Here is a 50,125-nt window from a genome sequence, read left to right on the forward strand (position 1 = left end):
GCAACGAACCCGGCGCCCATGTCGCTGCCCATCTGCTGATCCCCGGCTTCACCTTTACCGGTCTGACCGAGGGTGCGACGGAAAAACCGGCCGGCGCCTGGACCGGCGAACAGGTTGTGGATTTCATGCTGGAATCCCTGGCCAGAGGCGATTTCTACATCCTGTGCCCGGACAATGAGGCGGCCCGGCCGCTGGATGAAAAGCGCATGGCCTGGGCGATCGGCGACATCATCGAGAACCGCCCCGCTTTGTCGCGCTGGCATCCGGACCACAAAGGCAGTTTCGCAGCCTTCATGAAAGGCTGATCTTCAGGCCGCTTGCTTTTTCGACCCGCGCTTCTGCGCCACGGCCTTCTTCGCCGCGATGTCGGCGATCTGTTCGTCATGCCGCTTTGCCGCACGCTCGCATTTGGCGCGGATTTCCTCGACTTCGGATTCGGTCAGATGCTCGATGCCGATGAAATGGTTGTGGCCCTTGCCGACCCGGATCAGTTCGTCGAGCTTGGCCTGGATCGCCGCGCCGTCGCGGTTCTGAGTGTTCTGGATCAGGAAGACCATCAGGAAGGTGATGATGGTCGTGCCCGTGTTGATGACAAGTTGCCAAGTGTCCGAAAAGCCGAAGAACGGACCGCTCACCCCCCAGGCGATGATAATGAGGCAACAGACGGCGAATGTCGGCGGCAGGCCGGCTATGCGGGCGACCCAGTTGGCAACCTTGGTGAAATGCTTTTCCATCTATCGAAATCCTCGACGCTGCGGCGCGATGAGAAACAATCAGCGACCGCTTCAGGTTCCCGATGCGAACAAATACCTCAGGTACAATTGCCTACACGCATAGGGAGAATAGTCCGGAAAACACACCTTATGGGTTCAATGCCACAGTACTCCTGCAGGCAAGAGTGCCTGTTCCTTCCGCTTCACAGCGGTTTACCTCCAGCCCCTTCCGCTGCGCCACCCCCGCATGGCGGAAGGGGTTTCAGTCCGGAGAGCGCGGAGCATGGTTTCCCGAAAGCGCCGACCGGCAGAAGGACAGACGGTCGCTCCACTTTCCCGCAGATTGCTTGGCAGCGCCGGCCTAGGCCTGCTGATGGCCTGCGCGGCCGTGACCGCCAGGGCAGAACCATCAACAGCACCGGCTGCCGAAATAGCGACCGATCCGACAATCACCGGCAGTCTCGAAAGGCATTGGACCAACAACGCGCTGGACAGCGACCATGCGGTCAAGGACTGGTACACACTGTTGCGCGGTTCGCTGCAGCAGCAATGGGGCGACAACGACGCCAACGCGAAATTCAGCGCGGACTTCCAGGTAACGCATTACGACAAGACGTCGATCGAGGACGACCGCGGATTGTCGCTGTCGGCCGAGGCCTTCCGCCGGCTCGGCCCGGGTCTCGAACTGAGGGGATCGCTGAGCTATCGCGTCTCCAGCACCGGCGACAATCTGGATATCGGCCCGCTGACGCTGGGTACGCGCGAGTTCAAGCAGGTCTTCGGCGCCCAGACACAACTCGGCATCGACCTCGGCAACGCCACATCGCTGATCCTCGAGGCCGCCGACAGCTACGAAAAGCTCGGCGCGACGCATTTCCAGGAAGATCTCATCTTGCCGGCGAAGCTGCATGCCGACCGCAATCTCTTCCAGTTGGCGGCTCGGGTCACCCGGACAGTTGGCCAGCTTGCCTTCGGCGCGTCCGCGTCTGCGCTCTTCGCCAGCGTCGAGGAAATCGGTTACCCGCCGCTGTTCCTATCGTTCAACGCCTATACGCTGCGCGCCGAGGCGGCCTACAAGGCCACCGGCGGTTCGACGCTCGGCGTGGCGCTGGGTGCGCAGTTCCTGCGTGGCGCCGATAACATCTACCAGCGCTGGCGTCCGACCTGGCAAGTCACGTTCGGCAAGCCTCTGCCGCACGGCTTCGAGCTGCGCGGCACCTATTTCGGTCGCTACGAAACGTCCGAAACCGACGACCCCCTGGCTTCGTGGCTGCAGCGCGCGGAATTGGAACTGGGCATGAAGGTGCGCGAAAACCTCGGCATCGCTTCCGGCATCTTCTATGAGCTCAAGGACAATTTGCTCTACGAGAACCAGGAGCGCCGCAAGGGCGTCTATGCCGAAGCGACGTACAACGCGACCAAATCGATGGCCATTGTCGTTCGCGTCGACGTTTCCGAGACCTTCAAGACCGTGATCGACGAGCGCGAACACACGGTCGATGCATTTGTGGGCCTGCGGGCGAAGATCTAGCTCATTCCCGCGCTTGACTGGGTAGGCCCACAAGCGGAGGCAGGAGGGTGTTGAAGACCCTCCTGCCCACGACACGTGACATAAGGATGCCCGTGACTTTCCTGCTCAGTGACGGCCGCCCAGCTTGTAGCTGTTGCCGCCAAGGACATTGACGCCGATACCGCTGAGAACGCCGGTAAGGACGTTGGTCTTGTTGCCGTTCAGAATGCCCTGGACGACATTGCCGCTCAGGATGTTGTTGCCACTCAGGATGCCATTGAGCGCGGTCACCTGGCCGACACCGATGGACGGCGACACATTGATCAGGCTACCCGAGCTACCTCCCCAGCCGCCGGCATAGGCGCCGACAGTCGAGAACGAAACCATAGCAGCGGTGAGTACAAAAGCGAACTTCTTCATGACTTCTCTCCATTGTTGCTAGTAGTGTTTTCTTCGACTTCTTACGACTTACCCCCGAAACGAGTAGTGCATTTTGCCGAAAGTCTTGCAACCTTGGAGTGTTTAATTTCACGGATACAATCCGTTTTCCATTTCTTAACTTTAATATTTTACGTTAAGAAAATTGGTTACCGTCGACGTCTTGAGCTGGTCAGACGGCGTCGTTTTCCCAACGATCGAGGAATGCTTCGATCGGCATTGCCTGCATGTCGGGAACCGCTCTGGCGAGCTTTTCGACCGGCCAGTTCCACCAGGCGAGAGCTTCGATCCGCGCCGCGATATCCGGAGCGAAGCGTGGCCGGAGAGCCTTCGCCGGCACGCCGGCGACGATCGCGTAAGGCGGCACATCACGCGTCACCACTGCGTTGGCGCCGACCACCGCGCCATTGCCGATGGTGACCCCGGGCATGATCACCGCGCCGTGGCCGATCCAGACATCATGGCCGATGGTCACGGCTTTCGCCTGCCGCCGTTCGCGGAAGGCGGCATCGACGCCCAGCCAGCGAAAATACTCGTTCGGCCGGTAGCTGAGCTTGTGCTGGGTCAGCCGCTCTATGGGATGCTCCAACGCATTGATGCGGCTGTTGGCGGCGATCGAGCAGAATTTGCCGATCGTCGTGTAGATCGCTTCCGAATGGCGTTCGAAATAGGAGAAGTCGCCGACGGTGACCTCGCGAAGCACCACCCGCTCGCCGATCGAGGCATAACGCCCAAGCTTGCACGCCTTCAACTCCGCGGTCGGATGGATGCGTGGCTCGGGGTCTTTCGGGACGAGATCTTCGGAACGGTCCATGCCGGCGGCTTTACCCCTAGGCGATTGGTCCCGCAAGCGGGGCCAATCGTCCGTCAGATCGTTTCCCGGCAAGGATTCGCCCAGGCGATTGGTCCCGCAAGCGGCGCCAATCGTGCGCCCGGGAAGGAACTGAATCGCCTATTGCGGCTTGCCTTTGCTCCACACCACGTTTTGGCCGTAGAGCGGCACGGTGGTGACCGACATTTTCGCCGAGCCGTTCTGCACCTGGCGCGAATGCGAGAGATAGATCAGCGTCTCGTTGGCCTTGTCGTAGATGCGGTTCACCACCTGCTTCTTCCAGATCAGGCTGATGCCTTGCTTGAACACTTCCTCGCCGCCCTCGCTCATGTCGATGTCGCCGATGGTGATCGGGCCGGTCTGGCGGCAGGAGATCGAGGAATCGGACGGATCCTCGAACCAGTTGCCCTTGTGCAGGCGATCGATGATGCCGCGATCGAAATAGGAGACGTGACATGTCACGCCCTCCACCTTGGGGTCCTTGATCGCCTCGACGATGATGTCGTTGCCGAGCCAGTCGACGCCGACCTTGCCGACTTCATCGGCCACGGCGGCCCCGGCACCTAGGACAACGCACGCGGCCAAGGCACCGCCGATCAGTCTTCGCCCAATCAGTCCGTGCCCAATCAGTCGTTGCAAGGGACCCTCCTGCGGTTCGAGTTGCCGGTCACAGGTGGGGCGAGCGGCCCGGCTTTGCAAGCAGATAGGTCGACACCGCAGCGGTTGCGGCAACGCGGCACTTTGCCTGTGCGGGGCCAAACCGCTAAGACTGTCACACAGGCGCGGCATTGAGCCGGCGCGACGATTTCTGCAGACGGACTTTTCTGATGATGCGTTCTATCCTGGTCGGTATTCTCGTCCTGATGGCGGCCGGCATCGGCTGGCTGACCTTCGACTGGTATCGCGGCCACTATGGCGGCGAGCCATTCGGGGCCGCCTTTACTCTGGTCGACCAGAAAGGCGCGCCGATCACCGAAGCCGCCTTCCGGGGCCAGCCCAGCGTCGTCTTCTTCGGCTTCACCCATTGCCCCGAGGTCTGCCCGACCACACTGTTCGAACTGGCCGGCTGGCTGAAGACGCTCGGCGACGACGGCAAGAACCTGCACGCCTATTTCGTATCGGTCGATCCGGAGCGCGACACGCCTGAGGTGATGAACGCCTATGTCAGCAATTTCTCCGACCGTATCGTCGGCATCACGGGCGCTCCGGACAAGGTCCATGCCATGGCCAAGTCGTTCGGCATCTATTGGAAGAAGGTCGACACGGGCGACGGCGACTACACGATGGATCATACCGCCTCGGTGCTGCTGCTCAACGCCAAGGGCGATTTTGCCGGCACAATCGCCTACGGCGAAAGCGCCGATACGGCCATCGCCAAGCTGAAGCGGCTGGCGGCGAAAGGCTGATTACCATTTCATGACCCAGACGCGCCTTTACTTCACCACCGGAAAGATCGAGTCCGTCAGCATTTTCGCGGCGCTTGAGGCGGCCTTCGAGGAAGAGGGGCTGCCGATCGCCGTGCTGGAGGTCGACGAGGACAAGGACATCCACGAAGTATCGCTCTATGCCGATGGCGACATCGATGCGGTCGAGACCCGCTTGAAGGACATCCTTGCCGGCCTTTCCCTGTCGAAGCCGATCGAGCGCGAGCCCCTGCCCGACATCGACTGGGTGGCGCATTCGCTGGAAGAGCTGAAGCCGGTGCGTGCCGGACGTTTCTTCGTCCACGGCGCACATGACCGCAGGAAACGCCACAGCGGCGAACTCGCCATCGAAATCGAAGCCGGCCTTGCCTTCGGCACCGGCCATCACGGCACCACCGCCGGCTGCCTGGAAATGCTGGAAAGAGTGGTCCGGCGCGAACACCCGCGCAATGCGCTCGACCTCGGCACCGGCAGCGCGGTACTGGCGATCGCCGTCGCCAAGCTGGCGCACATTCCGGTGCTGGCCACCGACATCGATCCGGTGGCGGTGCGGGTGGCTGCCGCCAATGCGCGGCTCAACCACGTCAAGGCACTGGTGGAAACAGCAACCGCGCCCGGCTTTCACCATCCGATCTTCGGCAAGCGCGCACCCTTCGATCTGATCGTCGCCAACATATTGGCGCGGCCGCTGATGCGGCTGGCGCCGCAAATGGCCCATCATATCGCACTTGGCGGCTCGATCGTGCTGTCGGGCATCCTCGAGCGCCAGCGGGACGCGGTCATCTCGGCCTATGTCGGCCAGAATTTCCGCCATGTCAGAACCTTGCACCGCGAGGGCTGGGTGACGATCCACCTGAAGCATTAGACCGGCACCGACCGAGCCTGGACCAAATTCCCCCAGTTGTCAGTCCGGCGATGCTGTAGCAGGTTGCGCGCAGCCGGAAATCGATTCCGATTTCCGCGACCGTACGCTACGGTTGCGCGGACATGCAGGAGGCCCACCATGTTCCAGACCTTCGATTCCGCGGGCGACCCGGCCGTCGGCGAACCGCGCGTGGCGCTGCTGCGCCAATGGCTTGAAGCCAACGGGCTGGACGGCTTCATCGTCCCGCGTGCCGACGAGCATCAGGGCGAATATGTCGCCGATCGTTCGGCGCGGCTGAAATGGCTGACCGGCTTCAGCGGCTCGGCCGGCGTCGCCATCGTCCTGCGCGACCGCGCCTTCGTCTTTGTCGACGGGCGCTACACGCTGCAGGTGCGCAGCGAGGTCGATCTCGACGTCTTTTCAATCGAAAGCCTGGTCGACAATCCGCCGGCTGTCTGGCTGAAAGACAATCTTGGCAAGGGCGCACGGCTCGGCTTCGATCCATGGCTGCACACGATCAGCGAGGTCAAGGCGCTGCAGGCCTCAGTCGACAAGAACGGCGCCGTACTGGTGCCGCTCGACAAAAACCCGATCGACATCATCTGGAAGGATCAGCCCGACGCGCCGGTGGCTCCCGTCGAGCTCCACCCGATCGGCTTTGCCGGCGAGCTCGCCAAGGACAAGCTGGCGCGGCTGGCGGCGGCGATCGCCAAGGACGGCGCCACCCATGCGGTGCTGACCGACCCCTCCTCCATCGCCTGGGCCTTCAACATCCGTGGCGGCGACGTGCCGCACACGCCGCTGGCGCTCGGCTTCGCCATCCTCGCCGCCGATAGGTCGCACCAGCTTTTCATGGATAAGCGCAAATTCTCGCGCCAGGTCGCCGCCTACCTCACCCAGCTCGCCGAGCCGCATGAGCCCGGCGAATTCGAAGCCGCGATCACAGCGCTTGCCAAGAGTGGCGCGAAAATCGCGCTCGACCCGGTGCTGGCGGCTGACCGGCTGCGCATGCTGGTCGAGGACAATGGCGGCGCCGTCATTGCAGCAGCAGATCCTGCCCGAATCCCGCGCGCCACCAAGAACCAGGCCGAGATCAACGGCTCGCGCGCCGCGCATCGCCGTGACGGTGCGGCCGTGGCGAAATTGCTGTGCTGGCTGGAGCGGCAAAAACCCGGCTCGCTCGACGAGATCGCTGTCGTCACCAGGCTGGAGGAACAGCGCCGGCGGACCGGCGAGGAAACCCAGATGCCGCTGCGCGACGTCTCCTTCGACACCATTTCGGGCGCCGGCCCGAACGGCGCCATCATGCATTACCGCGTGTCGCGCGCCACCAGCCGCAAGCTGCAGGCCGGCGAGCTGTTCCTGCTCGATTCCGGCGCGCAGTATCAGGACGGCACCACCGACATCACCCGCACCGTGCCGATCGGCCAGCCGACGCAGGAGATGCGCGAACGCTTCACCCTGGTGCTGAAAGGCATGATCGGCATTTCCACCTTGCGCTTTCCCGCCGGCACGCGCGGCTCCGAGATCGATGCCGTCGCGCGCATGGCGCTGTGGAAGCACGGCTGCGACTTCGCCCACGGCACCGGCCATGGCGTCGGCTCGTATCTGGCCGTGCATGAAGGCCCGCAGCGTATCGCCCGCACCGGCACCGAAAAGCTGCTCGAAGGCATGATGCTGTCCAACGAGCCCGGCTACTACAAGGAAGGCTCCTACGGCATCCGCATCGAGAACCTGATCCTGGTGACGCCGGCGCAAGAGATCGAGGGCGGCGACATCGCCATGCACGGCTTCGAGACGCTGACGCTGGCGCCGATCGATACCAGGCTGGTGCAGTCGGACCTTCTGACGCGTGACGAGTTGCATTGGCTGGACTCGTACCACGCGCGCGTGCTGGCCGAGATCGGCCCGATGCTCGACGGCGAAACGCTGGCCTGGCTGGAGAAGGCCACCGCGCCGCTGCCGCACGACGCGAAGATTTGATTTTTCTGAGGCGCCGAGGGCGTGTCGAGATTCAGGTCAGGACGAGCGAAAACGATGGGTTCCGTGAACCGGAGCGAAGCGTACTTTTGGGTACGTGAGCTCAGTTCTACCGCGACGCGGTAGAACGGGGAAGCGCAGGAAGCCGCCGTTTGCAGGCCGTCATCACCTGAATATCGATACGCCCTACCCGACGAACTGCCGCGCCACGATCAATACCGCCGCGCCCGCCAAAAACATCGCCATCAACCCACCGCGCAGCGAAACCACCGCGGTGACCACCAGTGCGGCCCATTCCGCCGGGCCGGCGTTCAACAGCTCGGGCGCTACCAGCGTCGTCAGCACCGCCGCCGGCACGGCATTGAGGCCGGCCTCGACGCGGGGATGGATGGTATCGAAGCGCGATATCACCAGGTGCCCGCCGATGCGCGTGAGATAGGTCGCGATTGCGCCGGCGATAATGATCCAGAAGGTCGTGCTCATGGCCGTGCCTTTACGCCGCTATGGTGGGGAGGCAGGATGACCGCCAGCAGCACACCGGCAACAGCGCCAATCGAGACATGCCAGGGCGAGCCCACGGTCTTGTAGGCGATGATGGAGGCGGCAGCGCTGGCAATGACCACCGGCAGCCACAGAGGCCGCTTGCGGAAGCCCAGCACGAGACCGAGGAAATAGATCGGCAGCAGGAAATCGATGCCCAGCGCGTGCGTGTCGGGGATCAGCTTGCCGAACAGCGCACCAAGCGCGCTTTCGACGATCCAGAACAGATAGACAGGCAAGCCAAGTCCCAGATACCAGGCAAAGCCGACCGTCTGGCCGGATTGCGCCCTCGCCTCGGCCACCGCGAATTGCGGATCGGTGAGGATGAAATAGCCTAGTACCTGCTGGATGACAGGCCAGTGCGCGATGCGCCGGCCGATGCCGGCGGAATAGAGCACGTGGCGGAAATTGACGGCGAAGATCGACAGCACGATCAGCCACGGCGCCACATGCTGGCCGAACAGCTGGATGCCGACCATCTGGCTGGCGCCGCCATAGACCAGCGCACTCATCAGAAAGGCTTCCAGGACCGAGAAGCCATTGTCCACGGCGAGCGCGCCGAACAGCACCGCAAACGGCGCCGAGGCCACCACCACAGGCATCGACAGCCGCACGCCTTGCCAGAAATCGCTTCTGTCGCCGCTCTCGGAAATTACGTCCGTCGCCATCAACCACTCCTGATGCATGTCGCCCAAAAGGGGATAACGACATGCACAACAACAAGGGAAGCGCGGTATGTAGGTGGCGCGGCTTGCCGTGTCACACGAATTCGCTTGAGCCAAACGATCAGCGGAAATGATCGCTGGATCGGCTGAGTTAGACGCTTATTCCTTCAGGATCTTGCCCTCGATCGCCCTGCCCCAGTCGAGCAGCGGCTTGGCGCGCAAGGTGAAATCGACGAGTTCGTCGACCAGATCAGCCGTATGGATTCCCGCGGGATCGATAACATGCTGGACGACAAAATGCCGGTTGCGGATGGCGGCGACAAGGTCGGCATCGCTGATTTCCTCGAAGCCGCGTGGCGTACGCTTCATGCGGCCTTCGGTCTCGAGTTCAAGCCGGTTCTTCTTCAACGCCGCCACCAGGGCACGAAACCTGTCCGGCTTCGTCGCGATGGCTTTGCGCATCGCCAGCAGCAGCGCCGGCTCCGGCTGCCACCAGGCAATGTCGGCGAAGCAGCGCTCAAGCCCGATATGCACGTAGAACACGCCCTGCTCCATCTTGGTGCCGTCGGGCGACAGGATGGCCGATAAATGCCTGTTGTAGGGCCGCTTGTCCTTGGCGAAGCGCACGTCGCGATTGATGCGGAACAGCGACTTCTTGCGATCCCCGCGCAGGCCGAGACCCGCCTTTGCGAAGCGCTCGGTCAGCGCGTCGACGAGATCACTGAGCGGATCGCGCAATTCCTGTTCGAACAGGTCACGGTTCTCCAAAAACCACTCTCGGCTCTGGTGGAAATCCAGCGCCTTGAGGAACGGAATGGCTTTTGGGCCGAACCCTTTGAATGCGCCGTCCATCAGGCCTTGCCGATCCGCGCCAGCCAGGCATCTTCGTCGATGACCTCGATGCCGAGTTCGCTGGCGAGCTTGAGCTTGGAGCCGGCACCCGGCCCGGCGACCACCAGATCCGTCTTCGCCGAAACCGAGCCCGCGACCTTGGCGCCGAGGCGCTCCGCCATCGCCTTGGCCTCGGAGCGTGTCATCTTTTCCAGCGAGCCGGTGAAGACGACAGTCTTGCCCGCGACCTCGCTATCGGCCGAGACGTTGACGATATACGGCTTCGGCTTGACTTGGCGGAGCAACGCATCAAGCACGTCGTCATTGCGCTCATTGCCGAAGAAGTCGCGAAGCGCATCGATCACCGTGTCGCCAATGCCGTTGACCGACGGGAAGACACTGTGCGGATCCTCCGCTGCCGCTGTCTCCTTGCCGACGCGGATCAGTTCCTCGATGGTCGAGAAGGTGCGGGCAAGCACGGCGGCTGTCGTTTCGCCGATATGGCGGATGCCGAGCGCGAAGATGAAGCGATCGAGCTCCGGCTCGCGGCGCGAATCGATGGCCGCGAACAGCTTGTCGAGGCCCTCATAATTGCGGTCCTCGACGCTGCGCACGTTCTTGCGCGTCTTGCCCGATGCGGCCTCGCGCTGCCTCGCCTGTTCCTCGCGCCGTTCCGCCAGCGCCCTGGTGACAGCCGGACGGCGATCCCTGAGCGTGAAAATATCGGCGGCGGTCCTGATCAATCCCGCATTGAAGAAGGTATCTATGTTCTCGGCACCAAGGCCTTCGATGTCCAAGGCACCGCGCGACACGAAGTGGCGCAATCCTTCCACCGCCTGCGCCGGGCAGATCAGCTCGCCGGTGCAGCGGCGGCGGGAATCTTCCTTGCCGGTCTTCTCGTTGATCTCGCGCGTCGCCGGCGAGCCGCAGATCGGACAGGTGTGCGGGAATTCGTACGGCACGGCATCGGCCGGCCGCTTGTCGATGACGACGCTGACGATCTGCGGAATGACATCGCCTGCCCGCTGGATCACGACCGTATCGCCGATGCGCACGTCGATGCCGTCGCGGATCGGCTGGCCGGTCGAGTCCAGGCCCTTGATGTAATCCTCATTGTGCAGCGTGACGTTCTCGACCACGACGCCGCCGACCGTGACCGGCGCCAGCCGCGCGACCGGCGCCAGCGTACCGGTACGGCCGACCTGGATGTCGATCTTCTGCACGGTCGTCATCGCCTGTTCGGCCGGAAATTTATGCGCGATCGCCCAGCGCGGTTCGCCGGTGACGAAGCCCCAGCGGCGCTGCAACTCCAGCTGGTCGACCTTGTAGACGACGCCGTCGATATCGTAGCCGAGCGCCGAGCGCTGCTCCTCGATCCGATGATAATGCGCGATCAACTCCTCGGCCGATTTCGCCCGCACCATCAGCGGACTGATCTTGAATCCCCACTCGGCGAATTTCTGCACCGAATCATACTGGGTCGGAGCCGGATCCGCTGTCGTGTAACCCCAGGCATAGGCGAAGAATTTGAGGTTGCGGCTGGCGGTGACGGATGGATCCTTCTGGCGCAGCGACCCGGCCGCCGTGTTGCGCGGATTGACGTAGTCCTGGCCGCCGACGGCTGCCGAGCGCTGCTTCAGCGCCTCGAATTCCGCATAGGTCATATAGACCTCGCCGCGGATCTCGATGGTTTCGGGCCAGCCCGAGCCTTTCAGCTTTGCAGGGATGTCGGCGATGGTCTTCAAATTGGCGGTGATGTCTTCGCCGACGGCGCCGTTGCCACGCGTTGCGCCCTGCACGAACACACCGTTTTCGTAACGCAGCGAAGCCGATAGCCCGTCGATCTTCGGTTCGGCCGTGAACGCAATGTCGAGTTCCTTGTCGCGATCGAAGAACCGCCGCCCGCGTTCGATGAAATCCGTGACATCATCGTCTGTATAGGCCTTGGCAAGGCTGAGCATCGGCACGGCATGGCGCACCTTGGTAAAGCCTTCCGCGGGCGCTGCTCCGACCCTGAGCGATGGCGAATCCTCGCGCACCAGCGCCGGAAAGCGCTCCTCGATGGCAAGGTTGCGCCGCGCCAGCGCATCATACTCGGCATCGGTGATAACAGGCGCATCTTCGGTATGGTAGCGCCGGTCGTGCTCGGCGATCTCTTCCGCCAGCCGCTTCAGCTCGGCTTCGGCCTCGCTCTCACTGAGCGAATCGACAGGTTTTTCAGCCATGCTTTCCTTCCCCGGACGGTGGCCCGCCACAATAGATCAGGATTTTGGGAAAATCATTCCTGAACAGCAGGATGGAGCCATATCCTGACTCGATCCCTGATACCTGTTGTTCTTATGCCGCCGTGGTGTTTTCACGCAGCAATCGCTCGGCGGCGGCGCGCGCCTCGTCGGTGATGGTGGCGCCGGCCAGCATGCGCGCGATCTCTTCCTGCCGCGCCGGCCGGTCCATCTCGGCAATGCCGGTGGCGACACGGTCGGTGGTGCCGGATTTGGAGATCAGGAAATGCGTCGCCGCGCGTGCCGCGACCTGTGGCGCATGCGTCACCGAGAGCACCTGGACGCGCTTCGACAGCCGCGCCAGCCGCTGGCCGATCGCGTCGGCGACAGCGCCGCCCACCCCAGTATCGATTTCATCGAAAACCAGCGTCGGCGCCGAGCCGCGGTCGGCCAGCGCGACCTTCAACGCCAGAAGGAAGCGTGAAAGTTCGCCGCCGGACGCCACTTTCATCATCGGCCCGGGCCGCGTGCCTGGATTGGTGCGCACCCAGAATTCGATCTGGTCGATGCCCTCTTCCATGCGGCTCTCGGCCTCGCTCTTCATTTCCACGATAAAGGCGGCGCGTTCGAGCTTGAGCGCCGGCAATTCCGCCATCACCGCCTTGGTCAGGCCGACCGCCGCCGCGTGGCGAAGCGAGGACAGCTGCGCGGCGGCAATGTCGTAGGTCTCGCGTGCCGCGGCGGCCTGCTTTTCCAGCCCGTGCAGGCGCTCCTCGCCGGCATCGAGATCGGCAAGATCGGCCGACATCGTGTCGCGAAGCTGCGCCAGATCGTCGACGGCGACGCTGTGCTTGCGCGAGGCCGCGCGCAGCGAGAACAGCCGCTCCTCCGCCTTCTCCAACCGCTGCGGATCATATTCGGTGGCGCGCAGTGCTGCCTCGACGCCCGATTGCGCCGCGTCGAGCGACAGCATCGCCTCGTCGAGCGATTTGACGACGTCGTCGAGCAGGCCGGGCGCCTCCGTCACCTTACGCTGCAGTCGTCGCAGCAGGCTGGCCAGTTGCGGCAAGGGCGAGGACGGGCCGGACAGCACATCCTGCGCATCATGGATTTCGGAAGCGATCTTCTCGGCCCGCATCATCGACGCCCGCAGTTCGGCGAGATCCGTCTCCTCGCCCGGCTGCGGATCGAGCTTCGTCAACTCCGCCACCGCGGCGCGCAAATAGTCGGCCTCGCGCGCGGCCGCCGCCACCTTGGCGCGGTGGCGCGACAGCTCCTGCTCGCAGGCGCGCCAGTGCCGCCATGCCTCGCCGGTCGAGCGGACGGCGCCGAGATGGCCACCGAAAGCATCGAGCACCTCGCGATGCGCGCCGGGATCGACCAGCGCGCGTTCATCGTGCTGGCCGTGGATCTCGACCAGCGCGCGCCCGACATCGCGCATCAGCGTGACGCTCGAAGGCTGATCGTTGACGAAGACACGGGTGCGGCCGTCCGCCGTCTGCAGGCGGCGCAGGATGATGTCGCCATCATCCTCGATCGCATTGTCGGCAAGCAGCGCACGCGCCGGATGATTGCGCGGCACGTCGAAGACGGCGATGACCTGGCCTTGCGCCGCGCCATGGCGCACCAGCGACGCGTCGCCGCGCGCACCGAGCGCCAGCGACAGGGCATCGAGCAGGATGGATTTGCCGGCACCGGTTTCGCCGGTCAGCACCGAAAGACCCGGCTGGAAGTCGATATCCAGCTTCTCGATCAGGACGATATCGCGGATCGACAGTCTGGAAAGCATCAGAACCCGAATCTAGAACGGCACGCGACCATTTGCAGTCGCAGCGCCGCACTATCTTTTTGTTTGAGCACCGGATCAATCCGAAAAGCGCTGTGAACGCTTCAGTCGATGCTCATACGTCAGGCGCCGGTGATCATCTTTCCGGCCTTGGATATCCACGACCCTGCATTTTCGCGCGGTGCAAGCCCATTGCTCTGCAAGAGCTTGTAGGAATCCTTGTACCACGGGCTGTCAGGGTAGTTGGTGCCGAGCACGGCGGCGGCCGTCTGCGCCTCCGAAGTCAGACCCATCGCGTAATAGCTTTCGGTCAGACGCGCGAGCGCCTCCTCGACATGGCGCGTGTTGGAATAGTTCTCGACCACGGTGCGGAAGCGCTTGACGGCGGCGATGTATTCACGCCGCTCGAGATAGTAGCGGCCGATCTGCATCTCCTTGCCGGCCAACTGATCGTTGGCGAAGCGGATCTTTTCCTTGGCGTCGTCGACATATTCCGATGTCGGCCAGCGCGTCACCAGATCCTGCATCGTCTGGACGGTCTGACGCGCTTCCTTCTGGTCCTGCGTCACGTCCTTGATCTGGCGGTAGTAGCTCAAGCCGATGATGTACTGCGCATAGGCGGCGTCATCGGTCGACGGGTAAAGCGTGAGATAGCGCTTGGCCGAGCCGATAGCCTCATCGTAATTGCCCTGGCGATAGTCGGCGAAAGCGCCCATCACCATCGATTTGCGGGCCCATTCCGAATAGGGATGCTGGCGGTCGACGGCGTCGAACTTGCGGCTCGCCTCCTGCAGGCGCCCGGCATTGAGATTAGCAAGGCCCTGGTTGTAGAGAACATCGGCCGGCTCGGTCTGGTCGACATAGGTCGACAGGTCGATATCTTTCTCCGACGACATGCAGGCCGACAGGAAGAGCGATGGAACAACTACTGAAAGCGCCAGGAAAACGGCCCTCTGCGGTGCTTTCAATTGACCAACTCGCTTGAAGAACATGATTGGATCTCGCCCTTTCGGCGCTATTTCAATGCCAGTTGCATGCCATTGTTTCAAAACTGGTCCCCACTTTTGAACGACATGCACTAATCGACGGCAGCAGCCATAAACCATAACCGCCTTGCCCGGCAACGCTATCTCCGGCCAATCGCACATTTTTGTGGCGGCCGGACGCAGCTTGGACATCAATGCAATTTCACTGGCGGGTGGTGCATTCCTGCAACACGCGCTATCGCCCATGGAACCCGAAAAACCTGGGAAAATCAGATCATCCAGGGCGCGTAGAGCGGCGCGTTGACGGCGTTCATCTCGGCGCTGCGGCCACGCTCCCGGCGCGTCGTCTCGACGATCTCGAACGCCGTGCGATCCGACAGCAGGCGGCGCAGGGCCGCGGCATTCATCCTGTGACCGCCGCGATAGGAGCGGAAGCAGCCGATGAAGCGGGCGCCGGCCAGCGCCAGGTCGCCCATGGCGTCAAGCGTTTTATGGCGCACGAATTCGTTGGGATAGCGCAGGCCGCCCATATTGATGACGCGGTTGTCGTCGCCGATCACCAGCGAATTCTCCAGCGAGGAGCCGAGCGCATAGCCTGCAGCCCACAGCCGCTCGACATCCTTCATGAAGCCGAAGGTGCGGGCGCGCGCGATGTCGCGACGGAAAATATCGGCATTGAGGTCGGAGGCAAACAGCTGACGGCCGATCGCCGGGCTTTCGAAGTCGATCTCGATCTCGAAACGGGTTCCGTCATAGGGCCGAAACTCCGCCCACGAGGCGCCGTTCTCGATGCGGACCGGCTTGATGACCCTGATATAGCGGCGCTTGACCGAAAGCGTCTCGATGCCCGCCTGGTCGATGGCTTCGACGAACGCCATGGCGCTGCCATCGAAGATCGGAACCTCGGAACCGTCGATCTCGACAGCGACATTGTCGATGCCGAGCCCAAACAGCGCCGCCATGATGTGCTCGACCGTGGCGATATGCTCGCCGGCGGGATCACCAAGCATGGTGCACAGGTCGGTGGCGCCGACTTCCGAGACCAGGGCACGAAACTCGCGGCCCTGCTCGGCACCGTTGAAAAGCTGGAAAACGATGCCGGTGTCGGCATCCGCCGGCATGAAGCTGATGGACACTTCCTTGCCGCTGTGGACGCCGGTGCCGGTAAGCGACGCGCGCGTCTTCAATGTCGTCTGATAGTCGTGCAAGACAATCCCCATAAGCCCGTAATGCCTAGGTCCGCTTCTCCAGCCCGAGGGCGCGGCTCTTGTGTGAATCGGCTGGCAGGGCGACTTCCCCCGAAATCCCGGCAAACCGATGATGGTAGGCAGCGAAGATAATGTCCCGTCAGGGAGACTCCAAATCACGGTTTCTTACTCTGTGTAACCGCGAACTGGAATGGGTGCGACTTTGTAAGTTGTTGAAATCACATCATTTAAAACGTTAACAGGCAAGCGATTCCTCGCTTGCCTGTTAACAAATGTTACAGTCCGTTTACCAATCAGTTGGCCTGCCGGCGCAGGAACGCCGGAATCTCCAGCTGATCGTCTTCCTGAGTCGTCCTCACCTGCGGCGTCAGGCGGCCCTGATCGTCGAGTTGGCCACGGCGCGGCGCATAGAGCTGCGCATCCTGGCTGGCGAGGCGGCGCACTTCGGGCGCGGCCTGGCGCAGCTTGGGCTCGCGCGGCTGCGCCGGCTGCAGCCTTGCGGGTTCTTCCTCGCGGCGGGTCAGTCCGTTGGTCAGGCGCTTCAGCAGGCCCATCGGTCCGCTGTTGTTCTCGTGGTCAACCGGGCGGCTCTTGGCATCCACCTCGGCCTTGACGACCGGCGGGAAGTCCTCGACGCGCGGCATACGCTGAGGCGCCATGGCAACAGGCTGCGGGGCTTCGCGCAGCATCTCGCGCGGCTGCGGGGCCGGCTGCATCTGCTGGACCACCGGCTGCGGCATCGGCTGTGCTGGCGGCGCCTGGAAGATTTTGCTCTGCGGGCGGAAATCTTCTGCGTGAGCGACAGGAGCCGGGCGCGCCTGCGCCATCGCCGCGGCATTGGCTTCGGCCAGTTGGATGGCTTCGGCGACAGGGTCGACAGCGCGTGGCTCGTAGGCCGCCTGCTGAACAGGCGCCGGGCGAGCCTCCGCGATCTGAGCCACCGGGCGGCTGACCGGCTTCGGAGGCGCTGTGCGGATCGAGATCGGCGCAGCGGCGATTTCAGCCGCCGATTTGTCGATGCCGGTGGCAACCACCGAGACGCGGATGACGCCTTCGAGTTCCTCGTCGAAAGTGGCGCCCAGGATGATGTTGGCGTCCTGGTCGACTTCCTCGCGGATACGGGTCGCCGCTTCGTCGACTTCGAACAGCGTCAGGTCGCGGCCGCCGGTGATCGAGATCAGCAGGCCCTTGGCGCCCTTCATCGAGGTCTCGTCGAGCAGCGGGTTGGCGATCGCCGCTTCGGCGGCGGCCATCGCGCGGCCCTCGCCCGAAGCTTCGCCGGTGCCCATCATCGCCTTGCCCATCTCGCGCATGACGGAACGGACGTCGGCGAAGTCGAGATTGATCAGGCCTTCCTTGACCATCAGGTCGGTGATGCAGGCGACACCGGAATAGAGCACCTGGTCGGCCATGGCGAAGGCATCGGCGAAGGTGGTCTTGTCATTGGCCAGCCGGAACAGGTTCTGGTTGGGGATGACGATCAGCGTATCGACGCATTTCTGCAATTCCTCGATGCCGAAGTCCGCGGTCTTCATGCGGCGCTGGCCTTCGAAGTGGAACGGCTTGGTGACGACGCCGACGGTGAGGATGCCCTTTTCGCGCGCTGCGCGGGCAACGACGGGAGCAGCACCGGTGCCGGTGCCGCCGCCCATGCCGGCTGTCACGAAGCACATATGGGTGTTGGTCAGGTGATCGAGGATTTCATCGATGCACTCTTCCGCCGCCGCACGGCCGACTTCCGGCTGCGATCCCGCACCGAGCCCCTCGGTGACGTGAGCGCCGAGCTGGATCAGGCGGCCTGCCTTCGACATGGTCAGCGCCTGCGCGTCGGTGTTGGCCACCACGAACTCGACGCCGCGCAAACCGGCGGTGATCATGTTGTTGACGGCATTGCCGCCGCCGCCGCCGACACCGAACACGGTGATGCGCGGCTTAAGCTCGGTGATGTCCGGCTTTTGCAGATTGATGGTCATTGTCTCCGTCCTTTGCCTTTCACGCCGCTTCGCCGCCGCGGCCGCCTATGGGGCTGTCCCCGTCAATTTTAGAAACTGTCTCTCAACCACTGACTCATGCGATGCAGTTTTCCGCCCGTTCCGGTCATTTTGAGACCGGAAATTCCTTTCGCCGGATGGCTCTCGAAGCTCGCCATCTGCGGGTAGATCAGAAGCCCCACCGCGGCCGAGAAGGCCGGCCCCTTCGCCGCTTCCGGCAGGCCGGCCACGCCGAGCGGGCGGCCGATGCGCACATTTCGTCCCAGGATGCGGCGCGCCGCCTCCGGCAGGCCGGCAAGCTGGCTGGCGCCGCCGGTAAGAACCACACGCTTGCCCACTGCATTGCCATAGCCGGACTTGTTCAGCCGGTCGCGCAGCAGTTCGAGCGTCTCGTCGATGCGGGCGCGCACGATACGCGTCATCACCGAGCGCGGGATCTGCAAGGGCACGTCGCCATCGTCGCCGATCGGCTGGATCGAGACCAGGTCGCGATCGTCGGCGCTGCCGGGCAGCGCCGAACCATGCATCACCTTCAGCCGTTCGGCGGCATCAAGCGAGGTCGACAACCCCTTGGCCATGTCCAGCGTGACATGATTGCCGCCGATGGCGATGGCATCGCCATGGACGAACTTGCCTTCCGAAAACACCGAGATCGTCGTCGTGCCGCCGCCCATGTCGATGCAGGCCGCACCCATTTCCAGCTCGTCGTCGACCAGCGCCGCCAGCCCGCTGGCATAGGGCGTCGCCACCATGCGCTCGACCGACAGATGCGAACGGTTGATGGACAGCTCCAGATTGCGCATCGGCGCGGCGTCGCCGGTCAGCACATGCATGTCGACGCCGAGTGCGTCGCCGACCATGCCGCGCGGATCGCGCACGCCGCGTTCGGCATCCAGCGAGAAGCCGACGGGAAGCGAATGGATCACTTCGCGCTCGGCCTTCAGCGCCTGCTTGGCGCCAGCACCGAGAACGCGCTTGATGTCGGCCTCGTCGGCCTCGTGGCCGCCAAGATTGATGGTGGCGGAGAAGGCTTCGCTCTTCAGCCGGCCGGCCGTCATGTTGACGATCAGCGAATCGACCGTCAGCCCGGCCATGCGCTCGGCTGCGTCGACGGAAAGGCGGATGGCATGCTCCGCCCTGTCGAGATCGACCACGACACCCGACTTCACGCCTTGCGACTTCTGATGGCCGATGCCGATCACCTGGATCCGGTGCGAACGGCCGCGCAGCAGCTTGCCGTCATCGCACGGCTTGAGCTTGGCCACCATGCAGCAGACCTTGCTCGAACCGACATCCAGCACCGTCAGGGTGCCAGACCGGCGCGACGCGGCATCGCCAGGACTGCCAAGCCAGCTCATATCTTCGTCTCCGGCTTGCGCTTCAGGCTCTTGGGTTTCTCGTTGAGGGCGGCTTCGCGCTGCGTCGCCGCTTCCGCCGTCAACTGGACGACCAGCCGGTCCGTCAGGCGCATGTCGACGGCGGCGATGTCGCGCGACAGCAAACCGTTGTCATGATCCATCTTCACGAGTTCGGCGAGGGCCTGATCCTCGTCGTCCTCGGGAAGCTTGATGGTGATGCCATTGTCCAGCTTCAGGTCCCAGCGCCGTTCGCCGACACGGATATAACCTTTGATCCGGTTCGCGAGCTCGGGATATTTTTCGACCTTGGCCAGGAAATCGGGCGCGCTCGCCGGCGCGCCGGTGCCGATCAGCAGCGGCAGAAGCACCTGCTTGCCGCCCGAGAACGGCGCGATCATGGCGCCATTCCTCTCGATGACCGAAAGCTCATCACCCTGCTGCCAGAGCGCGAAAGCCTCACGCTCCTCGACACGCACTTCCAGCGTATGCGGATAGACCTTGCGCACCGCCGCGACCTCGATCCACGGCAAGGTCGCAATTCGTTCCCGCGCGGCCTCGGCATTAAAGCCGATCAGCGACGTCCAGCCGTCGAGTTCAAGCCTGTCGAGTATATCGATTTCCGAGGTCTGGCGATTGCCCACCACCTTGACCTGATCGACGGCAAATCCGGTACGGGCGGTGATGCTCTGCACGATACCGTCGACATGACCGCCGAGATAGGCGCCATAGGCACTGCTCGAGAAAATCAGCATGGCCGACATCATGGCCGCGGAAAAGCGCGGCGCCTGGAATTCCCCGACACCGAGGCGCGCCATAATGCGCACCGGGCGGCGCAGCATCCGCGGCAGCACGAAATGGTCCAACGGCAACGACAGGCCGAACAGCGCCGGACCGGCCGCGCCCCTCTCCCTACCCTGTCCCCATTTCAACGCAGACACGAAGCGTCCTCCACCATCCAACTCAACAAATCGCCAAACGAGTGCCCGGCCTGGGCGGCGATTTCAGGCACCAAGGACGTCGGCGTCATACCCGGCTGGGTGTTGACCTCGAGCCAGACAATCTCGCCGTTTTCGGAATGCCGATCGTCATAACGGAAGTCCGACCGGGAAACGCCCCGACAGCCGATCGCTTGGTGAGCCTTGAGCGCCAGTGTTTGTATTTTTTGGTAAATATTCGGTGAAACTTTTGCGGGGCATTCGTGCTTTGATCCCCCGGCGACATATTTTGAATCATAGTCGTAGAAGGAATGGCCGGTCGGGATGATCTCGCAGACCCCCAGCGCCACATCGCCCATCACCGCGCAGGTCAGCTCCCTGCCGTGAATGTAGCGCTCGACCATGACGGTATCGCCATATTTCCATTCCGACGAGCCAAGAACCTGCGGCGGATGCGACTGACCTTCATGCACGATGACGACGCCGAAGCTTGAGCCCTCATTGACTGGCTTGACCACATAGGGCGGCTTCATCGGATGCTTGTTCTGGATGGCGAAGCGGCTGGCGACCTTCGATTCGGCGACCACGATGCCGACTGCCTTGGCAACCCGTTTGGCCTGCTCCTTGTTCATGGCCAGAGCCGAGGCGAGCACGCCGGAATGGGTGTAGGGAATGCCGAGATATTCGAGGATGCCCTGGATGGTACCGTCCTCGCCGAAGGGGCCGTGCAGCGCATTGAAGGCGACATCGGGCTTGAGCTCGGCAAGCACGGAGCCGACATCGCGCCCGACATCGACGCGGGTGACCTGGTAACCTTCCTTCTCAAGCTCATCGGCGCAAGCCTTTCCGGAGGACAGGGACACGGGCCGCTCGGACGAAAAACCACCCAGCAGGACGGCCACATGCTTGTTTTTCATTCCCCGGCATCCCCTCTCTCACGGCGGACCAAAACCAGATTTTCCGCAACATTGAGTCAGAGTCTCCCGGCAGGTTGCCCCCCAGACGGAAAACGCTGAAAACGCGTCGAACGACTCAAATCAGGAAACGCTTTCGAGCAGAGAATCAGAGAGTTGATTCACTGGCAAGTGCTTACGATTCCGAGAGATTCACTTTCTGAGAAAATGGATGCGAAAAGCGTGTCGTTGAGTCTTTGCGGCAACGGTCGCGGACCGTTTTTCGCCTCGTTGAAGTTCATGCATCACATGAACTTCAACACGCGCTAGGTGTGTCGAGATTCAGGTCAGGCCGAGTCGAAAACGATGGCTTTCGAGAACCGGAGCGGAGCATCACCTGAATATCAGCGCACCTTAAAGGAGCTGCCCGAGAAACTCCTGAACGGCATGCCCTGGCCGGAAATTGCCGATGCGCTTGATTTCCCATTGCAGCCGGATACCGGAATTCTCCAGCACCCGCGTGCGCACCGTCTCGCCGAGATATTCAAGGTCGTAGCCGGTCGCGGTTCCGGTGTTGATCATGAAGTTGCAATGCATCGGCGACATCTGCGCGCCGCCGATCATCAGGCCGCGGCAGCCCGCTTTGTCGATCTCCTTCCAGGCCGATGTGCCGTCGGGATTCTTGAAGGTCGAGCCGCCGGTCTTCTCGCGGATCGGCTGCACGGTCTCACGATGGTTCTGCACGGCCTCCATCGCAGCCTTGATGGTCGCCCTGTCCTCGGCAAAGCCTTCGAACACGGCGGAGGTGAAGATCAGCCCGGAGGGAGCCGCCGAATGGCGATAGGCGTATCCCATATCGGCATTGCTCAGCGTCTGCACATTGCCCTTGCGATCGAGTGCTCGCACTTCGATGACGCGCTCGCGCGTCTCGACGCCATTGGCGCCGGCATTCATTCGCAGCGCACCGCCGATTGCACCCGGAATGCCGTGGTAGAAATGAAAGCCGCCAATGCCGGCCTCGAGCGCCACCGCTGCGACGCGCTTGTCGGGGGTAGCAGCTCCCGCCTTGATCCTGATTGGCGAAATCACCTCGGCATCGCCGAAACCCTTGGCCGAAAGCCGAATGACAAAGCCCTCGATGCCGCCATCGCGGACCAGAAGGTTGGAGCCGACGCCGACGACCGTCAGCGGTATCTCTTCGGGAACGGCTTTCAGGAACGCGGCAAGGTCCTCCTCATCGGCCGGCTGGAACAACGCTTCAGCCAGCCCCCCGGCACGGAACCAGGTGATCTTGTCCATCTCGGCGTTCGGCGTCAGGCGGCCACGCAGGCCGGCAAGCCGGTCGCCAAGTCTGTCGATCAGGGCCTGGCCGTGCATCATGAGACGGTCCCGCCAAGCTCCTTGGGCAACGCATAGGCCCATTGGGTGATGTTGCCGGCTCCAAGGAAGACGACGAAATCGCCCGGCTTGGCCAGATCACGGACGATGGGCGCAATCGCCGCCGGGCCCTCGATGTAGCGCGCGTCGCGATGACCGCCGGCGCGGATGCGCGACACCAGCGCGTCCGAGCTGACGCCGTCGATCGGCTCTTCGCCGGCCGCGTAGACCGGCGCCACCATTACTGTGTCGGCGTCGTTGAAGCAGGTGGAAAACTCGTTGAACAGATCATGCAGCCGGGTGAAGCGATGCGGCTGGGCAATGGCGATGACACGACCCTGGGTGGCGCTGCGCGCCGCCTTCAGCACCGCCGAGATCTCGACCGGATGGTGGCCGTAATCGTCGAATATTTCGACGCCGTCCCACGAACCGGTATGGGTGAAGCGGCGCTTGACGCCGGCGAAGGACGACAGGCCCTTCTTGATCGCCTCGGCCGACAGGCCGAGTTCGTGCGCGACCGCGATTGCTGCCGTCGCGTTGGAGACGTTGTGACGGCCGGGCATCGGCAGGCGCAGGCCTGCTATGACAGTCTGGCCGCCGGTCTTGCGGTCGCGGATCACCACGTCGAATTCCGAAATGGCACCTGACATGCGGTGATTGGTAAAGCGCACGTCGGCCTGCGCATTCTCGCCATAGGTGATGACCCGGCGGTCCTCGATGCGGCTGACCAGCGCCTGCACTTCGGGGTGATCGGTGCACATCACGCCAAAACCGTAGAACGGAACGTTCTCGACAAACTGGCGGAACGCCTCGCGCACCTTGTCGAAGCTGCCATAGTGGTCAAGATGCTCGGGGTCGATGTTGGTGACGACCGCGATCTCGGCCGGCAGTTTCAGGAAGGTGCCGTCGCTCTCGTCGGCCTCGACCACCATCCATTCGCCGTCGCCCATGCGGGCGTTGGTGCCGTAGGCATTGATGATGCCGCCATTGATCACGGTCGGATCGAGCCCGCCCGCATCGAGCAAGGTCGCCACCATCGAGGTCGTCGTCGTCTTGCCATGCGTGCCGCCGATCGCCACCGCCTGGCGAAAGCGCATCAGTTCGGCCAGCATCTCGGCCCGGCGCACGATCGGCAGCAGCTTTTCGCGCGCGGCCTTCAGCTCAGGGTTGGATTTCTTGATCGCCGTCGAGACGACCACCACCTCGGCATCGCCGAGATTCTCGGCCCTATGGCCGACGAAGCATTCGATGCCCTTGTCGCGCAGCCGCTGCACATTGGCGCTTTCGGCCTGGTCGGACCCTTGCACCTTGTAGCCGAGATTGTGCAGCACTTCGGCAATGCCGCTCATGCCGATGCCGCCAATGCCGATGAAATGCACAAGGCCGATGGTCTGCGGCATCTTCATGCTTGCGTCCCCTTCCTGAAATCCGAAACGGTTTTTTTGGACGCAATAGCCTCTGTAAGATCGGCGAGCAACCGTGCCGCGTCCGGCCTGCCGGCCGATTTCGCACCCGCCGCCATCGCCGTCAACCGACCGGGGTCGTCCATCAGCCCGCCGACAAGCGCTGCGATGCGTTCGGACGAGAGCGAGGATTGCGGATGCACTTCGCCGCCGCCGGCAGCGGCAAGGGCCGCCGCGTTCGCCGCCTGATCGTGATCGAGCGCATGGGGATAAGGCACCAGCAGCGCCGGCCGGCCGATGACGGCGATCTCCGAGACGGTCGAGGCGCCGGAACGCGAGATCACCAGATGAGCGGCCGCCATGCGTGCCGCCATATCGGTGAAGAAGGGCGAGACCTCGACGGCGACGCCAAGGGTGGCATAGGCCGCCTTGACCCGCGCCACGTCATCGGCGCGCGCTTGTTGGGTAATGACCAGCCGTTTGCGCTGGGCGTCGGAAAGCAGCGCAATGGCTCCCGGCACGGCGTCGGAAAAGAATTGGGCGCCCTGGCTGCCGCCAAAAACCAGCAGGCGGAACGGTTGATCCCCGGCAGCTGCCGCATAGGCAGTCTTGGCCGCTTCCAGCACCGCAGGCCGGACCGGATTGCCCGTCGTCACCGTCTTGACCCCGGCAGCACTGCTGTCCTGCGGCAGGAAGCCGCCGGCGATGGCGTCGACACGGCCGGCCAGCGCCCGGTTGGCGCGCCCCATCACCGCGTTCTGCTCATGGATCAGGGTCGGTACCTTGCGCCGTGTCGCCGCGTAGAGCGGCGGCAAGGTTGGATAGCCGCCGAAGCCGACGACGGCATCCGGCTTGATCCTGCCAATGACGGCGGAAGCCTGGCGCACGCCGCGCCAGATTTTCCAGAAGGCACCAAGCAGGGCAAAAGGGTTTTTCGAGCCCATCGTCGCCGACTGGATCGGGTGGACGGCGGCAGCCGGAAAATGGCCGGCGAAACGCTCGGCACGGTCGTCGGTCGCCAGGTGCACCGACCAGCCGCGCTCGTTCAGCTCATGCGCCAGCGCCTCGGCCGGGAAAAGATGCCCACCGGTGCCGCCTGCCGCGAGAAGGATGACGCCTCTGGCCATATCACTCCGCCGGCACGGCGCGTTGCGACAGGCCAAAGCCCATCTGCTTGCGCTTTTCCGGCCGCTTGCGTGTCAGCGCCAGCACCATCCCCATCGAGATGGCGATGGCGATCTGCGAGGAGCCGCCATAGGAGATGAACGGCAGCGTCATGCCCTTGGCCGGCACAAGCTGGAGGTTGACGCACATGTTGATGACCGCCTGCAGGCCGAAGACGGTGACGAGGCCGCCGACCGCATAGCGGGTGAAATCGTCATGCTCCTTCAGCGCCGTGTTGAGGCCGCGCAGCACGATGAAGGCGAATATCGACATGATGAAGAAGCACATGATCAGTCCGAACTCTTCGCCTGCGACCGAGAAGACGAAGTCGGCATGGCTGTCGGGAATAACGCGCTTGACTGTGCCCTCACCTGGTCCGACGCCAAACCAGCCGCCATTGATCAGCGCGTCGCGTCCCATATCGACCTGGAATGTGTCGCCTTCGCCGGTAAGAAACTTGTCGATGCGCAAGGCAACGTGCGGGAACACCGTATAGGCGGCGAAAACGCCGCCGACGCCGGCGGCACCCAGCGCAACGATCCACAGCCAGGGCAGCCCGGCCATGAAAAACATGATGCCCCAGGTGCCGGTCGTCAGCATGGTCTGGCCGAGATCCGGTTGCGCCACCAGCAGCGACACGACCAGTACCAGCAGCAACATGGCGAACAGATTGCCGGGAATGTCGGGCTGGCGCTTGTGCTCAGCGAAAAGCCAGGCGCACATGATGACGAAGGCTGGTTTCAAAAATTCCGACGGCTGGATCGACAGGCCGGCAAGCGACACCCAGCGGCGTGCGCCCTTCACCTCGACGCCGATGTAGAGCACCGCCACCATCAGCACCAGCATCAGGCACAGCATGATCAGCGCCATGCGCCGGATCTGCCTGGAATCGAGGAACGATACAGCCAGCATCACGCCGAGCGCCGGTACGGTGAAGATGATCTGCCTGGTGGCGAAGTGGAAACTGTCGAGGCCGATGCGTTCGGCGACCGCCGGGCTCGCCGCGAAGGACAGCACGATACCGAGGCCCATCAGCGACAGGAACGCCGCCAGGAACCAGCGATCGATCGTCCACCACCAGGTCGCAACCGGACTTTTGTCGAGACGGCTCTGCATTATCGTGCCCCTCCGATGGGTTTCACACCCTCGATAGCATTCGCAGCTTGCCTGAAGGCTTCGCCGCGAACTTCGAAATTCTTGAACTGGTCGAAGCTGGCGCAGGCCGGCGACAGCAGCACCACCGCCTCGCCGCTGTCGTCCTTAGCCGCATCATGCGCGGCGTGCTCGACCGCCGCGGCCAGCGTGCCTGAAATCTCGTAGGGCACGGCCTCGCCCAGCGTCGCCGAAAACGCCGGCGCCGCCTCGCCGATAAGATAGGCCTTGGCGATGCGCGGGAAGAAGCCGCGCAAGGGTTCGATGCCGCCTTCCTTGGGCAGGCCGCCGGCGATCCAGTAGATGCGCGCGAAGCTGGACAGCGCCGGCGCCGCAGCATCGGCATTGGTCGCCTTGGAATCGTTGATGAACAGCACATGGTCCTTGCGGCCCACCTGCTCCATGCGGTGCGCGAGGCCGGGAAAGCTTTCCAGCCCCGACTGGATCTCGCCAAGCTCCAGCCCGACCTTGAGGCAAGCGGCGACCGCAGCCAGAGCGTTCTGGGCATTGTGCTGGCCACGCAAGGAGCCGATGCCTTCGAGGAAGGCGACACGGCTGTAACGGCCGTGCACAGCTTCCATCAAATTGCTGCCATCGGCGAAATAGCCGTCGGTCAGCGGCAGGCGCTTGGAAATGCGGATGACATACCGCCCCGCCCGCTCCAGCCGCTCGGCAATCTGCGCGCACCAGGAATCGTCGATGCCGACGATCGCCGTCTCGCTGCCGGCCACCAGCCGCTCCTTGATCGCGGCGTAGTGCTGCATGGTGCCGTGGCGGTCGAGATGATCGGGCGTCAGATTGAGCAGGATGCCGGCCGTCGGATTGATCGAGGGCGCGAGATCGATCTGGTAGGACGAGCATTCGACCACATAATGCCGATCGGGCTCGGGCGGATCGAGCGTCATCACCGCGCGGCCGATATTGCCGCCCATCTGGGCATCGCGTCCCGCGGCTTTCAGGATGTGCGCGGTCAGCGCGGTCGTCGTCGACTTGCCGTTGGTGCCGGTGATGGCGATGAAAGGCGCTGTCGGCGCGCTCAGCATTCGCTCGCGGCAGAAAAGCTCGATGTCGCCGATGATCTCGACGCCTGAGCCGCGCGCCAGTTCCACCGTCCAATGCGGCTTGGGATGCGTCAGCGGCACACCAGGCGACAGCACGAAGGCCGAGAATTTCGCCCAGTCGGCGCCGCGCAAATCAGCGGTCGCGATACCGGCAATGGCGGCCTTGGCCACACTGTCGGGATTGTCGTCCCAGGCCAGCACGTCCGCGCCGCCCTCGATCAGCGCGCGCGCCGTCGCGATCCCCGAGCCACCGAGCCCGAAGAGCGAAACGCGCTTGCCTGAAAAGGATGCGGCGGGGATCAAAGGGCTTCCTATCTCAGCTTGAGGGTCGACAGGCCGACCAGCGCCAGGATGACGGCGATGATCCAGAAGCGGATCACCACCTGGCTTTCGGTCCAGCCGAGCTTTTCGAAATGATGGTGGATCGGCGCCATCAGGAACACCCGCTTGCCGGTCATCTTGAAGTAGCCGACCTGGATGATGACGGACAGGATTTCGACGACGAACAATCCGCCGACGATGACCAGCACGATCTCATGCTTGGTGGCGACCGCGACGGTGCCGATCAGGCCGCCCATGGCCAGCGATCCGGTGTCGCCCATGAAGATCGCCGCCGGCGGCGCGTTGAACCAGAGGAAGCCGAGGCCAGCGCCGATGACCGCGCCGAGCACGACCGCCAGTTCACCGGTGCCGGGCACGAAATGGATCTGCAGATATTCGGCGAACACGGCGTTGCCGGAGAGATAGGCGATGACGCCGAAGGAGGCAGCCGCGATCATGATCGGCACGATCGCCAGGCCGTCAAGGCCGTCGGTCAGGTTCACCGCATTGCCGGCGCCGACGATGACGAAGCAGGAGAACGGAATGAAAAACCAGCCGAGATTGACGATGAATTCCTTGGCGAAGGGAAAAGTCAGCGACGACGAGAACGGCGCCTGGCCATTGTGCATGATCACCCAAGCGGCGATGCCGGCGATGACGAATTCCAGCGCCAGCCGTGCCTTGCCGGAAAAGCCGAGATGCGACTGCTTGGTGACCTTCAGATAGTCGTCGTAAAAGCCGATCGAGCCGAAGCCCAGCGTCACCAGCAGCACCACCCAGACATAGATGCTCGACAGGTTCGCCCACAAAAGCGACGAGCCGATGATGCCCGACAGGATCATCAGCCCGCCCATGGTCGGCGTACCGGCCTTCTTGAAATGTGTCTGCGGCCCGTCGGCGCGGATCGGCTGGCCCTTGCCTTGCCGCAGCCGCAGCGAATTGATGATGGTCGGTCCAAAGATGAAGACGATCAGCGCCGACGTGATCAGCGCGCCACCGGTGCGGAAGGTGATGTAGCGGAAGACATTGAAGACCGAGACCTTGTCCGCAAAATCGACGAGCAGTGTGAACATGCGCTTTCGTCCCCCGACCTAGGTCTGTTTTCTGGTTGTCGATTCAGCCGGGAATTTGCCCAGCAGCGCATCGACCAGTTTTGCAAAACCGATGCCCTTCGACGATTTGATCATCACCACGTCACCCGGCTTGAGCGCGGCAAGCAGCACCGGCTTCAGCTCCTCGACACCGGCGCGGTATTCCGTCTTGATCTCAGCCGGCAGCGCATCGGCCAGCGCCCGCATTTCCGGACCGCCGAGGAAGACGGTCTGCGTGCCCGTGCCGACGATGAGATCGGCAAGGGCCGCATGCAGCTTGGTCGAATGGTCGCCGAGTTCGAGCATGTCGCCGAGCACGGCGATGCGGCGGCCCTCGCCCGTCGCCGGCGTCGCGTTGAGCAATGCCATGGCTGCAGCCATCGATGCCGGATTGGCGTTGTAGCTCTCGTCGATCAGCGTGATCGACCCGCCGGGGTGGCTCGAAGTCGAGCCACCGGGATGGCGCAGCACATGGCGCTTGCCGCGCCCGCGCTCGGCGGAGAGATCGGCCAGTGCTGAAGCAACCTTGTCGAGATCGGCGCCGACCAGATGCGCCGCACCCAGCACCGCCAGCACGTTCTGCACCATATGGCGGCCGGGCGCGCCGATCCGCGCCGGCACTTCGTGGCCGCCGATCCTGGCGATGATGTCGGAATGATCGGCATGCAGTTCGCATTTGGTGAGCTTGAAGGTCGAGCGCGCATTCTCGCCGAAGCCGTAGACGTGCTCGACACCGGCGGCATGGGCCATCTTGTCGAGCAGCTTGAAGCGGGCATCGTCGCGGTTGAGGACGGCGGCCCCCTCGGGCTCCAGCCCCTCGAAAATCTCGGCCTTGGCCTTGGCGATCTCGTCCAGATTGCGGAAAAAGCCGAGATGCGCCGCCGCGATCATGGTGACGATGGCGACATGCGGCCTCACCATCTTGACCAGCGGACGGATCTCGTCGGGATGGTTCATGCCGATTTCAAACACGGCATAGTCGCAATCATCAGGCATCCGCGCCAAGGTCAGCGGCACGCCCCAGTGATTGTTGAAGGACTGCGCCGAGGCATGCACCTTGCCTACGGCTTGCAGCACATGGCGCAGCGCTTCCTTGGTGGTGGTCTTGCCGGCCGAACCGGTCACAGCGATGATTTTCGCGCTCGAGCGGGCGCGCGATGCAACTCCAAGCTTTTCCAGCGCGACCAGCACGTCCTCGACGACGATGATCGGCGCTGTCAGCCGGCCGAGCGACGGCAGCTTGCCTTCGGCCACCACCAGCACGCCAGCGCCAGCCTTGATGGCGGCGGTTGCGAAGTCATGGCCGTCCATCGCCTCGCCCTTGATGGCGAAGAAGGCGTCGCCCGGCTGCAGGCTGCGGCTGTCGATCGAAATGCCTGAAATCCCCTCCGGCATCGGCCCGAGCGGCCGCCCGTCCATGGCGGCAACCAGCGCTTCGGAGGTCCACAGCAAGCTCATGCTGCGCGCTCCGTGAGTGCCGCGCGGACTTCCTCATGATCGGAGAAATGCAAGGTCTCGGAGCCGATCGTCTGGCCTTCCTCGTGGCCCTTACCGGCCACGATCAGCGTGTCGCCGGCATGCAGCATGGCGACCGCTTCGTGGATCGCCTGGCGCCGGTCGCCGATCTCGATGGCACCTGGAGCAGCGGCCAAAATAGCGGCACGGATCGTTTCCGCCACTTCGGAGCGCGGATTGTCGTCGGTGACGATGACGACATCGGCAAGCCGCGTCGCGATTTCGCCCATGATCGGCCTTTTTCCCCGGTCGCGGTCGCCGCCGCAGCCGAACACGACGATGACGCGGCCGGTGGTGAACGGCCGCACCGAAGCCAGCACGTTTTCCAGCGCGTCCGGCTTGTGGGCATAGTCGACATAGACCGGCGCGCCATTGCCGGTGGTGCCGACGAGGTCGAGCCGGCCCGGCGCGCCCTTCAGTTTCTCCAGCGCTATCAAGGCTTTGGCGACAGGTGTTCCCGTGGAAATGGCAAGACCCGCCGAAACCAGCGCGTTCGAAATCTGGAAATCACCGGCCAGCGGCAGGTCGATCTCGTAGAGCACGCCGTCGGCCTCGACTTCGGCCCGCTGGCGGTGGCGTTCGTGCTCGACCCGCTTCAGCCTGAGGAAGTCGCCATGGCGGCCGACCGTCAGCACATTGAGCCCGGCAGCCTTTGCGGCCACGGTCGTCGGCGCCGACCATGCATCGTCGGCGAAGATCACGGCCGGCGCGCCCTTCGGCAGCAACGTGTCGAACAGGCGCAGTTTGGCGCGGTGATAATCCTCGATGGTCGGATGATAATCCATATGGTCGCGGCCGAGATTGGTGAAGCCGCCGGCGGCCAGCCTCACGCCGTCGAGGCGGCGCTGGTCGAGCCCATGGCTGGAGGCTTCCATCGAGGCGTGGGTGACGCCGGCATCGGCCAATTCCCGCAGCAATTGATGCAGGGCGACCGGATCGGGTGTCGTCAGCGAACCATAGTCGTTGCGCCCAGGCGCCACCACGCCGGTGGTGCCGATCGAAGCGGCGGCATAACCGGCTTGCTCCCAGATCTGCCTGGTGAAGGCTGCGACCGAGGTCTTGCCGCTGGTGCCGGTCACCGCGACCATGATCTCAGGCTGCTTGCCGAAATAGCGTGCCGCACTCTGCGCCAGCGCCAGGCGCGGATCGTCGACCGCCAGCACCGGAACCGGGAGCCCGGCAATGGTGCTGCCCTTGCCCGCCACGATCGCGGCCGCACCGCGCGCGGCGGCATCTGCGGCATAAACGGCACCGTCGGCCTTGGTTCCGGCGAGCGCAAAAAAGACAACGCCCGCTTTTACCTGGCGGGAATCCGAAGAAATCCCTGTAACCTCCAGATCGACGGAAGCTATTCCCTCGACGGGCAGGATACCGGCTAGATCTCTGAGCTTCATCGAGTCCCGTTCACCGCAACAAAATAGCGCGCTGTTGCCGGCGCGCCCTAAGAATCACTGATAGGAAACCAGCGTTGCACCATTTTCATGGCTGAAATCTGGCTTCACGCCAAGCATGGCAGCTGAACGCCTGATGATATTGCCGGCCATAACCCCAGCATTCGCGGCCGCGACATCCGTCATGCCGGGCTTTTCCGGGTGCGGGGCATCGGCAATGGTAAACACCAGATACTGCGGATCGTCCATCGGGAAGGCGGCGACGAAGGTGTTGAAATTCAAGTCCTTCGAGTAGCGGCCATTGATGACCTTCTCGGCGGTTCCGGTCTTGCCGCCAACGCGGTAGCCGGGGACTCTGGCGTTTCTGGCAGAGCCCTTTTCGGCATTGAGCGAATAGAGGTAGCGCATGCCTTCGACGGTCTTTTCGCTCACCACTCTCTTGGCGGTGGCCATCGCTTCCGCCTGCGTCCGCACCAGAAAGGTGGGGTTCATCAGGAAACCGCCATTCATCAACGCCGCGCAGCCCACAGCCGCTTGCAGCGGCGTCGTCGACACGCCATGGCCGAAGGCGATGGTGAATGAATTGACCTGTTTCCAGACCTTCGGTTCAGTCGGACGGGCAGTCTCCGGCAATTCGGTCTGCATCCTGTCCAGAATGCCAAGGCGATGCAGGAATTCGCGATGCCCCTCGATGCCGACCATCTCGGCTTCCCTGGCCGACCCGATGTTGGACGAGTAGAGGAACACCTCCGGCAACGACAGCACACGGTTCTTGCCGTGGAAATCGTGAATGGCCTGATGGCCGACCCGGATTGGATGCGAAGCATCGAAGCGGCTCGCCATCGTCGCTTTGCCGGAATCGAGCGCCATGGCTGAAGTGAAGCTCTTGAAGGTCGAACCCATCTCGTAGAGGCCCGCCGACATGCGATTCAGCCGGTCCTTGTCTTGTGCGTTGTAGGGATTGTTCGGATCAAAATCCGGCACCGAGGCCATGGCCACCACTTCGCCGGTCTTGACGTTGAGCACAACGGCGCCGGCGCCCATGGCACGATAGCGCTCCAGGCCGGCGGCGATCTCGTCGCGCACGACATGCTGCACGCGCAGATCGATCGAAAGCTTTACCGGCTTGAGATCCTTGGCAATGGCAAGGCCCGACGCCTGCAGGTCGCTCAGCCCCTGCTCGTCGACATATTTCTCCATGCCGGAGATGCCCTGGTTGTCGATGTTGGTGAGCCCGACAATGTAGGACGAGGTCTCGCCGCTCGGATAGAAGCGGCGCTTTTCGGTGCGGAAGCCGAAACCGGGAATGCCGAGCTGCATGATGTCGGACTGTTGCTTGGGCGTCAGCTGCCGCTGCAGCCAGACGAAACCGGCGCCGCTCTTCAGCTTATGGTAGGTCTGCTCATAGTCGATGTCCGGAAGCACCGTCGACAGCTTCTCGATCGCCTCGTCGGCGTCGACAATCCGGCGTGGTTCTGCAAACAGCGACGCCGTCTTGATGTCCGTGGCCAACACTTCGCCGTTGCGGTCGACGATGTCGGGCCGCGATGCCGTCACCCGGCTCTGCGGACCGCCCGACATATCGGGGGTCTGGAAGCCGAGATAGACCAGCCGCCCTGATATGGTCGAGAAGATGCCGAAGAACACCGCCATCGTCATGACGATGCGCGTCCTGCCCTTGCCGCCGGTCGCCTTGCGGGCGCCCTCGACCACGATCGATCCATCTTCACTCGTCCTGGCGCGACGTTTCAGCAGTTTACCGATCATTGGGCGATGCCTCCGGTCACCACGGGATCCCTGCCGTCCGACGGCGCCTTGCCGCCCGAACTATCAGCCATGCCGCCCTGGCGTCCCGACAAGATGTCCTGGATGTCAAGGGATTTGGCCGGCAGGTCGCCGACACCGCCGATCTGGCGGGCGCTGACCGGCTCGAGTTCGAGCTGCGACTTGTAGAGTTCGGCGAGCTTCTGCAGCCGCGACGGCTGGGTAAGCAGGCTCCAGTCGGCCTTGAGCAGGTCGATCGTGTCCTCCTCATAGCGTATCTGCGCATGGATCTTCTGCACGGCGGCCAATTGTTCCTCGGCCTCGCGCTTGGCCTTGTAGGTAAGGGCCGCGACCGCAACCATGACGGCGATCAGGACAATGTCGCTGGTACGAAACACTTAGCTACCTCTCCCCCGGCCGGTCGATACCGGGAAGCTTTGGAAGGCCGAAAATCGAAAAGTCGCTGCTGCGCGCCGGCGCCTCGGTGCGGACCGCCGCGCGCAGCCTGGCCGAACGGGCGCGCGGATTGGTCGCCACCTCGGCATCGCCGGCCGTCACGCCGCCGCCCGACTTGCGGAACGTCGCGGTGCGCGCATGCGCCTCGGGCAGGTGACGCGAGCCGGTCGCGACATCGGCCCGGTCGGCGATGAAACGCTTGACGATGCGGTCTTCCAGAGAATGGAAGGTGACCACGGCGAGCCGTCCGCCCGGCTTCAGAGCGCGTTCGGCCGCAAACAGGGCCTTGGCCAGTTCGCCAAGCTCGTCATTGACAAAAATGCGCAGCGCCTGGAAGACGCGCGTCGCCGGATGGATCTTGTCCTTCGGCGCCCGGCCGATATGCGTCTCGATGGCGTCGGCGAGTTCCAACGTGCGCTCGAACGGGCGCTTTTCGCGGCGCGCCTCGATCATGCGGGCAATGCGTCCGGCATGGCGCTCCTCGCCGAGGAAGCCGAAGATGCGGGCAAGATCGCCCGGCTTGAAGGAATTGACGACGTCGGCGGCGCTGAGGCCCGATTGCGCCATGCGCATGTCGAGCGGCCCGTCGGCGCGGAACGAAAACCCGCGCTCCGCCTGGTCGAGCTGCATCGAGGACACGCCGATGTCGAGCACGATCCCGTCGGCGCTCTCGACATGTTCGTCCAGCGTCGAGAACGGCGCCTGCACCAGCCGCAGCCGACCACCCGACTGCACTTCAAGATCGCGCCCGGCCGCAATGGCATCCGGATCGCGGTCGATCGCCACCACGGAGGCGCCTGTCGCCAGAATGGCCCTGGTGTAGCCGCCGGCGCCGAACGTGCCGTCGATGATGAGGTCGCCCTGCGCCGGCGCCAGTGCTTCGAGCACTTCGGCAAGGAGGACCGGAATGTGGCGGGCCGATCCGCCAACGGCGTGCCCATCTACGGCGCGAGGAAGGTCATCGCCGTGGCCTGCCGTCATTCCGGTCGCTCCCCAGGCTTCGTCCCCTGCCGAAGCTGCAAAAGCCGTGCCCGCGCCTGCGCCCCATAGGCGGCAAGCCGTCCCGGCTCCCAGATCTGAAAGAAATTGCCGCGCCCGACAAAGGCCACTTCCGCCGAGATGCCGGTGTGTTCGCGAAGGAAATCGCTCATCGTGATGCGGCCGTCCTGGTCGAGTTTCAAGAAGGTTCCGTCGCCATGGCAGAAGAACGACATATCGTCCGCCGTCTGCAGGAAGGGATCCTCGAGCGCTATGCGCTGCTCGTAGCGGTCGAGCAGGTCGAGCCCGCCGACATCCATCGCCGGCAGGTCCAGGCAGCGCAGCGCATAGAGTTCCGAATAGCCGCGCTTCTGCACGACGGCACGGAAATGCGCGGGAACGGACACCCGCCCCTTCGCATCGATCCTGCTCACCGTGTTTGACAGAAACCGGTCCATTAAACGCTACAGCCGCTTGCGCCGCCGCACCCCTCTGCATCTTGTCGCACGCGCCGCCGCAGCGCGTTCCCTGCCCCGTATCAACCTCGTCCGCACAGCCAAAAACCAGCAAACGTGCAGCCGCCGCGGCTGCCCGATTGGCGTACGCTTTACCCTGACACGGAACGAAGGCTTTGATGTCTGGATGGGATATCATGGGGCACTATGGGCGTCAACGGGAATAGGCTTCACAAACACGCGCGCCGCGACCAATGAGAGCAGCCGTGACGACACGTCTCGTCTTTATGGTCTATTAAGCCTAACGAAGCGTTTAGAGCCGCCTGGCCCAACCGGACGCGCCTTGCCGCGAGCCGCTGCCGGGCATAGCGTCTCGCCACATCCAGCCGGTCACCAACAGGGTCTGAAATTCGATGTCTGAAACAGCAAAGTCACGCGCTGCAGCGCTTCCTCACCTGCGTCGCAGCGGGCTTGCCATGGGCGATTCCATTCCCCTGCCGCTGACCATGGCCGCCATCTTTCATGCGCCCGGCGATGCCACCGGCTTCAACCAGTACGGGCGATTCAGCAACCCGACCTGGGACGCGGTCGAGCATATGCTGGCCCATCTGGAGGACGCGCCCTGCGTCGCGTTCCCTTCCGGAATGGCGGCAATCTCGGCGGCGTTTTTTGCCGTGCTCAAGGCCGGCGACCGTATCCTGCTGCCATCGGACGGCTATCACACGACACGAGCGCTGGCCGAGCGCTTCCTCAAGCCGCTCGGCATCACCTATGATGCCAGGCCGACTTCGACCTTCCTCGATGGCGGCTTCGATGGCTATCGGCTGGCATTTGTCGAAACCCCTGCCAATCCGGGGCTGGATATCTGCGATATCGCCGCCGTTGCCGATGCTGTCCACAAAACCGGCGCGATTCTTGTGGTCGATAACACGACCATGACACCCTTCGGCCAACGACCGCTCGACCACGGCGCCGATATCGTCGTTGCCGCCGACACCAAGGCACCCAATGGCCATTCCGACGTGCTGTTCGGCCATGTCGCCAGTCGCCATGCCGATATCATCGCCGCCGTGACCGGCTGGCGCGAAGTTTCCGGCAGCATTCCCGGTCCGTTCGAAGCCTGGCTGGTGCACCGCGGCCTGGAGACACTGGATGTGCGCTTCGATCGCATGTGTTCCTCGGCGGAAGTCATCGCGCGGCGACTGCAGGGCCACAAGGCAATCAGCGGCCTGCGTTATCCCGGGCTTGAAGGCGACCCGTCGCACAACCTAGCCCGCGCCCAGATGGAGCGCTTCGGCTTTCTCATCTCGTTCGAACTCGCCTCGGAAGACAAAGCCGAGGACTTCATCAACAATTGTGCCCTGATGCAGGCCGCGACATCCTTCGGCGGCGTCCACACCTCCGCCGAGCGGCGCCTGAAGCGAGGCGATGCGGTCTCCGCCGGTTTCGTCCGCCTGTCGGTCGGCTGCGAGCCGGTGGAAGAGCTCTGGAAAGCGATCGAGACGTCGCTGGACGGGATCAGCGGCTCCCGGCTCGGATGAACGGCCGGCCAGGCTTGAATCAACAGGCGCGCCCGAGGGCGCAACCTGCTGATTTCAAGAGATTTCTCTTGATATCGGGGGAGAGAAATTGCCAGCTGGCCTGTAAGCCGGGTTCTGTATGGCCCTCGTCCCTTGCGAGGCGAGAACGTGGCGGCCATTCATCTTGGGCGCATGTTGCCATGCGCCTCACGCAACCTACCCGGACGGTGAGCCGGAAACAGCCCTCGAGGGTTTCCCCTCGCACCGTCCCTATTCGGTCTTGCTCCCGGTGGGGTTTACCGTGCCGCTCCTGTTGCCAGTCGCGCGGTGGGCTCTTACCCCACCCTTTCACCCTTGCCCCGAATCCGGCAAGCCGGATCGTGGCGGTTTGCTTTCTGTGGCACTTTCCCTGGGGTCGCCCCCGCCGGCCATTAACCGGCACCGTGTTTCCATGGAGCCCGGACTTTCCTCACCCACGACCTTTCGGCGTTTGCGGGTGCGGCCGCCCAGCCAGCTGGCAGAGCGTATAAAGGGGTTCACGCCCGAAAACGCAAACGAAAAAGCTGACTTATGCGGGCGATCCAAGCGCAGCCATCTGCACCTTGACCTTGCCGCAATAGGCTGCCGACACGGGGTTCATCCGCGTTGCGGCGTGTCCGGCATTGTATTTCAGAATGGTGCCGCAGGTCGTGCCGCCACCGAGGCTCCGTGCCATGGCAAGGTATTTCATGCCGTATTTGATGTTGGTGTCGGGATCGAACAGGCCCTTGGCGGAGCCGCTATAGCCCATCATCCGAGCCGTGGCCGGCTTGATCTGCATCAGGCCGATCTCGCCGGCGCTGCCGACGATGTTGGGCCGGTAGTTGCTCTCGATCTTGATGACCGCCGAGGCGAGCGACACGGGCACGCCTTCGATCGCCGCATAGCGGGCAACGATTGCGGAATACTGGCCGCTGCTCGCCACCGCGGCCGTCGACTCCGCCGCGTTCCTGAGGCCGATCGATGCCGTTCTCGTCATGTCGACGGTCTTGCGGCCGCGCTTCGTCTGCCTTTTGGCGATGGACTTCTTCGCTTTGGACCAGCTTGCCTTTTCCGCTTTGGCGGAAGCCCGCTTCGTCTCCGCTTTGGCGGATGCCTGCTTTGTCGCCTTGGCGTCGTGGCCTGCCTTGCCGCTTTTTGCGGATACCACGGGAAACCCTTGATCGGCCCGCGGGCTGAATGACGCTGCATGCGCCGCACTGAAGGCAAAAGTCATTACGCCGGCAGCAAGAGCTGCCGTTAAAACGGTAAATTTCTGCATGTGATCCTGTCTGTCTGAACCGCGCGAAGATGTTCACGCAGCAACGCCTAACCAACGTCGGAACAACCCGGGGGGCTTGGGGTCCGACATCTACACGTCAGCCGTTTGACGCCCGAATTGGTGTCAAACAAGGCCAGGCAAGTCACTTTGAGTGACAGCCTGTAACTTAAGGATTGGAAAGAATTGCTTGAGAGAGGTCTCCCGGGGATTAGCGCTTCACGGAAGCAAGCAGCCTTTGCAGCGTCCGCAGCGTCGAACCGTCGGCAACGCCGTCCACCTTGCGCGGCCGGAAATGCCGTTGGAAGGCTTCGACCACCGCCTCCGTCTGCCGGTCGAAAACGCCGGATATTTCAACGCCATAGCCGTAGAGCGCCAGCATCGACTGCAACGCTTCGATATCGCCGCCGGTGTCGCCGGTTGTCAGAGTGGCGCCTCGCCTGACGGGGGCGGCCGTAACGAGATGGCCGACACCGGCCTCGAATAGCGTCCGCCACGGAAACTTCTCGCCGGGATCGATTTTGCGCCCCGGCGCAACATCGGAATGCGCGAGTACCCGCTCGGCGGCGATCGAATGCCGACCGGCGATCCCCCGGCACAGCCCGATCACGGCATCGATCTGCCGCCGGGGAAAACCGGGATAGCCCAGCGAATGCCCCGGATTGACGATCTCGATGCCGACGGAACAGGAATTGATGTCGGCGCGTCCGAACCACGAACTCTTGCCGGCATGCCAGGCGCGGTCGCTTTCCCTGACCATCTGCACGATATGGCCATTCTCGTGGACCAGATAATGCGACGAGACCTCGCTGGCCGGATCGCAAAGCCAGGCCTCGGCCCCGGCGCCGGTCGCCATGCCGGTGTAGTGCAGCACGATCATGTCAGGCCTGGGTGTCTCGCGTCGCGGGCCGAAATTCGGCGATACCCTGACTTCGGCACGTGGCTCGTCGGGCAGAAAGCCGCTCATGCGTGGCGCAGGCCCCGCTCGATCATCTCGTAGGCGGCGTTGATCGCCGCCACCCTGGTGGTCGCGATCTTGATGAATTCCTGAGGCAGGCCGCGCGCGATCAGCCGGTCGGGATGATTGTCGGAAACCAGCTTGCGATAGCGTTTCCTGACCTCTTCGAACGGCTTGCCGCGCTCGATGCCCAGCACGACATAGGGATCCCCGGCGCCGAGATTGACGTGCCGGGCCATGATGGCTTCGTAATGCGCTTCGTCGATGCGGAAAATCTCGGCGATGCGGTGCAGGAAATGGCCTTCGCGCTCGTGCACCAGCCCGTCGGCCTTGGCGATATGGAACAGACCGTCGAGTATGTCTTCAAGCATCACGCAGTTGGAATGGCCCGAACCGCACATCTGGGCCATCCGCTCGGCATAGGTTTCGAAACCGGCCACGTCGCGCTGGGCGAGATCGAACAGCCGCGCCACATTGCGCGTCTCCTTCGGCGGCACTTCGAATATCTCCTGGAAGGCGCGCACCTCGTCCTGGGTGACGATGCCATCGGCCTTGGCCATCTTGGCCGACAGCGCGATCATCGCCACCGAAAAGGCGACACGCCGGCGCAAATCCGCATCGCCGGAGAAAACCGTGCGCACGGCCTCGACGACGTCGGCGACACCCGACGAGGTTGAGGATGAAACGCGGGTGATGAACTCGCCGAGGCGATCCCAAATCGACATGGCCTGCTTCTTAGAGCCACCGCTCCCTCCTATCAAGCCGGGACAGTGCCGCAGGCTTTGCGCGACAAATCGATCTGACGCGCAAGAGGGATTGGCCCACGGCGCTCGGACGACATGAGGAAGGCCGGCGCGAGCCGGCCTTCCTCATTCATCACACGAAGTACTGCTTGCTCACTACTGCGCGGGCGCAGGAGCTGGTGTTGCCGGAGCCGGCTCGGCGGGCTTCTCGGGTGTGATGCTCTTCGTGGTCGAATTATCCGTTGCCGGAGGCGTCGCGGCCGGCGGCGTGGCTTCCGGGGTGGCCGGCTTCATCGGTTCCTCGGCGGCCGGCGGGTTGGTGCTCTGGGTGGTGGTGTTGTCCGTACCGCTGTCACTGCAGGCGGCGACGCCAAGCAAGGCCAAACCGGAAACGGACGCGAGAATGAGCTTTTTCATTTGTCTCTCCTTCAACACACGCTCACGTTGCCGTGAGCGGTCGAAGGACAAATGCGTCAGCCGGCCATGAGTTTCGTAACGTTGCGTTTCCGCATGTAACATCGTCTGGTTCATTTGCGATTGCCGCTCAGGCCGTAGCGAACTAACAGCATGTGCCGAAACACCGATCGAACAGAAGAGCGCCAGGGGCTGTCATGACCGAAAAATGGGATTTCTGGATCGACCGCGGCGGCACATTCACCGATATCATCGGCCGAGATCCGGAAGGCGGGCTGCACCCGCGCAAGCTTCTCTCCGAAAATCCCGAAGCCTATAACGATGCCGCCATCCAGGGCATTCGCGACCTTCTTGGCTTGTCGGCCGGCGACACGATCCCGAGCGGCCTGATCGGCGACATCAAGATGGGCACCACGGTCGCCACAAATGCGCTGCTGGAGCGCAAGGGCGACCGCGTGCTTTTGCTCATCACCAAGGGCTTCCGCGATGCGCTGAAGATCGCCTACCAGGCGCGCCCGGACATCTTCGCCAAGGAGATCATCCTTCCCGAACAGCTCTACGAGCGCGTCATCGAAATCAACGAGCGTGTGCGCGCCGATGGCTGCGTCGAACAATTGCTCGATATCGCCGCCTGCCGGCCGGCGATCGAACAGGCCAGGGCCGATGGCATCGATGCGGTCGCCATCGTCTTCATGCACGCCTGGAAATACCCCGAGCACGAGAAGGCCGTGGCGAAAGTCTGCCGCAAACTCGGTTTCAGCCAGGTCTCGGTCAGCCATGAGGTCTCGCCGCTGATCAAGCTGGTCGGCCGCGGCGACACCGCGGTGGTCGACGCCTATTTGTCGCCGATCCTGTCGCGCTATGTGCAAAGGGTGGCGGGAGAGTTGGGTGCGGCGCCAAGCTCCCCCCTTGTGGGGGAGAGCGATCAATTTCCCCGCCTGATGTTCATGATGTCGTCGGGCGGTCTCACCGCCGCCGACATGTTCCAGGGCAAGGACGCACTGCTGTCAGGACCAGCCGGCGGCGTCGTCGGCATGGTCGAGACGGCCAGGCTCGCCGGCTTCGACAAGGTCATCGGTTTCGACATGGGCGGCACCTCGACCGACGTCGCTCACTATGACGGCGAATATGAGCGCGCCTTCGACACCGAGGTCGCCGGCGTGCGCATCCGCGCGCCGATGATGCGCATTCATACCGTCGCCGCCGGCGGCGGCTCGATCCTGCACTACGAGGCCGGCCGCTTCCGGGCCGGGCCGGATTCGGCTGGCGCCAATCCCGGCCCGGCAGCCTACCGGCGCGGCGGCCCGCTCGCCGTCACCGACGCCAATGTGATGCTGGGCAAGCTGCAGCCCGATTTCTTCCCGGCCATTTTCGGACCCGGCCAGGACCAGACGCTCGACGTCGAGACGGTACGGGCAAAATTCGCCGCACTCGCCGCCGAAATCGGCGACGGCCGGTCGCCCGAGACTGTCGCCGAGGGCTTCGTCACCATCGCCGTCGAAAACATGGCCAATGCTATCAAGAAGATCTCCGTGCAGCGCGGCTACGACGTCACCGAATATCTCTTGAACTGTTTTGGCGGCGCCGGCGGCCAGCACGCTTGCCTGGTCGCCGATGCGCTCGGCATGGAAGCGGTGCTGATCCATCCCTTCTCAGGTCTTCTGTCGGCCTATGGCATCGGCCTGTCCTCGGTCTTTGCCTCGCGCCAGCAGGCGCTGCTGAAACCGCTTGCCGAAGAGTCCAGAACGGAGATCGGCAACCTCATTGCCATCTTGAGAAAAGCCGTTGTCGCCGAACTCGCGGCGCAAGGCATCGGCGAGGATACGGTCGCCACGAAGCCGGTGCTGCACATTCGCTACGACGGCACCGACACGACACTGCCGGTGAATTTCGAGGCGGATTCGATTTTCCAGGCCAGGCGCGATTTTGAAATCGCCCACAAGGCGCAGTTCGGTTTCGTCTATGACGACAAGCCGATGATCGTCGAGACCGTCGGCGTCGAAGGCACCGACACCGGCGGCACTGGGCGCGACGAAACTGAATCGCGAACCGAAGACCTTGCCGTAAGCCCTTCACAGACCCGCGAAATCTTCACCGAGGGAGAGTGCCGCACTTCACCCATCTTCCGCCGCGAGGCGCTGAAGCCGGGAAACAGGGTTGCGGGACCTGCCTTGATTATCGAGCCGAACCAGACAATCGTCATCGAGCCGGGCTGGCTGGCCGAAATCACCGCCAGGAACCATGTGCTCCTGCGCCGCGTCGAGAAAAAGCGCCGGCAGGCAGCGCTCGGCACCGAGGCCGATCCGGTCATGCTGGAGGTCTTCAACAACCTCTTCATGTCGATCGCCGAGCAGATGGGCGTCACGCTGCAGAACACCGCCTATTCCGTCAACATCAAGGAACGGCTGGATTTTTCCTGCGCCGTCTTCGACCGTACCGGCGCGCTGGTCGCCAATGCGCCGCACATGCCGGTGCATCTCGGCTCGATGGACCGCTCGGTCGAAACCATCATCCGGCTGAATTCCGGCGACATCCACCCCGGCGACGTCTTTGCCCTCAACGCACCCTATAATGGCGGCACGCATCTGCCGGACATCACTGTCGTGACGCCGGTCTTCGATGATGCCAAGGAAAGAATCCTGTTCTGGGCCGCCTCGCGCGGCCATCACGCCGATATCGGCGGCACGGCACCCGGCTCGATGACGCCGCTCGCCACCACGGTCGACGAGGAAGGCGTGCTGTTCGACAATTTCCGCATCGTCGACCGTGGCCGCTTCCGCGAGAAGGAGCTGGAAACGCTGCTCACCGATCACCGCTATCCGGCCCGCAATCCGCACCAGAACATCGCCGACCTCAAGGCGCAGATCGCCGCCAACGAGAAGGGCGTAGCCGAACTGCGCAAGATGGTCGCCCATTTCGGCCTCGATGTCGTCGAGGCCTATATGGGCCATGTCCAGGACAATGCCGCCGAAAGCGTGCGCCGCGTGCTGGAGCGGCTGCCGGATAGTTCTGAGTACGAATACCCGACCGACACCGGCCAGATCATCAAGGTGAAGATCACGGTCGACCGGCAAAAGCGCGAGGCGACGGTAGACTTCACCGGCACCTCGCCGGTGATGAAGAACAATTTCAACGCGCCCGAGCCGGTGGCCCGCGCCGCCGTGCTCTACGCCTTCCGCGTCATGGTCGAGGATATGATCCCGATGAATGCCGGGTGCCTGCGGCCCATCAACATCATCATTCCCGATGGCTGCATGCTGAAACCCGCCTACCCCGCCGCCGTCGTCGCCGGCAATGTCGAGACCTCGCAGCATGTCACCAACGCGCTGTTCGGCGCCATGGGCGCCATGGCCAACGCCCAAGGCACGATGAACAACCTGACCTTCGGCAACAAGACGTATCAATATTACGAGACGATCTGCTCCGGCTCGCCGGCCGGCCAGATGAACTCGGGCCGCGGCTTTGCCGGCACCTCCGGCGTCCACACCCACATGACCAATTCGCGCCTCACCGATCCCGAAGTGCTGGAGCTGCGCTTTCCCGTTCTGCTCGAGGATTTCCACATCCGGAAAGATTCCGGCGGCAAGGGCAGATGGAGCGCCGGCGACGGCACCAAACGCACCATCCGCTTCCTCGAAAAGATGGAATGCGCGATCCTGTCCTCGCACCGCAACCGGCCGCCGCAAGGGCTGGACGGAGGCGGCGACGGCGAGGTCGGCTCGACCAAGATCCGCCGCAAGGACGGCACGATCGACCTGCTGAAAGCCTGCGACCAGACCGTGCTGCAGGCAGGAGACGCCGTCATCCTGACGACGCCGACGCCGGGGGGATTTGGCCGGCGATGACCTCGCCCCCGGGCTGCTAGCCGGCTGCTGTCATCCATCTGTCATCGCCGAGCGCTACCCGCTTGCGGCAAAGCAAATGGGGAATCACTTTGCCATGACGGACGTTTCCGCAGATCTGGTTTTTCGCCGCGGCAAGGAAGTTGGAAAGGCCGTCTATCAGAACCGCCCGCTGTCGAAGGCCGGCATTTCGGAGCGGCTGTTCGCCTTCCTGTTCTCCGGCCTCGTCTATCCGCAGATCTGGGAAGACCCCGATGTCGACATGGAGGCGATGCAGCTTGGCCAGGGCCACCGCGTCGTCACTATCGCCTCCGGCGGCTGCAACATCCTGGCCTACCTCACGCGCTCGCCGGCCCGGGTCGACGCCGTCGACCTCAACACCGCGCACATCGCGCTGAACCGCATGAAGCTGGAGGCGGTGCGCCATTTGCCATCGCAGGGCGACCTGTTCCGCTTCTTCGGCGCCGCCGACACCAGCCACAATTCGAGAGCGTATGACCGTTTCATCGCGCCGCATCTCGATCCTGTCAGCCGTCACTACTGGGAGCGCCGCAACTGGCGCGGCCGCCGTAGGATCACTGTGTTCGACCGCAATTTCTACCAGACCGGCCTGCTCGGCCTGTTCATCGCCATGGGCCATCGCACGGGAAAATTCTTCGGCGTCGACCCAGCCGGCATCATGCAGGCCAGGAACATCGGCGAGCAGCGCCGCTTCTTCAACGAGGAGTTGGCGCCGGTCTTCGACAACAAGCTTTTGAGATGGGCGACGTCGCGCAAGGCTTCACTGTTCGGCCTCGGCATTCCACCGGCGCAGTACGATTCGCTGATCACTTCTGGCGACGGCACCATGGCCAGCGTGCTGAAAGCCCGGCTGGAAAAACTCGCTTGCGATTTTCCGCTGGAGAATAACTACTTCGCCTGGCAGGCCTTTGCCCGCCGCTATCCGAACCCCGGCGAGGCCGCCCTGCCCGCCTATCTCGAAAAGCAGAATTACGAAACCATCCGCGGCAATGTCGGCCGCGTCGCCATCCACCATGCCAATCTGATCGAGTTTCTCGCCGGCAAGGATGCAGGCGCGGTCGACCGCTTCGTTCTGCTCGACGCACAGGACTGGATGACCGACGATCAGCTCAACGCGCTGTGGGCGGAAATCACCCGCACGGCTTCGGCCGGCGCCCGCGTCATCTTCCGCACCGCCGCCGAGCCCAGCCTGCTGCCGGGTCGCGTCTCCAGTTCGCTGCTCGACCAATGGGACTATCAGGACCAGGCTTCGCGGGAATTTTCGGCCCGCGACCGCTCGGCCATCTATGGCGGCTTCCATCTCTACGTAAAGCGCGCGGCATGAGCACCAGCGAGCTGCCGGCCAGCCCCGAATTCAAGGCCAATCATGCCGAACTGATGGACGGCGTCTACCGCTGGCAGCGCCACATCTACGACCTGACCCGCAAATACTACCTGCTCGGCCGCGACCCAATGATCTCGGGGCTCGACGTGCCTGTCGGTGGCACCGTGCTGGAACTCGGCTGCGGCACCGGCCGCAACGTCATCCTCGCCGCCCGTCACTATCCCGACGCGCGCTTTTTCGGCCTCGATATTTCGGCCGAAATGCTGGAGACGGCCGGAAAGGCGATCGACCGCGAGGGCCTGTCCGGTCGCGTCATATTGGCTAGGGGCGATGCCACTGATTTCGATGCCTGTGCACTTTTCGGCGTCGAACGCTTCGATCGTGTCTTCGTGTCCTATTCGCTGTCGATGATCCCCGGCTGGGAAAAAACAGTATCGGCGGCACTTGCCGCCCTGTCGCCGAACGGTTCGCTGCACATCGTCGATTTCGGCCAGCAGGAAGGCCTGCCCGGCTGGTTCCGCGCACTGCTGCGCGGCTGGCTGAAAAAATTCCACGTCGCGCCGCGTGAATCGCTGCGCGAAGTGCTGGAATCGGAATCTCGGCGAACCGGCGCAAGCTTCCGTTTCCGCACGCTTTATCGCGGCTACGCCTGGCTGGCGGTTATCGGGCCGCGCGGCTAGCCAAGGTGAAACCGCCATTTGCAGGCCGACCTCACCTGAATGTCAATGCACCTTAATGGAGTGCCTTCACCAACGCCCCCACCATCGTCTGCGGCCGATAGCCAAGCTTGGCAGGCGTCAGCCCCAGCCGCACCACCACCAACTGCTCCGAGGGAATGATGGCAACCGTCTGCCCGTCATGGCCTTCCATCCAGTACGTGTCCTTGGGCAGGCCTGCCGCGACGCCGGCGCCGGGGTTTTCCTCATCGCCCGGGGCCTCGATCCACAATTGGCCCTTGCCGTAGACCTTCGAGGCGGATGCCGGCTCTCGCATCCAGTCGACGAAACCGGCCGGCAGGATCTGGTTGCCGTTCCACACCCCGCCTTGCAGCAGGAACTGGCCGAAGCGCGCCCAGTCATGCGCGGTCGCGTAGAGATAGGACGAGCCGACGAAGGTGCCCTGCTCGTCCGTTTCAAGCACCGCGCTGTGCATGCCGAGCGGCTCGAATAGCGCCGTGCGCGGCCACGTCAGCGCCCTGGCCTTGTCGCCGACCGCGTCCTGCCAGAGGCGCGACAGCATCACCGCCGTGCCGCTCGAATAGGAAAACTGTTTGCCGACCTCTGCAGCCAGCGGCTTGGATTCGGCAAAGCCCGCCATGTCAGGTTCGAGATAGAGCATGCGCGTGACGTCGGCGACGTCGCCATAATCCTCGTTGAACTCCAGCCCGCTCGACATCGCCATCATGTCGGCAAGGCTGATCGCGGCGCGGCCGTCCGCCTTCCACGGGGCAAACAGGTTTTTGTTGTCGAAAGCCATCTTGCCGTCCTTGACCAACGTACCGACGATGGCGGCATTCACCGTTTTGGTCATCGACCAGCCGAGCAGCGGCGTCCTGGCGGAAAAGCCATCGCCGTAGCGCTCGGCGACGACACGGCCATTCTTGACCACCACCACCGCGCGCATGCCGGTGCCGATCAGCGCCGCATCGTCCAGCAGCTTGGCAACAACCGGATCCTGTGATGCCTCGACCCGTTCGCCTTGCGGCCACAGGTCGCCCATGGTGACTGCCGAGGGCCCCGCTTGGATCGCGGTCCGCCGCACCTTTCCTACGTCGCCGTCCGGAACCGAAGCGCAGCCAAGCCCGTCGCGGGCTACGGCGACGCTCTTGCCGAGGAAACCGAACAGGCCGGCAGACACCGTTCCCCTGTTCTTGTCCACCGAAACCCGCATTAACCGCAGCAGGGGATGCCCGGGTGCCTGCACGTCGACGGCCAGCACCTCATTGGGATCGCGGCCGGCGATAAAAACGTTCGAACAGACGATCTTGGCCGAGTAGCCCGAGCCAACCCTGATCAACTCCGGTGGCGCGATATAAAGCCAGGCAAAAAGTGCTGCGATCACTAGGACGATCAGGCCAAGCAGCCATTTGACGATCTTGACCACGATCCGCATTTATTTCCTCCGGGCCCTGCGCGACCCTTATGTCATCGATTTGCCGCCATTGCTTCCGCAAATCACAATGCTTGTCGAGCGTCATCAACGGATTATCAACCATGATCGGCGATCACAGGATATGCTGAGCGATGCTGTGGGGCGATCGTTCGGAGGGGGCCCGATCACAAAGCAGGCCAACAGTGTAAAGACCCATCAGCGACCGGCTGAATCCGGCTCGGGAATTGCGATGCGCCGTCTTGCGGGCCTGATCATGCTAGCGCTGCTTGGTGCTTGCTCGACCGTCGACGATCTCTCGCCGCTGTCGCCATCCGCTTCGAGCAGCCCGACGGTTACCGTGCGCGCGCCGCGCTTTGCCGACTCCAAGCCGCATGAATGGGAGAGCGGCGCGCCGTGGAACTATGCCGTCCACGGCACCGATGTTTCCAAATACCAGACCTCGGTCGACTGGCCGGCTGCCAGGGCGAGCGGCATCTCCTTCGCCTTCATCAAGGCGACCGAGGGCGGCGACCGTTTCGACGAGTATTTCAGCGAGCATTGGGCGCGCACGAAGGCCAACGGGATTCCGCGAGCCGCCTATCATTTCTATTATTTCTGCACCCCGGCCGCCGTTCAGGCGCGCTGGTTCATCCGCAACGTCCCCGTCGATCGCTCGGCGATGCCGCCGGTCCTCGACATGGAATGGAACCCGCAATCGCCGACCTGCAGGCTGCGTCCCGACGCCGCCACGGTGCGCGCGGAGATGACCACCTTCCTCGAAATCGTCGAACGCCATTACGGCAAGAAGCCGATCATCTACACTTCCGTCGACTTCTTCGACGACAACGGGCTGTCAGGGTTCCGCGGCTATCCCTACTGGCTGCGTTCCGTCGCCGGCCATCCGCGTGAGAAATACGGCAGCCACCCCTTCACCTTCTGGCAGTACACCGGAACCGGCATCGTTCCCGGCATGACCGGCAAGTCCGACATCAACGTCTTCAACGGCAGCGAAGCCGCCTGGAACAAATGGCTGCGGCAGAACACCCGTTGACGTCAGGTTCAACGGCAGCACCGCCCTGGATCAAAAGCACTCCAGCAGAGCTTCCGTTGAACCGGTTTAACGGCAGCACCGCCCTGGATCAAATCACTCCAGCAGAGCTTCCGTTGAACCGGTGCAACGGCAGCACTGCCCTGCATCAAATCACTCCAGCAGAGAAGCTGCCGCAGAACACCGTTGACACCGGGCCTGCCGCCTGCTTTTCGACACAGCCAGCGATAAAGAGTGCAACCGCCGGTAATTCAGGGCGTTGGGCTTCCCGGGGGGGAGCACAACAAATGACCCCCTGTTCGTTTCGAAAGGAAGCTGATGCGACTGCGTTCCAAAGTCCTCGCGGCTGCGCTGACCCTGTGCGCCACGGCCTTGCCGGCGATGGCGCAGGAATGCGGCGGCGACTTCGAATCCTGGAAGCAGGGCGTCGCCGCGGAAGCCAAGGCGGCCGGCGTAGGTGCAGTGGGTCTCGACGCCCTTGAAGCGGCAACCTTAGATGACAAGGTGTTGGCGCGCGACCGCGCCCAGGGCGTCTTCACCCAAACCTTTGTCGAGTTTTCCAACCGGATGATCTCGGCCTATCGCCTGAAGCAAGGTGCGGCGAACATGAAGAAATACGCGGATGTCTTCGCCCGCGCCGACCAGCAGTTCGGCGTCCAGGCGCCGATCATCGCCGCCTTCTGGGCGCTGGAGACCGATTTCGGCGCCGTGCAGGGCGACTTCCACACGCTGAGCGCCTTGGTGACGCTTTCCCATGATTGCCGCCGGCCGCAGCTCTTCCGGCAACAGCTGGTGCCGCTTCTGGAACTGATCGATCGCGGCGTGCTGCCGGCCGATGTCAGGGGCGCCTGGGCCGGCGAGATCGGCCAGACGCAGATCCTGCCCTCCGACTATCTGGCACGCGGCGTCGACGGCGACGGCGACGGCAAGATCGACCTGCGCGGCAGCGTGCCTGATGTGATCATGACCACTGCCAACAAGGTGCTGTCGCGCGGCTGGAAACGCGACCAGCCCTGGATCCAGGAAGTCCGCGTGCCCGAAGACATGCCGTGGGATCAGACCGGTCGCACCAACAAGCTGCCGCTGTCGCAGTGGGCGCAATGGGGCGTCACCTACCCCAGCGGCGCGCCGCTGGTCGATAACGGCCTGAAAGCAGGCCTCGCGCTGCCGATGGGCCGCAAGGGGCCAGCCTTCCTCGCCTACGACAATTTCGACGTTTATCTCGAATGGAATCAGTCCTTCACCTATGCGCTGACGGCAGCCAACCTTGCCGCACGGCTGGCAGGCGCGCCGCCGCTGGACCCGCGCAATCCCGAGACCGGTCTCAACAATGAGCAGATGAAGGCATTGCAGACCAAGCTGGAAGCCAAGGGCTACGATGTCGGCACCGTCGACGGCATTTTGGGTACCAACACCCGCGAGGCGATCCGCAAGGAGCAGACGCGGCTAGGTTTGCCGGTGGATGGCTGGCCGACGCCGGAGCTGTTGGGAAAATTATAGGGCAATAGGGCAAATTAGCCCGAAGCAGTGACTGCCGCCACCCCTATTCCCCTATTCCCCTA

Annotated in this window: 43 protein-coding genes and 1 other RNA gene (1 of these 44 cut by a window edge); 11 read left to right on the forward strand and 33 right to left on the reverse strand. The window is 63.4% G+C overall.

Annotated features, from left to right (window positions below; genetic code table 11):
• Positions 1-305 carry the end of an SDR family NAD(P)-dependent oxidoreductase gene (locus LB559_RS21130; protein WP_224674897.1) on the forward strand. The gene continues 562 nt to the left of window position 1, outside the view, so only the last 305 of its 867 coding nucleotides appear in the window; its start codon lies beyond the left edge, outside the window; it ends in the stop codon at positions 303-305.
• Positions 306-308: 3 nt separating this feature from the next.
• Here the strand turns inward: LB559_RS21130 and LB559_RS21135 are convergent, their stop codons facing one another.
• Positions 309-734, reverse strand: a complete 426-nt coding sequence (locus tag LB559_RS21135; protein ID WP_013530978.1) for a low affinity iron permease family protein — start codon at positions 732-734, stop codon at positions 309-311.
• Positions 735-996: 262 nt separating this feature from the next.
• Between LB559_RS21135 and LB559_RS21140 the strand changes: the two genes are divergently transcribed.
• Positions 997-2,244 carry a hypothetical protein gene (locus LB559_RS21140; protein ID WP_064993813.1) on the forward strand — a complete coding sequence of 416 codons (1,248 nt, stop codon included), beginning with the start codon at positions 997-999 and terminating at the stop codon, positions 2,242-2,244.
• A gap of 105 nt (positions 2,245-2,349) precedes the next feature.
• Here the strand turns inward: LB559_RS21140 and LB559_RS21145 are convergent, their stop codons facing one another.
• The 3 genes from LB559_RS21145 to LB559_RS21155 form a co-directional block, all read right to left on the reverse strand.
• On the reverse strand, positions 2,350-2,643 hold the full coding sequence (locus tag LB559_RS21145) for a hypothetical protein (protein WP_013530976.1): 294 nt from the start codon (positions 2,641-2,643) through the stop codon (positions 2,350-2,352).
• 190 nt (positions 2,644-2,833) lie between these two features.
• Positions 2,834-3,475: a DapH/DapD/GlmU-related protein gene (locus LB559_RS21150; RefSeq protein ID WP_063168299.1), complete on the reverse strand. Its 642-nt coding sequence runs from the start codon at positions 3,473-3,475 to the stop codon at positions 2,834-2,836.
• Positions 3,476-3,613: 138 nt separating this feature from the next.
• Entirely contained in the window at positions 3,614-4,132 is a 519-nt protein-coding gene (locus LB559_RS21155) for a CreA family protein (protein ID WP_024501452.1), read from the reverse strand.
• A 188-nt stretch (positions 4,133-4,320) separates the two neighbouring features.
• Between LB559_RS21155 and LB559_RS21160 the strand changes: the two genes are divergently transcribed.
• The 3 genes from LB559_RS21160 (at position 4,321) to LB559_RS21170 (ending at position 7,765) form a co-directional block, all read left to right on the forward strand.
• Entirely contained in the window at positions 4,321-4,899 is a 579-nt protein-coding gene (locus LB559_RS21160) for an SCO family protein (RefSeq protein ID WP_013530973.1), read from the forward strand.
• A 10-nt stretch (positions 4,900-4,909) separates the two neighbouring features.
• Positions 4,910-5,782 (forward strand): 50S ribosomal protein L11 methyltransferase, encoded by an 873-nt coding sequence (locus tag LB559_RS21165; protein WP_024501453.1) that lies wholly within the window; start codon positions 4,910-4,912, stop codon positions 5,780-5,782.
• 138 nt (positions 5,783-5,920) lie between these two features.
• Positions 5,921-7,765, forward strand: coding sequence for an aminopeptidase P family protein (locus LB559_RS21170; protein ID WP_224674898.1), 1,845 nt, complete (start codon positions 5,921-5,923; stop codon positions 7,763-7,765).
• Between the two features lie 183 nt (positions 7,766-7,948).
• Here the strand turns inward: LB559_RS21170 and LB559_RS21175 are convergent, their stop codons facing one another.
• The 23 genes from LB559_RS21175 to mraZ all read right to left on the reverse strand — a co-directional run bounded on the left by LB559_RS21175 (position 7,949) and on the right by mraZ (position 35,308).
• Positions 7,949-8,245 carry an AzlD family protein gene (locus LB559_RS21175; RefSeq protein ID WP_013530970.1) on the reverse strand — a complete coding sequence of 99 codons (297 nt, stop codon included), beginning with the start codon at positions 8,243-8,245 and terminating at the stop codon, positions 7,949-7,951.
• On the reverse strand, positions 8,242-8,970 hold the full coding sequence (locus LB559_RS21180; protein WP_013530969.1) for an AzlC family ABC transporter permease: 729 nt from the start codon (positions 8,968-8,970) through the stop codon (positions 8,242-8,244). The genes LB559_RS21175 and LB559_RS21180 overlap by 4 nt, the downstream gene beginning before the upstream one ends.
• A 156-nt stretch (positions 8,971-9,126) precedes the next feature.
• On the reverse strand, positions 9,127-9,819 hold the full coding sequence (locus LB559_RS21185; protein WP_224674899.1) for a DUF2461 domain-containing protein: 693 nt from the start codon (positions 9,817-9,819) through the stop codon (positions 9,127-9,129).
• Positions 9,819-12,023 carry an NAD-dependent DNA ligase LigA gene (gene ligA / locus LB559_RS21190; RefSeq protein WP_013530967.1) on the reverse strand — a complete coding sequence of 735 codons (2,205 nt, stop codon included), beginning with the start codon at positions 12,021-12,023 and terminating at the stop codon, positions 9,819-9,821. Before ligA ends, LB559_RS21185 begins: the two co-directional genes overlap by 1 nt.
• Before the next feature lie 112 nt (positions 12,024-12,135).
• Positions 12,136-13,809, reverse strand: a complete 1,674-nt coding sequence (gene recN / locus LB559_RS21195) for a DNA repair protein RecN (RefSeq protein ID WP_024501458.1) — start codon at positions 13,807-13,809, stop codon at positions 12,136-12,138.
• Between the two features lie 119 nt (positions 13,810-13,928).
• Positions 13,929-14,798, reverse strand: coding sequence for an outer membrane protein assembly factor BamD (locus LB559_RS21200; RefSeq protein ID WP_024501459.1), 870 nt, complete (start codon positions 14,796-14,798; stop codon positions 13,929-13,931).
• A 263-nt stretch (positions 14,799-15,061) separates the two neighbouring features.
• A complete protein-coding gene (gene lpxC / locus LB559_RS21205; RefSeq protein ID WP_013530964.1) occupies positions 15,062-16,012 on the reverse strand; it encodes a UDP-3-O-acyl-N-acetylglucosamine deacetylase in 951 nt (316 codons plus the stop codon).
• Positions 16,013-16,293: 281 nt separating this feature from the next.
• The gene (gene ftsZ, locus LB559_RS21210; protein ID WP_027160634.1) at positions 16,294-17,973 is read right to left on the reverse strand and encodes a cell division protein FtsZ; all 1,680 of its coding nucleotides are present in this window, start codon (positions 17,971-17,973) and stop codon (positions 16,294-16,296) included.
• Positions 17,974-18,041: 68 nt separating this feature from the next.
• The gene (ftsA, locus tag LB559_RS21215; protein ID WP_013530962.1) at positions 18,042-19,349 is read right to left on the reverse strand and encodes a cell division protein FtsA; all 1,308 of its coding nucleotides are present in this window, start codon (positions 19,347-19,349) and stop codon (positions 18,042-18,044) included.
• Positions 19,346-20,287, reverse strand: coding sequence for a cell division protein FtsQ/DivIB (locus LB559_RS21220; RefSeq protein ID WP_224674900.1), 942 nt, complete (start codon positions 20,285-20,287; stop codon positions 19,346-19,348). The genes ftsA and LB559_RS21220 overlap by 4 nt, the downstream gene beginning before the upstream one ends.
• The gene (locus LB559_RS21225) at positions 20,275-21,201 is read right to left on the reverse strand and encodes a D-alanine--D-alanine ligase (RefSeq protein WP_024501463.1); all 927 of its coding nucleotides are present in this window, start codon (positions 21,199-21,201) and stop codon (positions 20,275-20,277) included. Before LB559_RS21225 ends, LB559_RS21220 begins: the two co-directional genes overlap by 13 nt.
• A 390-nt stretch (positions 21,202-21,591) precedes the next feature.
• Positions 21,592-22,557, reverse strand: a complete 966-nt coding sequence (gene murB, locus LB559_RS21230) for a UDP-N-acetylmuramate dehydrogenase (RefSeq protein WP_013530959.1) — start codon at positions 22,555-22,557, stop codon at positions 21,592-21,594.
• Positions 22,554-23,960 carry a UDP-N-acetylmuramate--L-alanine ligase gene (gene murC, locus LB559_RS21235; protein WP_013530958.1) on the reverse strand — a complete coding sequence of 469 codons (1,407 nt, stop codon included), beginning with the start codon at positions 23,958-23,960 and terminating at the stop codon, positions 22,554-22,556. The genes murB and murC overlap by 4 nt, the downstream gene beginning before the upstream one ends.
• A complete protein-coding gene (gene murG / locus LB559_RS21240; protein WP_224674901.1) occupies positions 23,957-25,084 on the reverse strand; it encodes an undecaprenyldiphospho-muramoylpentapeptide beta-N-acetylglucosaminyltransferase in 1,128 nt (375 codons plus the stop codon). Before murG ends, murC begins: the two co-directional genes overlap by 4 nt.
• A gap of 1 nt (position 25,085) precedes the next feature.
• Positions 25,086-26,237 carry a putative lipid II flippase FtsW gene (gene ftsW, locus LB559_RS21245; protein ID WP_013530956.1) on the reverse strand — a complete coding sequence of 384 codons (1,152 nt, stop codon included), beginning with the start codon at positions 26,235-26,237 and terminating at the stop codon, positions 25,086-25,088.
• Positions 26,237-27,637, reverse strand: a complete 1,401-nt coding sequence (gene murD, locus LB559_RS21250) for a UDP-N-acetylmuramoyl-L-alanine--D-glutamate ligase (protein ID WP_224674902.1) — start codon at positions 27,635-27,637, stop codon at positions 26,237-26,239. Before murD ends, ftsW begins: the two co-directional genes overlap by 1 nt.
• Positions 27,638-27,645: 8 nt before the next feature.
• Positions 27,646-28,728, reverse strand: a complete 1,083-nt coding sequence (gene mraY / locus LB559_RS21255) for a phospho-N-acetylmuramoyl-pentapeptide-transferase (protein ID WP_013530954.1) — start codon at positions 28,726-28,728, stop codon at positions 27,646-27,648.
• Positions 28,729-28,746: 18 nt separating this feature from the next.
• Positions 28,747-30,204: a UDP-N-acetylmuramoylalanyl-D-glutamyl-2,6-diaminopimelate--D-alanyl-D-alanine ligase gene (locus LB559_RS21260; RefSeq protein WP_224674903.1), complete on the reverse strand. Its 1,458-nt coding sequence runs from the start codon at positions 30,202-30,204 to the stop codon at positions 28,747-28,749.
• Positions 30,201-31,655, reverse strand: coding sequence for a UDP-N-acetylmuramoyl-L-alanyl-D-glutamate--2,6-diaminopimelate ligase (locus LB559_RS21265; protein WP_224674904.1), 1,455 nt, complete (start codon positions 31,653-31,655; stop codon positions 30,201-30,203). The genes LB559_RS21260 and LB559_RS21265 overlap by 4 nt, the downstream gene beginning before the upstream one ends.
• A gap of 54 nt (positions 31,656-31,709) precedes the next feature.
• Complete coding sequence (locus LB559_RS21270; protein WP_224674905.1) at positions 31,710-33,419, reverse strand: peptidoglycan D,D-transpeptidase FtsI family protein; 1,710 nt, start codon at positions 33,417-33,419, stop codon at positions 31,710-31,712.
• Positions 33,416-33,814, reverse strand: a complete 399-nt coding sequence (locus LB559_RS21275; RefSeq protein ID WP_013530950.1) for a hypothetical protein — start codon at positions 33,812-33,814, stop codon at positions 33,416-33,418. The genes LB559_RS21270 and LB559_RS21275 overlap by 4 nt, the downstream gene beginning before the upstream one ends.
• A 4-nt stretch (positions 33,815-33,818) precedes the next feature.
• A complete protein-coding gene (gene rsmH, locus LB559_RS21280) occupies positions 33,819-34,853 on the reverse strand; it encodes a 16S rRNA (cytosine(1402)-N(4))-methyltransferase RsmH (protein ID WP_063172491.1) in 1,035 nt (344 codons plus the stop codon).
• Positions 34,850-35,308, reverse strand: a complete 459-nt coding sequence (gene mraZ / locus LB559_RS21285; RefSeq protein ID WP_013530948.1) for a division/cell wall cluster transcriptional repressor MraZ — start codon at positions 35,306-35,308, stop codon at positions 34,850-34,852. Before mraZ ends, rsmH begins: the two co-directional genes overlap by 4 nt.
• Before the next feature lie 410 nt (positions 35,309-35,718).
• Between mraZ and LB559_RS21290 the strand changes: the two genes are divergently transcribed.
• A complete protein-coding gene (locus LB559_RS21290; RefSeq protein WP_224674906.1) occupies positions 35,719-36,846 on the forward strand; it encodes a cystathionine gamma-lyase in 1,128 nt (375 codons plus the stop codon).
• 87 nt (positions 36,847-36,933) lie between these two features.
• Here the strand turns inward: LB559_RS21290 and rnpB are convergent.
• The 5 genes from rnpB to LB559_RS21315 form a co-directional block, all read right to left on the reverse strand.
• Positions 36,934-37,343, reverse strand: an RNA gene (rnpB, locus tag LB559_RS21295) — RNase P RNA component class A.
• Positions 37,344-37,393: 50 nt separating this feature from the next.
• Positions 37,394-38,125, reverse strand: coding sequence for a lytic transglycosylase domain-containing protein (locus LB559_RS21300; protein ID WP_127368883.1), 732 nt, complete (start codon positions 38,123-38,125; stop codon positions 37,394-37,396).
• A 208-nt stretch (positions 38,126-38,333) separates the two neighbouring features.
• Positions 38,334-39,089: an N-acetylmuramoyl-L-alanine amidase gene (locus LB559_RS21305; RefSeq protein ID WP_064993827.1), complete on the reverse strand. Its 756-nt coding sequence runs from the start codon at positions 39,087-39,089 to the stop codon at positions 38,334-38,336.
• Complete coding sequence (locus LB559_RS21310; protein WP_063172494.1) at positions 39,086-39,805, reverse strand: J domain-containing protein; 720 nt, start codon at positions 39,803-39,805, stop codon at positions 39,086-39,088. The genes LB559_RS21305 and LB559_RS21310 overlap by 4 nt, the downstream gene beginning before the upstream one ends.
• 174 nt (positions 39,806-39,979) lie before the next feature.
• Entirely contained in the window at positions 39,980-40,240 is a 261-nt protein-coding gene (locus LB559_RS21315) for a hypothetical protein (protein ID WP_013530943.1), read from the reverse strand.
• A 194-nt stretch (positions 40,241-40,434) separates the two neighbouring features.
• On the opposite strand from LB559_RS21315, the gene LB559_RS21320 reads away from it, so the two are divergent.
• The 3 genes from LB559_RS21320 (at position 40,435) to LB559_RS21330 (ending at position 46,104) form a co-directional block, all read left to right on the forward strand.
• A complete protein-coding gene (locus tag LB559_RS21320) occupies positions 40,435-44,082 on the forward strand; it encodes a hydantoinase B/oxoprolinase family protein (protein ID WP_224674907.1) in 3,648 nt (1,215 codons plus the stop codon).
• Between the two features lie 94 nt (positions 44,083-44,176).
• Positions 44,177-45,424: a DUF3419 family protein gene (locus tag LB559_RS21325; RefSeq protein WP_224674908.1), complete on the forward strand. Its 1,248-nt coding sequence runs from the start codon at positions 44,177-44,179 to the stop codon at positions 45,422-45,424.
• Positions 45,421-46,104, forward strand: coding sequence for a class I SAM-dependent methyltransferase (locus tag LB559_RS21330; protein ID WP_224674909.1), 684 nt, complete (start codon positions 45,421-45,423; stop codon positions 46,102-46,104). Before LB559_RS21325 ends, LB559_RS21330 begins: the two co-directional genes overlap by 4 nt.
• A 52-nt stretch (positions 46,105-46,156) precedes the next feature.
• Here LB559_RS21330 and LB559_RS21335 read toward each other — a convergent pair whose 3' ends face one another.
• Positions 46,157-47,536 carry a serine hydrolase domain-containing protein gene (locus LB559_RS21335; RefSeq protein ID WP_224674910.1) on the reverse strand — a complete coding sequence of 460 codons (1,380 nt, stop codon included), beginning with the start codon at positions 47,534-47,536 and terminating at the stop codon, positions 46,157-46,159.
• 229 nt (positions 47,537-47,765) lie between these two features.
• Between LB559_RS21335 and LB559_RS21340 the strand changes: the two genes are divergently transcribed.
• Together LB559_RS21340 and LB559_RS21345 are read left to right on the forward strand one after the other, a co-directional pair.
• A complete protein-coding gene (locus tag LB559_RS21340) occupies positions 47,766-48,566 on the forward strand; it encodes a GH25 family lysozyme (RefSeq protein ID WP_224674911.1) in 801 nt (266 codons plus the stop codon).
• Between the two features lie 315 nt (positions 48,567-48,881).
• The gene (locus LB559_RS21345; protein WP_224674912.1) at positions 48,882-50,063 is read left to right on the forward strand and encodes a lytic murein transglycosylase; all 1,182 of its coding nucleotides are present in this window, start codon (positions 48,882-48,884) and stop codon (positions 50,061-50,063) included.
• Positions 50,064-50,125: the final 62 nt, after the last annotated feature.

It is taken from the genome of Mesorhizobium sp. BR1-1-3 (genome assembly GCF_020165455.1).
Lineage (GTDB): Bacteria > Pseudomonadota > Alphaproteobacteria > Rhizobiales > Rhizobiaceae > Mesorhizobium > Mesorhizobium ciceri.

Bases quoted from the DNA above. Each gene is read 5' to 3' on its own strand.
- LB559_RS21305 (WP_064993827.1), bottom strand. From the start codon at position 39,089: ATGAGCGGCTTTCTGCCCGACGAGCCACGTGCCGAAGTCAGGGTATCG.
- lpxC (WP_013530964.1), bottom strand. From the start codon at position 16,012: ATGGGGATTGTCTTGCACGACTATCAGACGACATTGAAGACGCGCGCG.
- LB559_RS21330 (WP_224674909.1), top strand. From the start codon at position 45,421: ATGAGCACCAGCGAGCTGCCGGCCAGCCCCGAATTCAAGGCCAATCAT.
- ftsW (WP_013530956.1), bottom strand. From the start codon at position 26,237: ATGCAGAGCCGTCTCGACAAAAGTCCGGTTGCGACCTGGTGGTGGACG.
- LB559_RS21270 (WP_224674905.1), bottom strand. From the start codon at position 33,419: ATGATCGGTAAACTGCTGAAACGTCGCGCCAGGACGAGTGAAGATGGA.
- LB559_RS21335 (WP_224674910.1), bottom strand. From the start codon at position 47,536: ATGCGGATCGTGGTCAAGATCGTCAAATGGCTGCTTGGCCTGATCGTC.
- LB559_RS21320 (WP_224674907.1), top strand. From the start codon at position 40,435: ATGACCGAAAAATGGGATTTCTGGATCGACCGCGGCGGCACATTCACC.
- mraZ (WP_013530948.1), bottom strand. From the start codon at position 35,308: ATGGACCGGTTTCTGTCAAACACGGTGAGCAGGATCGATGCGAAGGGG.
- LB559_RS21135 (WP_013530978.1), bottom strand. From the start codon at position 734: ATGGAAAAGCATTTCACCAAGGTTGCCAACTGGGTCGCCCGCATAGCC.
- LB559_RS21150 (WP_063168299.1), bottom strand. From the start codon at position 3,475: ATGGACCGTTCCGAAGATCTCGTCCCGAAAGACCCCGAGCCACGCATC.
- LB559_RS21180 (WP_013530969.1), bottom strand. From the start codon at position 8,970: ATGGCGACGGACGTAATTTCCGAGAGCGGCGACAGAAGCGATTTCTGG.
- LB559_RS21265 (WP_224674904.1), bottom strand. From the start codon at position 31,655: ATGAAGCTCAGAGATCTAGCCGGTATCCTGCCCGTCGAGGGAATAGCT.
- murB (WP_013530959.1), bottom strand. From the start codon at position 22,557: ATGATGCACGGCCAGGCCCTGATCGACAGACTTGGCGACCGGCTTGCC.
- LB559_RS21200 (WP_024501459.1), bottom strand. From the start codon at position 14,798: ATGTTCTTCAAGCGAGTTGGTCAATTGAAAGCACCGCAGAGGGCCGTT.
- LB559_RS21310 (WP_063172494.1), bottom strand. From the start codon at position 39,805: ATGTCGATTTGGGATCGCCTCGGCGAGTTCATCACCCGCGTTTCATCC.
- murG (WP_224674901.1), bottom strand. From the start codon at position 25,084: ATGGCCAGAGGCGTCATCCTTCTCGCGGCAGGCGGCACCGGTGGGCAT.
- LB559_RS21345 (WP_224674912.1), top strand. From the start codon at position 48,882: ATGCGACTGCGTTCCAAAGTCCTCGCGGCTGCGCTGACCCTGTGCGCC.
- LB559_RS21160 (WP_013530973.1), top strand. From the start codon at position 4,321: ATGATGCGTTCTATCCTGGTCGGTATTCTCGTCCTGATGGCGGCCGGC.
- ftsA (WP_013530962.1), bottom strand. From the start codon at position 19,349: ATGAGCTGGCTTGGCAGTCCTGGCGATGCCGCGTCGCGCCGGTCTGGC.
- LB559_RS21145 (WP_013530976.1), bottom strand. From the start codon at position 2,643: ATGAAGAAGTTCGCTTTTGTACTCACCGCTGCTATGGTTTCGTTCTCG.
- LB559_RS21175 (WP_013530970.1), bottom strand. From the start codon at position 8,245: ATGAGCACGACCTTCTGGATCATTATCGCCGGCGCAATCGCGACCTAT.
- rsmH (WP_063172491.1), bottom strand. From the start codon at position 34,853: ATGACGGCAGGCCACGGCGATGACCTTCCTCGCGCCGTAGATGGGCAC.
- LB559_RS21170 (WP_224674898.1), top strand. From the start codon at position 5,921: ATGTTCCAGACCTTCGATTCCGCGGGCGACCCGGCCGTCGGCGAACCG.
- recN (WP_024501458.1), bottom strand. From the start codon at position 13,809: ATGCTTTCCAGACTGTCGATCCGCGATATCGTCCTGATCGAGAAGCTG.
- LB559_RS21340 (WP_224674911.1), top strand. From the start codon at position 47,766: ATGCGCCGTCTTGCGGGCCTGATCATGCTAGCGCTGCTTGGTGCTTGC.
- LB559_RS21315 (WP_013530943.1), bottom strand. From the start codon at position 40,240: ATGAAAAAGCTCATTCTCGCGTCCGTTTCCGGTTTGGCCTTGCTTGGC.
- LB559_RS21165 (WP_024501453.1), top strand. From the start codon at position 4,910: ATGACCCAGACGCGCCTTTACTTCACCACCGGAAAGATCGAGTCCGTC.
- LB559_RS21325 (WP_224674908.1), top strand. From the start codon at position 44,177: ATGACGGACGTTTCCGCAGATCTGGTTTTTCGCCGCGGCAAGGAAGTT.
- murC (WP_013530958.1), bottom strand. From the start codon at position 23,960: ATGAAGATGCCGCAGACCATCGGCCTTGTGCATTTCATCGGCATTGGC.
- LB559_RS21225 (WP_024501463.1), bottom strand. From the start codon at position 21,201: ATGAAAAACAAGCATGTGGCCGTCCTGCTGGGTGGTTTTTCGTCCGAG.
- LB559_RS21185 (WP_224674899.1), bottom strand. From the start codon at position 9,819: ATGGACGGCGCATTCAAAGGGTTCGGCCCAAAAGCCATTCCGTTCCTC.
- LB559_RS21140 (WP_064993813.1), top strand. From the start codon at position 997: ATGGTTTCCCGAAAGCGCCGACCGGCAGAAGGACAGACGGTCGCTCCA.
- mraY (WP_013530954.1), bottom strand. From the start codon at position 28,728: ATGTTCACACTGCTCGTCGATTTTGCGGACAAGGTCTCGGTCTTCAAT.
- LB559_RS21290 (WP_224674906.1), top strand. From the start codon at position 35,719: ATGTCTGAAACAGCAAAGTCACGCGCTGCAGCGCTTCCTCACCTGCGT.
- LB559_RS21260 (WP_224674903.1), bottom strand. From the start codon at position 30,204: ATGAGCTTGCTGTGGACCTCCGAAGCGCTGGTTGCCGCCATGGACGGG.
- ftsZ (WP_027160634.1), bottom strand. From the start codon at position 17,973: ATGACCATCAATCTGCAAAAGCCGGACATCACCGAGCTTAAGCCGCGC.
- LB559_RS21300 (WP_127368883.1), bottom strand. From the start codon at position 38,125: ATGCAGAAATTTACCGTTTTAACGGCAGCTCTTGCTGCCGGCGTAATG.
- ligA (WP_013530967.1), bottom strand. From the start codon at position 12,023: ATGGCTGAAAAACCTGTCGATTCGCTCAGTGAGAGCGAGGCCGAAGCC.